Raw genomic sequence first — 57,287 nt, 5'->3', positions numbered from 1 at the left:
CGTCTAACCGGGCGATGGGGGCTGTTTCCACAGGAAAAGGACACTCCCTGGAGAAGTTCTCCTCTTTTCCATTGGTTAAGATGGTTACCTCTGCTGCCAGATTGCTTAACACCTCTGCTTCATGAAGGGCAAAGTCGCTGTTTCCCAGTACCGCCGCCTTCTTCTTTCGATAGAAAAAAGCATCGCAGACGGCACAGTAACTGACTCCCTTTCCTTCCAGTTCTTTCAGTCCGGGAATTTTCGGGGCGGAACGTCTGGATCCGGTTGCCAGAATCACACTCTGTGTGTGAATAATGCCTTCCGGAGTGGTAATCTGAAATCCTTCCTCCACTTCCTCCATTCCCAGAACTTCTGTCTCCAGAAAGGAAACGCCTAAGTCTCTGGCCTGATTGACTCCGTTTTCATATAATTCCTGACCGGAGACTGCTCCGCCGTAAAAATTTTCAATTTTCTTTGCCTTTTGCAAGGCTCCAATCCCTTTTGATATAATTAACGGCGACGCACTGGCCCGGACTGCATACAGGGCTGCGGAAATCCCCGCCGGACCGGCTCCGATGATTACTAAATTTTCTTCTCTCACAATTGCCTCACCTCATTGGCTTTCTTATTTTTCTCTTTTTATTATGATATTATTTTACTTCCTCTTTTTTCCTTTCTCTGTGACTAAGTCACACAGGGACGGAGCGTTTCTTTTCCCTGTTTTTTCATCTTTTTATTGAATTTTTTCCTATAATATGCTATGATTGCAAAGGAATTTAAAAAGACAGGCCCAGATAGCTCAGTTGGTAGAGCAGAGGACTGAAAATCCTCGTGTCGCTGGTTCGATTCCGGCTCTGGGCATGACTAAGGGCTGCTGCAGAATGATTCTTTGCAGCAGTCCTTCTTAGTTTACTGAAAACTTACTTATTTGAAAGGAGATTTTCACCTATGAGCGACTACAGAATCGAAACCAAATGCCTCCATTCCGGTTATACACCTAAGAAGGGGGAACCCCGTATGCTCCCGATTTATCAGAGCACCACATTCAAATACGACACCACTGAAGAAATGGGACGCTTATTTGATTTAAAAGACAACGGTTATTTCTATACCCGTCTGCAGAATCCCACCAATGACTGTGTAGCTGCCAAGATTGCCGATCTGGAAGGCGGCGTTGCCGCCCTTCTGACTTCATCCGGCCAGGCTGCCAACTTCTATGCCATTTTCAACATCTGCGAAGCCGGGGATCATGTGGTGGCTTCTTCCACCATTTACGGCGGAACCTTTAATTTACTGTCTGTAACTCTGAAAAAGCTGGGAATTGAGAGCACCTTCGTGGATCCGGACGCCAGCGAAGAGGAAATTTCCAAAGCCTTCCGGCCCAATACCAAGGTAATGTTCGGTGAAACTATCGCCAATCCGGCCCTGGTTGTGCTGGACATTGAGAAATTTGCCCGGATTGCCCATGCCCATCAGGTACCCCTGATTGTGGACAATACCTTTGCCACTCCGGTAAACTGCCGGCCTTTTGAGTGGGGCGCAGACATTGTCACCCATTCCACCACCAAATACATGGATGGACATTCCACTCAGGTAGGCGGCGCTATCATTGACAGCGGACACTTCGACTGGAGCGCTTACGGACATAAGTATCACGGACTGACAGAACCGGATGAGTCCTACCATGGCATCGTCTATACAGAAGCTTTTGGCGAAGCTGCTTATATTACCAAAGCAACCTCTCAGCTTATGCGTGACCTGGGTTCCATTCCCTCTCCCTTAAATGCTTTCATTTTAAATCTGGGCCTGGAATCTCTGCCTCTTCGCATGGAGCGCCACTGCTACAATGCCCAGAAGGTTGCCGAATACCTTCACGCCCATGAGAAAGTCGGTACCGTCAACTACGCCGGACTTCCCGATGACAAATACCATGATCTGGCCATGAAATATATGCCAAAGGGCACCTGCGGCGTTATTTCCTTTGATTTAAAAGGCGGACGGGAAGCTGCCGTACGTTTTATGGACAGTCTGAAACTGGCCACCATCTGTACCCACGTAGCTGATGCGAAAACCTGCGTTCTCCATCCGGCCAGCCATACCCACCGTCAGATGAACGATGAACAGCTTGCTGCAGCCGGCGTTTCTCCGGGAATGATTCGCCTGTCTGTGGGAATCGAAAACATCGACGATATTCTGGAGGATCTGGAACAGGCTTTAAAAAATGCATAAATCCTGAACATATAGAATGCCGCATAAGAAGCAATTTTCTTCTTATGCGGCATATGCTTATCAGGCGTCCTCTTCTCTGGTTTCGGCCCATACAAAACCGAATGGTAACAAATTAATGAAATCGTTTTCTAATTTTTTATTTCTTAATAAATCCTTACAAACACCCTTTTTCTCAGGCAGGGCAGCCTGTTTCGGAGAGTCAGAGAAGTTGAAGATGCCTGTGAGCATTCTGTCTTTCCACTTTCTTACAATACATAAAATCCGGGGATCTCCCATGTCCCGTGTATAAGTTTCTGCGTCCGGTTCAAAGACCGGGTTCTGACCACGAATCTCCTCCATCTTCTGCAGGGCTTTGAAAATACGCCCCTCCACACTTAAAGAATTTTTTCTTTTACGTGCCAAATCCCACTTAAACTGTCCCCGGTGGATGTAGCGGGAATCCTCCCTCTTCTCCCTGTCTTCCTTATAGTGATAATCGTTGACCTGTCCAATCTCATCACCGCTGTAAATCATGGGAATACCGGCCTGCATAAACATGTAGGCATGAAGCATTTCCACTTTCCGGATGGCTGTTTCCATCTTCCCGGGATCCTGTTCAAATCCGGCGCTTTCCACACCGCACATAGAAGCGGTGGTGCCGCAGAATCTGGCGTCTTTTGTCACCGGATCGTCGTTATAAAGTTCTCCCCGGCTTTCACTTCCGGTAAACTTTCCGGTGAAATAATCATTTAAAAACTGTTTGTGCAAAACCTCTTCCATTCCCCACTGATTCAGGGTTCCATAGTCGAGCCCCCAGCCAATGTCGTCATGGCAGCGCAGATAATTTAAGAACGTATATTCTTTAGGAAGGCTGTTTACAATATCCAGCTGCTTTTTCAAAAGCCGGGTTTCCTGTGTGGCCACACTGTGCCAGGTAGTAGCCATAGTAGTTACATTGTATAACATATGGCATTCCGGTTTTTCCACCGTACCGAAATAGGGAACTACTTTTTCCGGCTCCATAACCACTTCTCCCAGAAGTACTGTAGCCGGGCAGACAATCTCGCCAATCATCCGCATCATCCGGACAATGGTATGCACCTGCTTCAGGTTTCTGCAGGAAGTTCCCAGCTCCTTCCAGATATAGGGAACTGCGTCAATTCGGATAATGTCCATTCCCTGATTGGCAAAAAACAGAAAATGATACATCATTTCATTAAATACCCTGGGATTACCGTAGTTTAAATCCCACTGGTAAGGATAAAAGGTGGTCATTACGTAATGGCCGATTTCCGGCAGATACGTAAAATTTCCAGGAGCCGTTGTGGGAAAGACCTGTGGAACCGTCTTTTCATATTCTTCAGGAATCTGCGGGTTATCATAGAAGAAATACCGGCTCATGTATTCTCCTTCTCCCCGGCGTGCCCGGACTGCCCATTCATGGCCCTCTGACGTATGATTCATAACGAAATCCATGCATACGTTCATATCCATCTCATGACATTTTTCCGCCAGCGCTGCAAGATCCTCCATGGTTCCCAGATCCGGCCGGACTTTCCTAAAATCTGCAACGGCATATCCGCCGTCAGACTTTCCCTTTACTGTATCCAGAAAAGGCATCAGATGAAGAAAACTTACATTACATTCCTTTAAATATGTCAGTTTTTTCTTTACGCCTTTCAGATTCCCGGCAAAGTTATCCACATAAAGCATCATGCCGAGCATCCCTTTATCCCGGTACCACTTAGGGTTTTCCTCCCGGTTTCTGTCTCTTTCTTTAAGTTTTTCATTTCTTTGGGTATAAAATTCCTCCATCTGAGCGCAGAGTTCGGCAAACATGGCCTCATTGTCATACAGTTCCATATAAAGCCACTTCAGTTCCTCTATATGTGTGTTCAGACGTTCCCGGAATTTTTCTATTCCTTTTTTCATTCTACTATTCCTCTTTTTCCTCGGTTATTTCCCGCAGATAAAACTGATAGGCCAGATATTCTCCGCTTTCTATAGGAAGGGGAAGACCTGCCTCCATCAGAGCAGAACCGCTGTAGCTCCTTCTGTAATTCTGATCCTGATAAATCTTATCCGGATCCAGCCCCTGCAGTTTCACATAATTGATGGTCATATTGCCATGTTTCTTCAGCATGACAACATTTAAAAGAACTTTCTCCCTGTCGGGAGATACAAACGCCCAGGCGCCGATTTCATCCGTCTGAGGACAGGACAGCCGGTAATAGTCTCCTGTCCGGATTAAGGGTTCATAACGCTTATAGTCCCTGATCTGCTGACGGATTTCTTCTTTTTCTTTCTCCGAAAGAACCCGCAGATTCCACTCGTAACCAAAGGTTCCCGCCATGGCCACTACCCCTCTTGTTTTCAGCGGTGTGCTGCGCCCGGTCTGATGATTGGGGACATCGGAAACATGGGAACCTGTGCAGCAGACAGGATAGATAAAGGATGTTCCATACTGGATTTCCACCCGATCCACTGCGTCTGTATTATCGCTGCACCAAATCTGAGGGGCATAATAGAGCATTCCTGCGTCAAAGCGTCCGCCTCCTCCGCTGCAGCCCTCCAGCAGAATATCCGGATACCTCCTGAGCATTCTCTCCATGAAATCATAAACACCCAGAACATAATCATGCAGTACCCGTCCCTGATCCTGCGTGGATCCCGAATAAATGTCTGACAGGCTGCGATTCATATCCCACTTGATGTATTCCACATTGCCCTGATCCAGAATACTGCAGATTTGATCGAATACATAATCCCGGATTTCTTTTCTGGAAAAGTCCAGGACAAGCTGATTTCTCGCCCGCACCGGAGCCCTGCCCGGGATCCGAAGCACCCAGTCCGGATGCGCCCGGTATAATTCGCTGTCTTCTGAAATCATCTCCGGTTCAATCCAGATTCCGAATCTCACCCCCAGCGCATTTACCCTGCGGATAAGCTCTCCCAGAGAGCAGCCCAGTTTCTTCTCATTTACCACCCAGTCACCCAGACTGGTATTGTCGTCGTTTCGCTTTCCGAACCAGCCGTCGTCTAAAACCACCGTCTCAATTCCCAAATCGGCCGCTTCCTTTGCCAGTTCCAGGAAACTTTCTCCTGTGAAATTGAAATAATCCGCTTCCCAGCTATTGATTACAATAGGCCGGGCAGCGTTTTTGTATTTTCCTCTGCACAGATTGTTTCTGAAACAGCGGTGGTAATTTCGGGACAAACCGTTAAGTCCTTCGGCGGAGTACGTCAGAACAGTCTCCGGTACCCAGAAATCTTCCCCCGGATCCAGTGGATAACGGAACATGGTTTCCGAAAGCCCCATCATCATTCTGGTCTGATTATACTGATCCTTTTCCACCGCACCTTCAAAATTTCCGCTGTAAACAAAGGTCATTCCATAGCAGCCTCCGGCCTTTTCCCCGGTGTTTTTCTCCGCCAGAATCATGGCCGGATTATACTGATGACTGGAAGTGCCCCGGCTGCTTCCGATTACCTGCCGGCCGTGGCTGACAGGTAATCTCTGGACATTTCTTTCCATGGCATGTCTGCCATAAAAAGTTATTACATCATAATCTCCGCTCAGGAAGTCCAGGGAGGCGGAAGCCGCCTTTCGGATATAAACTTTTCCTTCTCCCCGGTTGATAAGTTTCACGCTTCGCGTAATAATGTCATATTGCGGGAGCAGGCCATAATAAAGAATGGCCTGGACGCCAGTTACCGGATCTTCCAGGAAAATCTCCAGAGTCTCCCCCTCCTCTTCTGCTGCATATACGGCCGGAAGTCCCTCCAGCTGATATTTTCCTTTCTTTATCTCATGTCTCTGGTATCTTAAATCACAGCTGAAACTCCCGTCGCTGTTTTCCATAATAAGAGCACAATTTCGATAGTCGCCGGTTCCCAGGCTGGGGAATTCCTGGGGCAGAGCATCCATGGAATAGGTTCTGTCGGCTTCTGCATCATTGGGGTTACCGGAAAATCCTCTGTCATAAAAGGTCAGAAGATAGTTCATATTTCCGCTCACCTTTTTCCCATAATACAGATGCAGAAGAAATCCGCAAATATCCACCTGAAATTGGTATGTCGTATTCTGAGTCTCTAAAGTAAATAGCTGGTTATTGCTGTTATAAGTAATTCCCATTTTAGCTCTCCTTATATCTATCAATTATTTTCTTCGGCTATTTTACTGCTCCGTTTACCACACCATTTAAGATCTGCTTCTGGCATACAATATAGAAAATGACAATTGGAATTAAGGCTAATAAGTAAGAGGCAAAGGCCAGGTTATAGTTGGTTCCGAACTGGGTCTGGAAATTAAGCTGTGCCAGAGGCAGGGTATTCTGTCCGGTACCTGACATAATAACAAGGGGCGTCATTACGTCGTTCCATACGGCCAGAGCAGTAATAACAGCTACCGTTGCGTGCATGGGTTTCATAATGGGGAAAATCACCTTCCAGTACGTTCTCCAGGTACTGGCTCCGTCCACCCGCGCTGCTTCTTCCAAAGCCATTGGAATATTAGTTAAGTAGCCAGAATACAGCAGTACGTTCATCGGCATATAAAATACTACATACAGCAGGATAACGCCTACCCAGTTTCCCAGTCCCATTTCTGCGGTCTGTTTTGCCAGAGGCATCATCAGAATCGCGAAGGGAACGAACATACCGCTTACTATAAACAAATAAACAAAGCTGTAAAATTTACTGTGTGCTTTATTTCTTCCTATAGCATATCCCATAAGAGAATGAATTACAATAGACAACACGACTGTAACTCCTGTTATCAGTAAACTGTTTTTCAGAGAATTCCAGAAATCTGTCACTTCCATGGCTTCTTTAAAGTTGCTGAGGCTCCAGGATTTGGGCAGAGACAGAATACCTGCAATGCTGTTGGTCATTTCCGAAGGCTGCTTAAATGCAATGACAATCGTCATGTATAACGGGAACACGATGGTGATCAATCCCAGAATCAATAGAATGGTAACTGTCCAGTTGGTACCATGTTCTGTTTTTGCTTTCATTATAACTGTTCCTCCTTTCGTGCGGATATGGTCATCTGCGTAGCAGAAATCAATACAATTACAATAAAGAAGATAACCGCATTGGCGCTTTGGAATCCGAACTGTCCGCCGGACATACCGTTGTTATAGATCAGATAAGAAATAGATTCTGTACTCTGTGCAGGACCACCTTTGGTTAATGCCATAATCTGATCAAATACCATCAGGAAGTTCTTGATACATAAAACCATATTAATTGTAAAGAACGGCACAATCAGAGGGAAGGTCAGATGTTTAAACTTCTTCCAGCCGGTAGCTCCGTCCAGAGAGCCCGCTTCATAAACATCTTCCGGCACCGTCTGAAGTCCGGATATGTAAATAATGGTGTTCATGGCGATTGCCTGCCATGCACATACAACTACGATGGCAATCCAGGCCGTTTTTGTATTGGAAAGCATACTGCTGCTTAATGCGCCGCTTCCCATCATTTTTCCCAGTTCCGGAAGAATATAGGTAAAGAAGTAGTTGAAAATATAGCCCACTACCAGGGCGCCAAGAACATTGGGGATAAAGTAAGCGCCACGGAAGAAACTCTTCGCTTTGATTTTACTGTTCAGTCCCAAAGCCAGAATCAGGCTGATCACGTTGGTAACAATGGTTGATACAACTGCCAGACGGAACGTAAACCAATAAGAAGAACCTACACGGGGATCCGAAAACAGATCCACATAGTTACGAAGGCCTACCCAGTCGTAATCACCAAATCCTTTAAAGTTTGTGAAGCTGTAAATAAATCCCCTAATTAACGGCACGGTGTTAAAACATATAAACAGGGCCAGAATCGGTATGGTGATCAGCAGATAGGTACGTTTTCTCTCATTTATTTTCCTCATCGTCTCTCTCCCCTTTCCTATTGGTTTTCACCATGATTTTCTTCATATTCCTGTACTTTTCGGATGGTATCCCGGTTATACCGCTGCCAGTCCTTGTCAAATTTCTGAAGGAAGGCATCCACATCCTTATTAATCAGGAAGGTCTGGATCTGTGCATCCACTGCCATTTCTGACGGATAATAATGATCCTGAAAGTCAGTCATGTTTCCTTCTTCAATGAAGGTATTCATTCCATCCAGCATAGGAGCCAATTCAAACTCTCCCTCTTTACATGGAATCGCATTCTGATCGTCGATGTATTTCTGGATATTTTCATCTTCCAGCAGGAAATCCAGAACTTCATAGGCAGCTTCTTTATTGGGGCTGTCCTCAGTTACACAGAAATGCAAATCCACACCGGAGTTCAGTGTATTCTGCTCTGCAGTATCCCCTGCCGGCATCACGAAGGAGTCAATATTCATCTCCGGATTTACAGACAGAATCTGCGGCACTGCATAACTTCCGATAGGATACATGGCGGATTGTCCATTGGCAAAAGCAGTACATGCATCATTGTAGCCATAGGCAAAGGGATCCTCCGGTCCGTAATTTAACAGCTCCAGATATTTCTCTGATACTTCCTCATACTCTTTGGAGAATGTGGTTTCTCCCCGGTTTACCTGTTTGCAGACATCCGACGGAGCCAGATCTACTGCCATGGAGTTCCAGGGAGCCAGACAGGTCCAGGTATCCTTAAATCCGAAATAGAAAGGTAAGATCCCCTCGCTTTTAATGTCTTCACACAGGGTCATCAGTTCCTCCCAGGTATTTGGTATTTTCCATCCATGTTCCTCGAACAAATCCCTGTTATAGAGGATACCTGCTGCATTTGCCACATAGGGAACCGCATAAGTGCCTTCTGTGGGAACGATTTCCAGAGCCTCTTCAATGTCCAGATAAGCAGATTTGATGTCCTTTAACCCTTCATAATCTGAAACATCTGCCAGAATGCCCGCATCCACATAGTAGGAATAGTTGATGTCTCCTCCTATTCCGATAATGTCCGGATAGTCCTCCCGGATAAACCGGGTCCTCAAAATGGTGCTGGCATCGTTGGGAGAATCAATGGTTAAATGGATGTCGTCATGAGTGGCATTGAATTCTTCTTCCAGCTCATCAAAATATTTTGCTGCTTCCGGTTTGTACTGGACAATTTCAATCTCTGTCTTCCCGGTGTTTTCCTTCCCGCCGCAGCCGGCAAAAAGGGCGGCAGCCGTCATACAGCCCACGAGCGTTACGGCTATTGCCTGATTTCTCCTTTTCATAAATTCCCTCTCCTTTCTCGTCTTGCTTAATGCTGCATCTATTATAACATCTCAATATGCTTGCCAAAATGCCAGTACATTAAAGGTTTTATATCTATATGCTAGATATATCTATATAATTTGAAGTCTCCTAGCATTTTGGTATATAATACAGAAAAGGAGTGATTTTATGGACAATTTTTTATTCTCTATCTTTCCCAATGAAACCTTCATTGATCTTGTTTTGTATCAATACGGATGGGAACAGTGTAAGCCTTCTCACTCATTCGGACCGGTGGCCAAAACTCATTATCTGTTTCACTATGTGATTTCCGGAACCGGTGTTTTAACAGCCAACGATACCCACAGGCATTCTCATACCTACCAGGTTAAAAGCGGACAGGGCTTTATGCTTTTTCCTGATCAGGTCTGTACCTATACTGCTGATACCAATCTGCCCTGGGAATATGTCTGGATCGAATTTGACGGCCTCCGGGTAAAAGAATCCCTGCAGATTGCCGGACTCTCTCCCAATTCCCCCATCTATCGCTCCCATTCCAAAGAACTGGGAATTAAAATGATGGAAGAAATGCTTTATATTGTACACCACCCCAAGGAATCTCCCTTCCATCTTCTGGGACATGGTTTCCTCTTTCTGGATTATCTGACCCGCTCCATAGCTCCTTATCATCTTTCCTCCAGTGGGAAAATACAGGATTTTTATATCCGGGAGGCCATTACCTTTGTAGAACAGAATTTCCAGAACGATATTTCCGTGGAGGATATTGCCGCCAGATGTGGTCTAAACCGCAGTTACTTCGGCACCATTTTCCGTCAGGCGCTGGGGCAGACACCCCAGGAATTTTTAATCCACTACCGGATGATAAAGGCTGCCGAACTTTTGAAACTGACAAAACTTTCGGTACAGGATATATCCAATGCTGTGGGATATTCCAATCCCCTTCACTTTTCCAGGGCATTCAAAAATGTATACGGCAAATCTCCCCGTATCTGGCGGTCAGAAAATGCCATTCACCAGGGAGTTCTCCCCCAATAAAAATATCGTATAAACCTTTCTGATTGTCAGGTTTATACGATATTCTTTCTTTTCTCTAAATGGAAATGGTATAAAAGGCTTCAAATACCTCTCCCGGGGATAAACGATTCCCCCATTCCCTTTCTTCCAGGGTACCCTCAAACTTCTCGTGATCGCATCTTCCGTACCAGGGTTCGATGCAGACAAAGGGAGCATTCTTTTTCGGCGGCGACCAGAGGCCAAACAACGGCGTGTCAAAGGAAACCGTCACATAGGGATGTTTTCCCGGATCCAGAAGACTCACTTTCTGTGTCTGGTGATTTTCCACGACCAGCGCATCGTAGTCAAATAAATGGGCATCAATGGGCAGACAGCTCTCTTCCAGAGGATATGTAACCAACGTATCTGTAGCCAGTCCTCCCTCGCCGATTCTTCTGCTTGTAATCTCCTTCGCTCCTTCCAGATAAATAGAATAGTCTGTCTGCTTCTCCCCGGGATTTAAAGGGCAGTAAAAAGCCGGATGTCCTCCAATGGAAAAGAACATTTCTTTGTCATCCTGATTTGTCACCTTCCAGGTTACTTTCACCGTTCTGGACTCTGTCAGTTCATATCCGATTTCCAGGACGAAGGCAAAGGGATAACTCTTCTTCGTTTCTTCATCTGCCTCCAGACGAAACCAGAGCTCCTTTTCCTCCTGGCGGATGCAGGTAAATTCTTTATCTCTGGCAAATCCGTGCTGTGACATGGGATAGATGTTTCCCTGGTAACGCATCTCTTTGTTTTTGTAATTTCCCACTAAAGGAAACAGCACGGGAGAAGTCCTCTTCCAGTAAGCCGGATCCGCCTGCCAGAGATATTCACGGCCGGTGCTTTGATCTTTTAAGGATTTCAGTTCCGCCCCGAAACTGTGAACTTCAATAACAAGTTCCTGATTTCTTATGGTATACATTCCCATATAAACGTTCCTCCACCGTTCTTTTATTTTCATCTATTATAACATAGGATAATATTGGAATACAAAACAATATGGCGTACTTTTCTGCGATATAAAAGGTGCCGCAGAAAAAATTCTGCAGCACCTCTTTACTTTTGCCTGATAGTTACCGTATTAAAATTTACTGTATCAGATAAACATCTGTATAATATACACCTTTTTCATAAGCTTCTTCATGGGACGCTACATAAACGTCAATGCAGTTCTCCGTAATACCGCCGCCACAATCTTCTGCTGTATAAACCTGTCCGTTAATCACAACCTTAGAACCATAAGGAATCTGGGAAGGTTCTACCGCAATGGTATGATTGGTCTGTGCCGTTACGCCTGTTGAAGTAATTCCATCCGCCCACGGACCGCAGCAGATACTGCACGGACAGTAATGGGTAATCCGGAAGGTTCCCAGAGATTTCAGCTTGGCGTTGGCCGGAACATCTTCAATGTCTCCCACTAATACGCCATCCTGCACTTCTACTCCATCCATGGTTTCTGTAACTCCGTCCACGGCGTCTACAAATACGCTATCTCCGGCAGTTTTATGTATCATTCCCTCTTCTGTGTCTGCTTCCTCTGTCTCTTCTTCTGTTTCTTCTTCCACATTCAGATAACTGGTGGGAATAAATCCGGTCACCTGTTTTCCTTCAATATCTTTAAAAGAAATACGGCTCCATACTTTGTTGCAGATTCCGGTACGGGTTACTTCATCATCTTCAATGACCTCCCCCAGTTCCAGACCGTCTTTCATTCCCGGATAATCCAGAACATTAAAGTCTGTATTAACGGTTACCTCTTCTTTCACTTTCTGGATCTGAGAATTATCAGAGAGCTTGCCTCCGTCTACGTATCCAATCTGCTCTTTTTTATCTGCTCCTGTGTAGGAAATCTGCGTCCAGCCATTGTCACAGATTCCGGTCTGGTGCACTTCGTCTCCCAGCACCAGTTTCTTTACCGCTTTGCTTTTCTCGCTGGGAAGCTGACGAATCATAGCGGCTTTCGCCGAAATATACAGATCTTCCTCATATTCCACCAGTTTCGCCGAACGTTTGGCATTTATCTTTATTGTACGAATTTCAGGGGTTTTATTGTCTTGTTTCATCACGTTTACAGCGTCCTGATATTCAAGCACTGCTGCCTGCGCAGGCACCGCCATCATCAGTGATAGGGAAAGCAGGATACCTCCTGTTAAAATACGTTTTTTCATGTGCTTATTTTCCGGCCGGCGGCCGTCTTCCTCCTTTTCCTAAATTCCCCTCATATCTTAACCATCATATCACAGAACCGGCAATTATGCAATTTCTACCGGCAAAGTTCGGTTACCGCCTGGTTAATGACTTTTCCGTCTGCCTTTCCTTTTAATTCTGCCATAACAGCCTTCATAATCTGGCCTTTATTGCCTGTTGCCAGTACTTCTGAAAATTTCTCCGTAAGGATTTCTTTAACTTCTTCCAGACTCAGCTGTGCAGGAGCATACTCTTTTATCACATCGTGGCGGATCTGGTATTCCTCCAGTAAATCAGTTCTTTCTTTGGGACAGGTATCCAACTGCTCTTTGGCTGTTTTCAGTTCCTTTAAAATAACCCGATCTACCAGTTCCTCCTTGATTTCATCCCTGCAGCCTTCATCAATGGCCACTTTCTTAATCGCTGCAATCAGAGAAGAGATTGCCTCTTTTCTCGGTTTATCCTTCGCCTTCATGGCTTGTATCATATCTTTTTGTAATCTTTCAAATTCCATTGTGCTGCCTCCTTTTTTCAGTATGCATCTATTGTAACACTTTCTTAATATAAAATAAAGCACTTCTTCCCTATTGCATGGGCGTTCCCACTTCAATTAAATTCCCGTCTAAATCGTAAAAGCGAATAACCTTCTGTCCCCAGCTATGAGTCATAAGCCGGTTCACGTACTCTATGGAGGGATATAATTTTTCCAGTTTTTCAACAAATCCCTCTATATCCTGTTCCTCAAAATACAGTTCACAGGAATTGTTTTTTGCCGTAATTTCTTTTCCCAGAAAATCCTTCCAGATTTTTTCTTCCTGAAGTACAAGACCTTCCGTTAAAATCATGTTGCCGTCATTGTCCAGGATCCTGTCAAGGCCAAACAAATCATGATAGAATTGTTTTGATTTTTCAATATCTTTAACAACAATCAGAATATTTTTTAATTTCATCGTCCATACCCCTCCAGATTCGACTTGTTCTCTTTGCGCGCCAGATGCAGCAGAGCGTTTTTTATGTAATAGAAAATCCGACGGAATTTCCTATTACACAAAAAAAGGAGTCTGTTCTCAGACTCCTCTCAGAGCGATAGACGGGGCTCGAACCCGCGGTCTCGACCTTGGCAAGGTCGCGCGTTACCAACTACGCCACTATCGCATAAGCGGGTGATGGGAATCGAACCCACGTATCTAGCTTGGAAGGCTAGTGTTCTACCATTGAACTACACCCGCAATCGCTACAACGATATGAATTATAGCTTACTCTTAGAAGAATGTCAATAGTATTTTCGAATTTTTTTAAATTTTTTTAAAAATTAATTCTCCCACTCCCAGACATTGGCGGATGCAACCTCTGTTTTCGGCTGTTTTATCACTAATTCCGGGCTCTTTGCCGATACCTTTGTATTCGCCGGTATGGATTCCGTAATAAAGGTATTTCCTCCTATGGTGGTATTCTCTCCAATCACTGTGTTTCCGCCCAGGACAGCAGAGTTGGAATAGATGGTCACATTGTTTCCAATGGTGGGATGTCTCTTCACATCTGACAACTGCTGACCCAGTCTTGTGGAAAGAGCGCCTAAGGTTACACCCTGATAGAGTTTCACGTTATTTCCGATTTCTGTTGTCTCACCAATTACCACACCGGTACCGTGATCGATGAAGAAGTACTCTCCAATCGTGGCTCCCGGATTAATGTCTATCCCTGTTTCCCCATGGGCATATTCCGACATAATGCGCGGGATATAAGGAACCTTCTGCATATATAATTCATGGGCCAGACGGTATACAAAAATCGCAAACAGTCCCGGATAGCAGAAAATAATCTCTTCTTTGCTTTTCGCTGCCGGGTCCCCGTCAAATCCTGCCTGCACATCTTTCAGAATCATATCCTGAATATAGGGAAGTCTTCTGAAAAACTGATTGCAGATACGAACTCCTTCTTCTTCCATTTCTTTCCTGTCTCTTTCTCCCCGGGCCTGGTAAAAAAGAGCCACCTGCACCTGTTCTTTCAGCCGATCGTATAAATGATTCAAATGATACCCCAAATAATGTTTGGGAAAATTTTCCGCACTGCTGTCCACAGCAAAATATCCGGGAAAAATCACTTTCTGCAGATTTCGAATGATTTCTATAATCACTTCCCGGTTCGGCAGACTTCTGCCTGCCTTTTCATGAAAGAGCTCCTCCTGTCCATATCGTTTCGCCAGTTCTTCTACTGTTTCTGCGATTGCCTCTTTTTTATTTTCCATTTCTAACTTCCTTTCTCAGATTTCATTTTGAAACAGAGCCGTAGAATAATAACGATCTCCGGAATCCGGAAGAATTGCCACAATTGTCTTTCCTCTGTTTTCCTCCCTTTTTGCCAGTTCAAGAGCTGCAAATGCTGCGGCTCCTGAAGAAATCCCTGTTAAAATTCCTTCCTTTGACAGTTCTTTTGCTGTTGCCACTGCATTTTTCGTTTCCACCGGAAGAACTTCATCGTAAATCTCCCTGTTCAGTAAATCCGGTATAAAGTTTGCGCCGATTCCCTGTATGCCATGGCTGCCGGCTGTCCCTGTGGAAATAAGGGGCGACTCTGCCGGTTCCACTGCTATCACCTGGATATCCGGTTTGCATGATTTAAGATATTCTCCAACCCCTGTTAAGGTTCCGCCGGTTCCTACCCCGGCTACAAAAAGATCCACCTGTCCCTCGGTGTCTCTCCAGATTTCCGGCCCTGTGGTCTCCCTGTGCGCCTTTGCATTAGCCGGATTGGAAAACTGATCCGGTATAAAGCTGTCCGGAAAGCTTTCTGCAATCTCTCTTGCTTTTTCCACTGCTCCTGCCACACCCTTTGCTCCCGGTGTTAAAACGACTTCCGCCCCATAGGCTTTTAAAATATTGACTCTCTCAGGACTCATTGTTTCCGGCATAGTCAAAATAACACGATACCCTCTGGAAACGGCAAGGGACGCCAGGCCAATGCCCGTATTTCCGGAAGTAGGCTCTACGATGACGCTTCCCCTTTTCAAGATTCCTTTTTCTTCTGCGTCCTGAATCATATACTTTGCTGCACGATCCTTAATACTTCCTGCCGGATTCAGGTATTCCAGCTTCATTAAAATCCGTGCCTCTAACTGATGGGTCTTCTCCAGTCCAACTGCCTCCATCAAAGGAGTATTCCCTATGAAATCCCATGTACTTTTATATATTCCTGCCATTTTCTGAGTCCTCCTTATTCTGTAATACCATCATCATACTGGAATCCGAAAGTTTCGTCAATTATAAAAAAGAATTTGACCTTTTCTTTAATTACAGATATAATAAAGAACTGTAATGGAGATGTACTCAAGTGGTCGTAAGAGGTCGCACTCGAAATGCGATAGGTCCGCAAGGGCGCGTGGGTTCGACTCCCACCATCTCCGCTATTGAAAACAGCGTATTTTTTTGGTAAAAGTAGTGAAAAGCCTTGAAAATACGCTGTTTTTTTACCCTTGCTTACTTTTCTGTGTTGTATCCTAAAACACAGTTTTTTAAAAATTTTGTCACGGATTTTGTCACGAAGATGATACAATAACTTCCTATTTGCATGTTTTTTCATAGGAAAAGACACAGGAGCAAATTTTCCATTCCTGTGTCTTTAATAAATAACAACTTATTGATTTATTTCAATTTTCGTGATATTCTTTCTTTGTCGGGGAGCGGTGGCAAGCCCGCCCTCCCTGGTTCCGTTTATGCTATTGCATCAATTCTGTCTTTTAACCGTCTTAATTCGTTCTCCAACCGATTTACTCAGATTAAAAGCATCTCCTTTTCATTCTCCACCTTTAAGGCTTCATCAAGTTTTCGGCTTAAGTCAAGATGACCTTCTGCAATAATTTTGATATTGCGGTTTGTTTCGTTTTCAAGTGTCAACTGGATGTCTGTTATTTTATTATCCATTTCTGACAGCTTCGCTAAAATCATTTTTGTTTCTTCTGTCATGTTTCAACCTCCCATCTTTCCGTTAAAGCCTTGCCTTCTTTAACTATATTTAATACACTCTATTTTTTAATGTATGTCAATAGATTTTCTTCAAACATTTTATTTTTTTCATCTGGCTCATATTCCAGTAAGAAACCCGGCTGACACTCTAAAATAGTACATATTTTATCCAATGTATCCTGAGTCACGTAGAGATACCACCTGAAACCCTTCTGCTTCCACAGCTTCTTTCAGCCGTTTCTCATCTATGGGACGATCAAAGGATACCACTGCCTGTTTTTTCTTCAGATCTACATTTGCCGCTACCCCGTCAATCCGGTTCAGGGCACGAGTCACGCTCTGCCTGCAGTGGTCGCAGTGCATGCCTTCAATCTGGATTGTTTTCTCGCCGATTTTTTCATGTTCCAGGGTTTTCCTGGTTTCTTTTATCAGTCCTTTGGAACCTCCTCCGCAGCAGGCTCCTTCTCCTTTAAAATGTTTCACCGTGCCTTTAAGGGCCAGCGCAATTATCACGGCAACTGCGATTAAAATAATTATATCTGCCATCGTTTCCCTCTTTACTTTCTGTTTCTCCACTTATTTCTGATAAATACACAAAGCTGGTAAATTCCCACGCCTATAAAATAGAGCAAAATAACTGCTCCGAACATATACATCATGGAACCTGTTGAATTCCCCATGTTTTATCCTCCCTTTTCTTTACGGCAGCTTTTCTTCCCCGCATCCTGCACAGCCCCCTTTGCAGCTGCTGCATCCGCTGCAGCCACAGCAGCCTGCCCCCGGATTTTTTCTGTTTTTTATCTGCCGGAAAATAAGGCAGGTACAATAAAGAAAGATCAGTCCTAAAATTATAATGTTCGCTATCATCTGAATTCCCTCCTGGCACTTTTAGGTATGGATAAGGATGAAACCGCTGCATAAAGCAGCAATTTCATCCCTCATTTTCTTCAACAGTCTCTCATCTGTCTGAGACTATTTCATCGTATCATTTATTCTGCAGTCTGTACAGAACGTTTTGTATACATTTTCCTGTTTTTATAAGGATCCGGCCGGAACAGGAAGAACAGCATTACCAAAAGGACTAGAATTCCCACAAGGCTTCCAATGGTAAAGCCGGCGCCTGTAAATAAGAGGCCAATCTGGTATACACTCAGGCATACAAGATATGCAAATACATTCTGGAATACAATGGCAAACCAGAACCATTTTCTGGACTGCATCTGCTGTGCCATAGTTGCAATTGCTGCCAGACACGGAGAATTCAGAAGGTTAAATAACAGGAAAGAAAAGGCTGCCAGTGCGCTTGGGAACCAGGTCTGAATTGCGGCTCCTACGGTCAGAGTATCTTCCGCCATCTCTTCGCTTACATTTGCCAGAACGCCCATGGTAGAAACAATTGCCTCTTTTGCCGTAAATCCTGACAGGGAAGCGGCAACCGGCTGCCATTCGCCGAATCCGAGAGGAGCAAAGACAGGAGCGATAACTCCTCCGATTACTGCCAGAAGACTTTCGTTGCTGTCTTCCACCATCCCAAATCCGCCGTCTGCAAATCCGAATCCGGCTAAGAACCACATAACCACACATGCCAGGAAAAGAATGGTTCCGGCTTTAATAATAAAGCCTTTCAGTCTCTCCCACACATGGAGCAGCACGGTCTTCGCAGACGGAAGATGATACTGGGGAAGTTCCATTACAAAAGGAGCCGGTTCGCCGGAAAACGGTTTTGTCTTCTTTAACATAATGGCTGCCACTAAGACTGCCACAATTCCAATCAGGTACATCAATGGAGCCATAATTCCGCCTGCTTCATAGCTTCCAGTGGAATAGCTGACCATAACGCCTCCCATTAAAGCAATAACCGGAAGTTTTGCTCCGCAGGGAATAAAGGTTGCGGTCATGATTGTCAGTCTTCTGTCATTGTCATTCTCAATGGTCTTAGAAGCCATGATTCCAGGGATTCCACAGCCGGAAGAGATTAAAAGAGGAATAAAACTCTTGCCGGACAGGCCAAAATGACGGAATACACGGTCCATAACAAAGGCAATACGTACCATATAACCACAGTCTTCCAAAATAGATAAAAACAGGAACAAAATGGCCATCTGGGGTACAAATCCCAATACAGCGCCCACACCGCCGATAATGCCGTCCACTACCAGGCTGATTACCAGATCTCCGGCGCCGATATTTGTAAGAAATCCGCCGACTGCCTCCTGAATAGCCCCAACAAAGGTATCATTGGTCCAGTCTGTTACAATGGTTCCTATGGTCGTTACGGATATGTAATATACCACAAACATGACTGCAATAAAAATCGGGATCCCTAAGATACGGTTGGTTACTACTTTATCTATCTTATCGGAAAGGGTCAGTTTATGTGCTGCTTTTTTCACAGTAGTTAACACTAACTTCTGGATATACTGATACCGCTCGTCGGTAATAATACTTTCCATATCATCGTCGTGCTTCTCTTCCAGTTCCTTTGCCGCCATACGGATTTGCTGAGAAGCCTGATTATCCAGCTTCATGGTTTCTGCCACTTTGCTGTCATTTTCCAGGAATTTAATTGCATACCATCTGCTCTTATTTTCCGCAACAACTCCCTGAAGCTGTTCTTCCGCATCTGCAATTGCTTTTTCTATATCATCGCTGAAAATATTTCCCGGAAGTTTCACTTCTTTCTTTCTGGCAGAACGGACGGCCTCGTTTACCACTTCGTCTAATCCGTCCCCTTTTAATGCGGAAGTCTTAATCACCGGACATCCCAGAAGCATGCCGAGACGTTTCACATCAATACGTATGTCATTCTTTTCCATCAAATCCGCCATATTTAAGGCAATAACCACCGGAACCCCTGTTTCCATTAACTGGGTGGTCAGATACAGATTTCGTTCAATATTGGTGGCGTCCACTAAGTTAATAATCACATCCGGATTTTCCCTTAAAAGATAATCGCGGCTTACCACCTCTTCCAGTGTATATGGGGACAGTGAATAAATCCCGGGAAGGTCTGTTACAATAATTTCTTCCCCTGATTTTGATTTTTTTATCTTTCCTTCTTTTTTCTCCACCGTAACGCCCGGCCAGTTGCCTACGTACTGGTTCGCACCTGTCAGCGCGTTAAACATCGTAGTCTTACCGCAGTTCGGGTTTCCGGCAAGCGCAATCTTAATTGCCATCTTTATATCCTCCTAAATAGTTAGTTTTAATTAACTTTAGTTTCAAACAAAAACATCTCCTATTTCTGTGTTACCTGCACACACGAAGCATCCTGTTTTCTCAGAGACAGTTCATATCCTCTGATGGTTACTTCCACCGGATCTCCAAGAGGTGCAACTTTCCGGATATAAATCTCGCATCCCTTTGTGATTCCCATATCCATGATACGGCGTTTATAAGCGCCGTCTCCCTCAATTCTGGTTACCACAACGGTTGTGCCAACTTTTGCATCCCGCAGTGTCATCACGTTTCTCCTCCCTTTCCTTCTCTGTCACTCTCATCAGTAGGATTCTGATTAAACCATGATTCTTCTGGCCATATCTTCATTAATTGCCACACGGGAGTCCTTCACATTTACAATCAGACTGCCGTTAAGCCTTGATATTACACTGACCGTAGTGTCTTCCACAAAACCCAGACCCGCCAGAAATCTTCTCGTTTCTGTGGCGCCGCCTACCCGTTTAATGATACCGCTTTCTCCGCTTTGTAAAAATACCAATGGCTGCATAGAATCCTCTCCTTTGCCTGAATCCGATTAACCTACCTATAAGTTAGTTTCGACCAACTCTACAAATTAGCATACGCTAACTTCCTGGAAATGTCAATAGCTTTTTATGAATTTTTAATATTTTCAGTCTGTATGAAAGAAAACGGGTACAGGCCCCTCAGAATTGAAAGACCTGCACCCTTTGTGCAGAACCCTTTATCGCTTTTCTTCCTGTATGGGATTCACATGAACCATACAGTGTTTTACTTCCTGGAAATTGTTCTCAATGGCTCTGTGCACTGCCTCCGCAATCTGATGGGATTCGCTCAGGGAAAGATTTCCATCTGCGGCAATTTCCAGGTCCACATACATCTTTGCCCCGAATAGCCGTGTGCGCATCACATCGATACGAAAGACTCCCTCCTGTTCCAATACCACTTTCCGCATCTTTTCCTGAGTCTTTTCGTCGCAGGAACGATCCACCATTTTATCCATGGCATCTTTAAAAATATCATAAGCTGCCTTCCCGATAAAGAAACAAATCACAATACTGGCCAGAGGATCCATAATCGGATATCCCATCCGCGCTCCGAAAATACCGATAAAAGAGCCGACAGAGGAAAGAGCGTCGGAACGATGATGCCAGGCATCTGCCATTAAGGCTCCTGAATTGATTTTCTTAGCCCCTGCTCTCGTATACCAGAACATCCATTCTTTAATTCCAATGGATACAATTGCCGCAATCAACGCCAGCCGGCCCGGAATTGCCAGAGCAGCGCTCCCGTTTCCCTGGAAAATCTTCTGTGCTCCGCTGACTCCGATGGCCAGACCGGTAAGAAACAGAAGAACGGCCAGTATAATCGAGGAAACACATTCCATTCGTTCATGTCCATACTGGTGTTCCTTATCGGATTTCTTACTGGAAACATGGACTCCAATCATCACAATAAACGTGCTGAAGACATCGGACGCAGAATGAACCGCATCGGAAATCATAGCGCCTGAATGGGCCAGAATTCCGGCCAGCAGTTTAAATAAGGATAAAACCACATTTACCAGAATACTGACATAAGAAATCCGCATAGCAATTTTCATATCCTGAGAACGTTCGTCTGACACCGTCTTTTTCTGTTGTTTTAATGTTTCTGTTTTCTCCATATTGGTTACCTCCTGTTTAAAATTAAGATAACTCTATGACACCTGCATCCTGTCTGAAGGACTTTTTATGTAATAAGAAACCCGACGGAATTTCCTATTACACACAAAAACACACCTGCAGAACATACTACTGTCCCGCAGATGTGTCAGCTTTCATCTGCTGCCGCCGAAGCAGCCCGGCCTATGGATAAAACTTCCATCGCCTGATCAGTTTGTACTGTTGATTCTACACTCTCTAAAGAATGCAATGCAGTGCAAAGAGATTTTTTATAGAATACTATATTCCTATGCCTTTGTCAACGATTGTGTGACTGTACTTTTGGAATCTTTATTAAAGTGCTTGCATTTTTTCCAAACTTCCTATATAATGGGACAGTACCAAAAAGTACCTGCGGATGGATTCCCGAGTGGCCAAAGGGGGCAGACTGTAAATCTGTTGGCAACGCCTTCGAAGGTTCGAATCCTTCTCCATCCATTTTAACCAAAGTTTTCAAGCCTCTCAATTGCTGAGAGGCTTGAATTTTTTTGTTATTTCTCTGTGAATATCCTTATTTTTTCTTATCCCTGTGATATAACACCACCGCTCCATATGCCGGAAGGGGAACATGCAGAATTCCTGCTGAAGCTGTATATTCCACCTCCGTTGCACTAAACTCTTCTCTTCCTGTAACTGCAATCCGTGTAAAGACAGCTTCCTCTCTTCTGGAAATCCCTGTTTTCCATGCCGGAATATCCACATTTCTCTCTTCGTCTCTGTTATTCAGCACAACAATCATCTGTTCTTTATCAGAAAATCTTCCATAACTTAACCCCTGATAATCATTCCACAGAAACTTAACCGAACCGCTGATGAGAATCTGATATTTTTTATGGATTCCTATCATCATTTTATGAAATTCTATCAGTTCCTGATCTTCATGACCCCAGGGATAGGTTCTCCGGCTGTCCGGATCTGTAAATCCGCAGACGCCCGCTTCGTCGCCGTAATACAGGGTAGGCGCTCCCGGCCACGTCATCTGCACCACAACTGCCTCCCGCATCACTGCCTTATTAATTCCCACAGAAGCCGCCTCCGCTCCTGCATAGGAAATTCTGCCCACTTTCCGGTTGGTTCTGGTTAAAAAACGGCTGTGATCATGGTTAGACAGCTCATTCATGGCCGTCTGAAGGGAGGAAGGATGCATAGACGCCATATGGGTTTTCATGGCGCCGATAAAGGCATCGCTGTTTCCCAGCAAATCTTCCCGGTATTCGTCGCTGTGCTTTTCCATTCCGGTTAAAAACCAGGTCAGCGGCTCCATAAAGGCATCGTAGTTCATCACCGTATCCCACTCGTCGCCCATCAGCCAGCCCTTGGGAGCTCCATAATGCTCCGCCAGTATTAAAGCTTCCGGGTTTGCCTCTTTTACTGCCTTCCGGAAATCTTTCCAGAATTCATGGTTGAATTCATTGGTGTGTCCCAGATCCGCCGCCACGTCCAGACGCCATCCGTCTGCATAATAAGGGGCGGAGACCCACTTCCTTCCAATATCCAGAATATAATTATATAATTTACGGGATGGTTCCTCATAATTTAATTTGGGAAGGGTATCATGGGTCCACCATCCGTCATAGCTTCCATTATAAGGCCACTGGCTTTCATCATTAAATTTAAAGAAGGAACGGTAGGGACTGTCTGCTGATATATAAGCTCCCGGTTCATATCCCTCCTGATTCTCATAAATCCGTTCCCGATCCATCCATTTATTGAAGGAACCACAGTGGTTAAAAACGCCGTCCAGGATAATCTTCATACCTCTTTTGTGGATTTCTCCGATTAAATTGGCCAGAAAAGCATTGCTGGCGTTTAGATTCTTTTTGTCAGTTACACGTTTGATATACTTTGTCGCGTGTTTATTATCCAGATCTCCCGGCTGCAGGCACTCTCCGCCGTCTTCCACAATCTTCCCGTAATGGGGATCCACATAGTCATAATCCTGACAGTCATATTTGTGATTGCTGGGAGATACAAAAATAGGATTTAAATAAATCACTTCCACACCCAGATCCTGCAGATAATCCAGCTTATCCCGGACTCCCTGAAGATCTCCGCCGTAAAACTCCCGTACACCCATGACCGCAGGAGGCTTATCCCAGTCATCCACTTTTACACTAATATCACCTATATAGCTGTATTCTCCTGTTTCCACATCGTTTGTATCATCTCCTCTGCAGAACCGGTCCACATAAATCTGATACATAACGGCTCCTTTCGCCCAGTCAGGGGTTTTAAAACCGGGAATAATCCGAAAAGAAAACTGCTCCTGAATCTCCGTACTGCTGCCTCTTAAATTATAATAACACTTCATCAGTCCGGAATGGATTTCAAAATAATATTCGTAGGCTTCCTGTCCTACCACAATCTTTGTTTCATAATAATCGAATCCTTTTTCTGTCTTTGCAAGGCTCATCTGTTTACGGGTCTCTCCATGAATCAGATATACTAAATCCACATTATTTTTTAATGTCCGGAAACGAATGGTAACGGCGTCGCCCACATTAGGCTCCATGGGGATACGGTAATTCTCTGTTCCGTCGCTGAAAAGTGCATCCTGGTTAAAAACCGGACGCATATTTAATATATATTGTAACGATACTAACGAATCTTTGTTTTGATCTGTCATACTATTCCCCTTTTCATGTCTGTTACTTTTATTTTATCCTACTTGCCAATGGGATACAACATTTTTTTCTTATGGCCTTCTCTCTTTCTTTGGGAAGAAAAGGAAAAAAGACAGCTCGTAAGCTGTCTTTTTTGGAGAAGGTATTTCTTCTTAATGGGGTGTAGCAAAAACTATATAATGTATTGGGGGGTTTTTACGATATATAATATACCATGGGTCAACGAAAAAGTGTGCATAAATCTTACAAAATTTAAGCTATTTTTTTGTGCATATTTTTAGTCAGCCGCCGGTTCGCTCTTTAAATCCTCTGTAAAAAGTGCATCAAACTCTTCCCGATGAACCTTTTCCTTTTCCAGTAACAGTCTCGCGCACTTATGAAGTACCTCTTCGTGCTTCATTATAATTTCCTTCGCTTTCTCATGGCAGCGGTCGATAATCATGTGAATTTCTTCGTCAATGGATGCCGCTACCTGTTCGCTGTAACCCCGGGTATGAGCCAGATCTCTTCCGATGAAGACCTCATCATCCTCATCGCCATAAGCAATCAGACCCAGTTTCTCAGACATTCCGTATTTCATTACCATAGCCTTCGCCGTATTTGTAGCCCGTTTAATATCATTGGAGGCTCCTGTGGTTATATCGTCAAATATAATTTCCTCTGCCACACGTCCGCCCAGAAGTACTGTAATATCCTGCAGCATCTTGCCTCTGGTATTAAACATTTCGTCTTTCTCCGGAAGGGGCATAGTATAACCGGCGGCCCCCATTCCTGTTGGAATGATGGAGATCGTATAAACCGGGCCCATATCCGGCAATTCATGGAATAAGATGGCATGGCCGGCTTCGTGGTAAGCGGTAATTCTCTTTTCTTTTTCAGAAATCACCTTGCTTCTCTTCTCAGCCCCGATTCCCACTTTAATAAACGCCGCTTTAATATCTTTCTGCATCACATAGAGGCGGTTTTCCTTGGCTGCTAAAATAGCGGCCTCATTTAACAGATTTTCCAGATCCGCTCCGGTAAATCCTGCCGTAGTCTGGGCAATCTGTTTCAAATCCACGTCTTCTGCAAGAGGTTTATCTTTGGCGTGTACCTGGAGAATTTCCTCTCTTCCTTTTACATCCGGACGTCCCACCGCCACCTTACGGTCAAAACGGCCCGGACGCAGAATCGCCGGATCCAGAATATCCACCCGGTTGGTGGCTGCCATCACGATAATCCCTTCATTCACCCCAAAACCGTCCATTTCCACCAGAAGCTGGTTCAGGGTCTGTTCTCTCTCGTCATGGCCTCCGCCCATACCGGTTCCTCTCTGTCGGGCAACCGCGTCAATCTCGTCAATAAATATAATACAGGGAGCATGTTTCTTCCCGTCTTCAAATAAATCTCTCACACGGGAAGCGCCCACACCTACAAACATTTCCACAAAGTCAGAACCAGAGATAGAGAAAAACGGCACTCCCGCTTCTCCGGCCACAGCTTTCGCCAGTAACGTCTTTCCGGTTCCGGGCGGTCCGACTAAGAGAACGCCCTTGGGAATTCTGGCTCCTACGTTGGTATATTTCTGCGGCGCTTTGAGAAAGTCTACAACTTCTTCCAGATCTTCTTTCTCCTCCTGAAGTCCAGCCACATTATTAAAGGTCACTTTCTTTTCATCCGGATTCGTCATTCTCGCACGGCTTTTTCCGAAGTTCATCATCTTGGAATTGCCTGAGCTGCCCGCTGACATCTGCCTGGACATGAACATAAATAAAAACAGGATCAGACCGGAGGTGATCAGCACCGGAAGAATGGTGGAAAGAAACGCATTTTCCTGAGGAACGTTATAAACCTGTACTGCAATCTCTTTCCCCTTAACCATATCTTCTACTTCATTTACGTCTGTCACGTAAAACTGTTTCTGACTTCCGTCTTCCAGGACTGCCTGAATACGGCCGGTGGGAGTTTCTTTATTCTGGTGGATTTCAATCCCTGCCACCTTTCCTTCTTCTACAGCCTGTTCAAACTGATCCAGAGTATAATTGCTCTGTGTATTGACCTGCTGATTTAAAAACAAATATCCTACAATCAGCATGATAATTAATAGGATATATAGACCAATTCTGCCGGATTGTCTGTTCAATTGTCCAAATCTCCTTTCAATTTGTCTCTACAACGCCGATAAACGGAAGATTCCTGTACTTCTGTGCATAATCCAGTCCATAGCCCACAACAAATTCATCAGGAATTTCAAAACCGCAGTAATCCACATGAACATCCCTTACTCTTCTGTCCGGCTTATCCAGCAGCGTACATAAGCGGATGCTTTCCGGATTTCTCCCTTTTAAAATTTCCAGTAAATAACTTAACGTTCTCCCTGAATCAATAATATCTTCCACAACCAGTACGTCTTTTCCTTCCAGGGGCTGATCCAAGTCTTTCGTAATTTTAACAACGCCGCTGGATTTAATATCGTCCCCATAACTGGATATAGACATGAAGTCCAGCGATACAGGAACGGTAATTCTTTTGGCCAGTTCACACATAAAGAACACCCCGCCCTTTAAGACGCAAATCATGTGTATTTCTTTTCCCGCATAATCTGCACTGATCTTCGCACCCAGTTCGCGAATCCGTTTATCTGTCTCTGCCTCGCCAATCATCACGCGAATCTGCTCAGACATTTTATTTTCCTCCTTCGTATCTCAGCTCCAGAATTTCTTTCGTTTCATTGGTCACTTTATACTTTTCACTGATGCGCATTCCCAATACCCAGAGAATCTCATTCTCCTCTGCAATCAGCAAAATCTTATTTCTGTCTTCTCTCGGCACCTTATGATCCACGAAATATCTGTTCAGCTTTTTCTTATTTCCCTCCCGGTTTACTATGAGGAAATCTCCCTCCATTCCGGGACGGATGCATAGTTTCTTTTTTATTTTACCATAATCGAACCATTTCGTATATGTCTTTTCCGGAATCTCTTCTCCCTGATAAACAAATTTTCTGGATATGATTTTCCCGCCCGGAATATAGGTGGGGCCGTCCATATGAAGCAATACCGGTTCTTTTAAAATTGCTTTTTCCAGAAGAAGTTTCCCGGCCTCCGTTTTCCTGGCAAACAGAATTCCCCCGTAAGTTCTTCTGGCCTCCAGTTCGTAGGGCAGGCTTACTTTCTTCCCCACGTTTTTCTTTATCAGGGTCTCAATCTGTTTCATATGAACTCTGGAAATATCCCGTTTATTCCCCAGAAGAAGTTCCAGAACTCTCTGATAAACGTACATACGGATAATATGCGGCTCTTTGAAGATTTCTTCTTCCAGGACAATTCCTCTGTCCGTCTTTTTGCTGTAAATCTCCAGATGCATATTCGACATGGCCCGTAAATATTCATCGGCTTCCCAGGCGATCTCCGCCGCCTCTGCCAGATGGGCCACCGCTTCCTGATTCACCTCTCTGACCATAGTGTTCAGAACCTGATGGCGAATCCGATTGCGGGTATAGGAATCGGATAAATTCGTACTGTCCAGACCGTAGGGAATTTCCTTTTCCTTTAAATAATGCTCAATTTCTTTCTTTTCTAAACATAAAAGAGGCCGAATAATCTTTCCGGACATGGGACGGATTCCTCCAATCCCCCGTAATCCGGTTCCTCTTGCCAGGTGATGGAGCATAGTCTCCGCCAGATCATTCTTATGGTGGGCCAGGGCTATCTTATCTCCCTGCCATTTCTTCAGAACGTCTTCAAAAGTCTCATTTCTGGCTTTGCGGCCTGCTTCTTCTACTCCCATTTTTTCTTCTCTTGCCATCTTCTGTACATCGTACCGATAGCATGTATAGGGAATCTGCAGATCTTCGCAGGCTTTTCGTACAAGTTCTTCGTCTCTGTCCGCCTCTTCTCCACGGATTCCATGATGCACATGCACTCCGTGAAGTTCCAGCTCCCACTCTTCCTTCAGTTCCGTGAAAACAGACAAAAGAGCCATGGAATCTCCTCCGCCGGACAGTCCCAGCAGGATTTTATCCCCTTTCTCTAAAAGACCGTTTTCTCTTATATAATTCTCTATCTTTTTAATCATGTGTCTTCCCCGTCCTCTTTCGTTCCAATTTAATTTCACTTGCTCCAGACTCCTGCCACCAGAACCGTCATATCATCCTGCGGCTTAAAATCCGCATAACTGAGAACCCGCTCTAAGATCCCCCTGCTTAATTCCTTTGGAGTCTGATCGTGAACCTCCATAATAATCTCTTTCATGGTTTCTTCCTCTTTATCCATGGGCAGAGCGTCTAAAACGCCGTCAGTAACCATGATCAGAAAGTCGCCGTCATACAGTTTCCTGGACGCCGTCTCGAAATCCATCTGATGAACCAGCCCTGCCGCCAGACTCTGAGCTGTAATAGCTTCCACCCAGTTTTCTCTTTTTATGAAGGTAGTCGCCGCCCCGGCCTTTAAAAAATTACAGATTCCGCTGTATAAATCCAGCGCGCATATATCTACTGTGGAAAACATCTCCTCCTGCTGGCGCAATACCAAAGCGGCGTTTACCATTCTGGCCGCCGTCTCCTGGGAAAAACCGGATTCCAGAAACTGTTCCAGAAGTTCCACCACTGCTTCGCTTTCCCTGCATGCCTCCATACCGGAACCCATTCCGTCTGACAGACACATAATGAACTGTCCGTCCTCTTCTTCCTGACAGGAATAATTGTCTCCGGAGACTTTTTCCTGATCTTTCACCACCCGCGCCACCCCGTGCATCACCTGAAAACTGGCGTCCTCCACAAAATGAGCCGTATGGTATTCTCCATTGACAATACAGCGGCTGTCATGAGAAGGGGTCATCGGGCAGTCGCAGGATTCCGATAAATATTTCCCGATTTCCACCATGGAAATGCACTGACCGCTTCTGGCCCGCATGGTCAGAAACGCCTGTTTTTTCCCCTGGGGCTTGTCCAGTATCCAGACGTTTTTCAGAATCACCTGACGTTTCCGCAGCTTCTTTCTGAGATTTTCCTGAAACTCTGCAGGCGGCTGGGAAATGTCATAAAGATCATCGGCTACCATTCTCATGATTCTGGAAATCTCCGTCATCTGCTGAGCCACAGCCATCCGGTTTTCTATCATCCGGTTATTCCAGATAAGATTTTGCTTTTCTCTCTGAAAATATCTCTCCGCCTCTTCATAAAACTGGCCGGCCCGGGCGCAGACTCCCATCCAGTCGCCGCGGGTCTTCCGGATTTTCTCCTCATCGGAGTCCTCAATGGCCCGAATCAGTCCGCAGGCGCCCTGGTACATACTCTCCGAGTGTTCTCCCCAGCAGATTTGCCTCTGGTAGCATTTACTGCAGAGATGATCATTCACTTCTCTGAGAACGGCATCAATCTGTCTGCTGCTTAAATAATCTTTCCGATAGGGCATTCCGTAAAAGGTATCTGCCAGTTTCTGAAAAGATTCCGCATATTTTTCCACTTTTTCCTTCTGCGGATGAATGTCGTACAGAGGAAGCGTCTCTTCCTTCCAAACCTGATCTGACAAAATAGTTTTTGCCATGTCCCGTATAATCAGAAGCGCGCTGATTACGAGCATGGCAATAATCCATTCCTGCATATGTTCCCCTCCCCTTACTATTCTCATTAGGAAAACAGTATAAAGGATCCGGGGCAAAATCTTTGTCAAATTCAGAATGCCGGATAAAAAAACTTTTCTCCATAAATAGGTTTATTCTGACTCTTTAAACACAATTTCATTATCTTTTACAAGTCCCAGTTTATCTCTGGCAACTTCCTCTGCATACTCATCCGTATCCATATATTCTTTTAATTCATCAATTTCTTTCGTTCTTTCGTTTTCTTCTTCAATTCTGTCATTGAGATCTTCTACTTCTTTATCATACGAACTCAGCCTGCTGCTTAAAGAACGTCCTTCCACAAAGAGTACGCCAAAAAGCAGCAGGGCAACAACCGCGATACTAACCATGCCCATTCGGTTTCTCTTCAGAATTGCTTTCCGCTTCTTTGACTTCATTAAAATCCTCTGACCTTTTCTGATTTTTTCGTATTTTCGCCACAACTTGACGAGAATGGCTATATACTGAAATTCTACAACGTCTATAGCTAAATATCAACCTTTTTGTTAAAAAAAACAGATACTTCACCGGGATTTCAAGAATTTTGGCAGTGAACCGCACAAACAGGGAGCTGACTGTAAAATGGTAGACAACCATCCCTACCAGAGTTCCTGCAAAGATATAGGTCCGCACAATCCCCTGGTTTTGCCTGTACATTTCCATAAAAATGAGAATACCGGATCCCATCCAGTAAATGAGATCTTCTGCCGACACAAAACAGGAACGATGGGGAAAAACTTTACGCAAAATCCTCAGCACGTCATAAATAACCAACAGAAGGATTCCGGTAAAAAAGGAATGGCAGAACATCAGAAGTTCGTGGTTCATATAAGAACTCATGGATTTCTACTGAAACAGCCGGCCAAGCAGAGATTCTTCTTTCTTCTGGCCGTAGCCCCGTTTCTCCGTATAGACCACACTGTCCACCCTGCCGCTTAATTCCACTTCTCCTTTTTCCAGATCCAGCTGATTGATATGAAGCTTTTCTCCTTTTAATGTGATCAGGCCATATTCTGTTGCCAATAGAATGAGCTTTTCATCAAAAGATTTTACATCCATTACACCCGTAACTGTTCCCCTCTGCCGATCCTCCAGCAGCAGCCGGTGCGATTGGAAGGGACTGTTTTTTCTCTCTTCCAAAACAACCTCCTGATGTGTTCTTTCTTTTTATTCTATGAACGCATCAGTTTCCTTAGAACAGACCGGGACTTCTTACAGATACTCATACAGTTTTTCTGCTTCTTCTTTTCTCACAGTTTCTTTTACTTCCAGAACCTTTACTTTTACATTCCGGGTTCCGAACTGAATTTCAATTTTGTCTCCTGCTTTTACTGAAACAGAGGCCTTCGCCGGTTTGTCATTGAGCAGTACCCGGCCGGCGTCGCAGGCTTCATTGGCCACTGTCCGCCGTTTAATCAGACGGGAAACCTTTAAAAATTTGTCTAATCTCATATTTTCCTCCTGAAGTTTTTGTATCATAGGATACTACCCTCTCCTGTGAATAGAACAAAGAGGACAAGTCCTCTTCAACTCCCTATATCCCTCGCTCATGAGGGACTTGTACTCTTTGCGCGCCAGATGCAGACTGCCGCAGGCAGTCATAATTCCACATACATCTGGTCGCATCCATAGCGGAGCGTTTTGTTTAATAGGGAACGCAGTTTCCTATTAAATGAAAAAGGCCGTCACATTCGTAACGGCCTTCTGCATTTTTCTATTTGTGATATTAAGCGTTTACCATATCTTTTAAAGCTTTTCCGGCTTTAAATCTCGGAGCTTTGGAAGCTTCAATCTTCATGGTTGCACCAGTCTGAGGATTTCTGCCTTCTCTTGCAGCTCTTTTTGACACTTCAAATGTTCCAAATCCAACTAACTGAACTTTTCCGTCATTCTGTAATTCTTTGGAAACTACGTCGATAAATGACTTTAAAACTGCCTCAACGTCCTTTTTAGAAAGATTTGTTTCATTGGCCATAGCTGCAATTAACTCTGTTTTGTTCATGGTGTTTCCTCCTCTAAATTCTCTCGTTGTTATTCCTAGTTCTTCTCTACAACCCTATTCATAATTTATATACCTTTTCCCTATGTTTGTCAAGGTTTTTAAAGAAAACTATGAAAGAATCACGGTTTCTCTTACATCATGGAATTCACCATTTCCAGAACAGCTTTTCCCATTTCTTCAGATTTTTTATCTGCGTCCTCCAGAGATGTTCCTTTTACGCCATAATAGAATTTTACCTTCGGTTCTGTTCCCGACGGTCTTACGCAAAGCCATGCGTCGTCTGTCAGATCATAGTAGAGTACGTTGGAAGAAGGAAGGCCTGTCCTGCTTTCTTCTCCGGTTGCCAGATCAACCACCTTGTCTTCTTTGTAATCTCTGGTGGAAGTTACTTTATATCCTCCGATTTCTACCGGCGGTTTCTCGCGAAGGGTATTCATGATTTCCTGAATCTTCTGAAGACCTTCAATTCCTTTCAGAGTGACTGACTGAATGGCGTCTTTGTAGTAGCCGTATTTCTCGTACATATCAATCATAGCATCCCATAAGGTCTTGCCCTGGGTCTTATAATAAGCTGCAGCCTCGCACAGAGCCATGGTTGCCACAATGGCGTCTTTATCCCTTGCGTATGTGCCGATCAGGCAGCCGTAGCTTTCTTCAAAGCCGAATAAGTAGGTGCCTTTTCCGCTTTCTTCAAAGCCCAAAATCTGCTGTCCGATGTACTTAAAGCCGGTCAGTACCTCGATAAATTTCACTCCGTATGATTTTGCAATGGCTCCGGCCAGATTGCTGGTAACGATGGTAGATACTAAGGCGCCGTCTTCCGGAAGTTCTCCATTGATGGCTTTTCTCTGTCCAATCTCATACTCCGCCAGCAGGCATCCGGACATATTTCCGGTTAAATCATGGTAAACTCCGTCTTTGTCTTTCACACGTACGCCCAGACGGTCTGCATCCGGGTCTGTTGCCAGTACCAGATCTGCGTCCACTTCTTTTGCCAGTTTTAAGCCCAGTTCAAATGCTTCTGCAGCTTCCGGGTTTGGATAGCTGACTGTGGGGAAATCTCCATCCGGCAGTTCCTGCTCTTTTACCACATATACATTTTCAAATCCCAGTTCCTTCAGAACTCTTCTGGCAGGAATATTGCCGGTTCCATGAAGGGGAGAATATACGATTTTCAGATTCTTTCCTTCTTTTTCAATGGCTTCCATATGCAGAATCTGTTTCTTCAGCTCAGCGATATAAGCATCGTCAATGGCCTGTCCGATCACTTCGTAGAGGCCTGCTTTTTCCGCTTCTGCCTTGTCCATGGTTTTTACCGTATTCCAGTCGGAAATTGCCTTCACTTCTCCCATAATACCGCTGTCATGAGGAGGCGTAATCTGTGCGCCGTCTTCCCAGTATACCTTATACCCATTATATTCCGGCGGATTATGGCTTGCCGTTACGTTAATTCCGGCTACGCATCCCAAATGACGAAGGGCAAATGACAGCTCCGGAGTCGGTCTTAAAGATTCGAAAATATAAGCTTTAATTCCATTGGCAGCCAGGCATAGTGCCGCTTCCTGTGCAAATTCCGGAGACATATGTCTGGAATCGTAAGCGATTGCCACGCCCTGGCTCTGTTTTCCAACGGAAAGAATATAGTTTGCAAGTCCCTGTGTTGCCCTGCGGACTACATAGATATTCATGCGGTTTGTACCTGCACCAATAATCCCTCTCAGGCCTGCTGTACCAAACTCCAAGTCCATGTAAAAACGCTCTTTAATTTCCTTGTCGTCTCCCTCAATTGCTTTTAATTCTGCTTTTGTGTTTTCATCGAAGTATGGGTTCTCCAGCCATTCCTGATATACTTCTTTGTAATCCATATTTGTACCTCCCTATACAATTCTTTTCCCTTATTATATTACAAATATCCGTAAAGATAAATTCAAAATAAGAATTTCTTAAAACATTTTTCGCCGAAATCCTCCCAGACCTCTCTTTGTTTCACCAAAATCCGGAGTTTTTCCACATTTTTCTCTGAAATCCAGATTTTTTTGTGGGAAAAATAGTAATTTGCCAGCTTCCAGTATTTCTCCGGATACTGAAACCGCAGCTTCAGATTTTCCATTTCTCCCCGGGTAATCTCTTTTCGTTCCTGATAGGCGGTTACCATTTCCTGAGCCAGTTCCAGATTCCAGTTATATTTTTCCAGTATCTTTCTCATGAAACGGTACAAATCCGCCATCTGAATGTCGTAGCACCAGTGTTCAAAGTTGGTAACGGCAATGCCATTCTCTGTAAAAAGTACATTGTGCTGGTTAAATTCCCCGTGACAGATGCATCCCCGTTTTCTGGATTCTTCCAGAAGTTCCCGGTAGCCGGAATTTTCCAGTCTCTCTGTGGCTTCAGCCGCCTTTTCCAGAAACCACTGAGCGCTGAGGGCATACATTTTCTCAAAATCATTTTCTGCTTTTTTCTTTCGGATAAATTTCTGTATTTTTCTTAGTTCCCGGTTGTGGCGCTGGTATTCCTCTCTCTGGGAACGGGCTGCATAGTTTTCCTGGAACTCCAGCCGCATTCCTTTATGTAAGTCTGCCAATGCCCTGACGCTCCTTAAAATATCTTCCCGGGACTTTGTGTCGCACTCCCTTCCTTCATACCATCTGCGCAGAGTATAGGCTGCCCCGTCTTTGTCCCTGGCCACTAAATCTCCCTCTAAAGTGGGAAACAGATAATCGGTCCGGCAAATCCGGCTCTCCTGTATTTTCTGAAGAAGAGCCCGCTGATACTTAAGCTTTGTTTCTGATCCGTTAAATTCCCGAATCATCACTAAGCCATTTTGTGTCTGACACAGCAGCGCTCCCCGTCCCCGCCAGCTTCTGGCGGCGCTAAGACCATATTGCTCCAGTACGCTTAACCCATAATCATACAACGGCAAATCCCCCTCATAGCTTTGTACCTTTCATTCTATGAGGGGAATTTGCCGTTTAAGACCATGTATTAATTTTCTTTCAGCCGTTTCTTTACCTGTTCTTTTAAAAATTCTTTCTCATTTTTTGCCGGATCTTCCAGCACCATCTCCAAAAGTTCATGTAAAAGAATGCCCATCTCCCTGCCCGGCTTCATTCCCAGGGCAATCAGATCTTTCCCGCTGACTGCCAGCTCTTCCAGGGAAACGCACTGTTTCTCCCTTTGAATCTCCCTGAATAAGCCTTCCACTTCCCGGATTCGGAGAAGCTTTTCCTCTTGTTTATATTCGCTTTGCGCCAGGGCATCTGCCTTTTGTACCAGAAGATAGTCTTCAAACAAATCCGGCCCTATCTTGTTTACCGCCTTTCTCACCGCTTTGGAAGTGGGTTCCGGACGGTAATCGTGCCATTTTACCAGCCGACACACCCTGTACAGGGTATCGTTGTCGAATTTCAGCCTTTTTAAAATATCTCTGGCGATTTCTTCACTGAACTTTCCATGGCCTTTGAAGTGATCCCGGCCGTTTTCATCTGTGGTTCTGCAGACCCCTTTTCCCATGTCATGAAGAAGCATGGTCAGGCGCAGCGCCTTCGAAGGAGGAATCTCTTCCATGCTTTTCAGGGTATGCTCCCCTGCCGACATGCAGTGGTGGGGGGTGTTCTGGGGCGTCTCCATCAGAACATCAAATTCCGGCAGAATTTCCTTTGTTATCTTTTCCTCCCAGGCAATCTTTAAATATTCCGGGTGGGGAGACACCAGAATTTTCACCAGTTCTGTCTGGATTCTCTCTGCGCTGATAAGTCGTAAATTGGGCGCAAGGGCTCTCAGAGCCCTGCGGGTTTCAGGCAAAATGTCAAATCCAAGCTGAGCCGAGAACCGGACTGCCCGCAGAATCCGCAGGGCGTCTTCTCTGAAACGCTCTTCGGGATTTCCCACACAGCGGATTACTTTTCGCTGCAGGTCTTCCATTCCTCCGAACAGATCAACCAGCCCTTCCGAGGGATTATAAGCCATGGCGTTAATTGTAAAGTCCCTTCTCTTTAAATCTTCTTTGAGGCTTGCCGTATAGGTTACCTCTTTGGGATGCCTGCCGTCTTCGTATTTCCCGTCCAGTCGGTAGGTGGTGACTTCAAACCCGTCTCTTCCCAGCATCACTGTAACCGTTCCGTGTAAGATTCCCGTATCCACAGTATGATAAAACAGTTTTTTCACTTCTTCCGGCTGTGCGGAGGTGGTAATATCCCAGTCGTCCGGAACCCGGTTTAAGATGGAGTCACGGACGCATCCTCCCACAGCGTAAGCTTCAAATCCATGGGTTTCCAGGACATTGATAATCCTTTCCACCTTAGGCGGTATTTTCAGTCGCAAGTTCCGCCCTCCTTTATGATTGATTCCTTAATAAGCTCTTCCCCAGTAAACCATTTTTTTAGCCGGTTTTCCACAGCAGATACAGTTCTCTGACAGATTTTCCTGTTCAAACGGAATACATCTGGAAGTTGCCTGAAGGTCCTCTTTAATCTTTTCTTCACACTCTTTGCAGCCGCACCACATAGCCTTCACAAATCCCGGTTTCTCTTCAATAGTCTTTTTGAAGGTTTCATAGTCAGCCGCTTCATAGGTATGGCTGTCTCTGTGTGCTCTCGCCCGCTCCAGCATTTCCTTCTGCATGGTATCCAGAATCTTCTGCACTTCTTCTGCCAGCGTCTCAAAGGCTACGGTATATTTTTCTCTGGTATCTCTGCGTACCACAATCACCTGGCCTTTTTCAATATCTTTCGGTCCGCACTCAATACGCACCGGAATTCCTCTCATTTCCTGTTCTGCGAATTTGAATCCCGGGCTCTTATCGGTATCGTCAATTTTCACTCGGAGACCTGCTGCATCCAGAACGCTCTTTAATTCCTGTGCTTTTTCCAGTACCCCTTCTTTATGCTGCTGAATGGGAATGATGTCTACCTGAACGGGAGCAATTCTCGGAGGCAGAACCAGACCGCTGTTGTCTCCGTGAACCATGATAATAGCGCCCATGATACGTGTGGACATTCCCCAGGATGTCTGATGCACATACTGCAGTTTATTTTCTTTATCTGTATACTGAATTCCGAAGGCTTTGGCGAAACCGTCTCCGAAGTTATGGCTGGTTCCGGACTGGAGCGCTTTTCCGTCATGCATTAATGCTTCAATGGTATAGGTAGCTTCTGCACCGGCAAATTTCTCTTTATCCGTCTTCTGTCCTTTAATAACCGGGATAGCCAGTACTTCTTCGCAGAAATCCGCATACACGTTTAACATCTGAATCGTACGTTCCTGTGCTTCTTCTGCCGTGGCATGAGCCGTATGTCCTTCCTGCCATAAGAACTCTCTGGAACGCAGGAAAGGTCTGGTTGTTTTTTCCCAGCGCACTACAGAACACCACTGGTTATATACCTTGGGAAGATCTCTGTGAGACTGGATATCTTTTGCATAAAAATCACAGAATAAAGTTTCTGAGGTAGGACGCACACAGAGACGCTCCTGTAATTTTTCCAGACCGCCGTGGGTTACCCAGGCAACTTCCGGTGCAAATCCTTCTACATGATCTTTTTCCTTCTGCAGAAGTCCTTCGGGAATAAATACCGGCATGTACACGTTCTGAACTCCTGTTGCCTTAAAACGGGCGTCCAGTTCCTTCTGAATATTTTCCCAAATCGCATAACCTGCCGGCTTGATTACCATACATCCTTTTACACTGGTATAGTCGCACAGTTCCGCCTTCTTTACCACATCGGTATACCACTGGGCGAAATCTTCTTCCATAGAAGTAATTGCTTCCACTAATTTCTTTGCCATGATTGTTCTCCTTTTCTTTTACTCAGGGAAAAAAATGAGTCCCCGATCCCCAAAGGGACCGGAAACTCCGGCGGTACCACCCTGATTAACATTTCATATGTTCTCTCTTCGTTTCCGTTAACGCCGAAATTACGCCGTACTTCAATTGTACGGGGCTCCGAGGCCGGTTCTTCAGATCTTCCGTAAAATCTTCTCACCTGCTGATTTCTCTCTGTGGACTGTCCAATCTGAATACTATTCTCATCATCGCCGTTTTCCTGTATGGTGCTCATTCTATAGAAAACCGAAAACGTTGTCAAGAAGTTTCTCAGAGAATTGCCTCAGACGCGGAAACAGATTTCCCGGTCGGTTCTGCTGTATTTGTAATACCGCACGCCCGCTGCATCCAGCATCCGTTTGGACGCCACCACGGAAGGGGTCTGGGCATATTTATCTTCTGCATATATAATGGTCTTAATCCCGGCCTGAATAATGGCTTTGGCGCATTCGTTACAGGGGAACAGGGACACGTATAATTTAGCCCCTTCCAGGCTTCCGCCCCGGTAGTTTAAAATCGCATTCAGCTCACTGTGTGTCACATACAGATATTTGGTATCCAGCGGATCCCCTTCTCTTGCCCAGGGAAACTCATCATCGGAACAGCCGATGGGAAATCCGTTATAACCCATGGACAGAATTTTATTATCCTGGCTGACAATACAGGCTCCCACCTGAGAGTTGGGATCCTTGGAACGCATCCCGGACAAAATGGCTACCCCCATAAAGTACTCATCCCAGGTAATATGATCCATACGCTTCTCGTTTTTCTTCCCCATTGCCTATCCCCAGCCTTTCTTTAGTCTTCCATTCCCTGTATCCGGCGAATATGTCTTTCGTCATTGGAAAACGGTGTATCCAGGAATGTATCTACAATCTTTAATGCCAGACCGGGACCTACTACCCGGCCGCCCAGAGCAAGCACATTGGCATTGTTGTGCTGTCTGGTGGCTTCCGCACAGAAGCAGTCTGTGCAGAGAGCCGCACGGATTCCCCGGAATTTATTGGCCGTAATCGATATGCCGATTCCTGTTCCGCAGATTAAAATTCCCATTTCACATTCTCCGGATAAAATAGCATTGCACACTTTCTTTGCATATACCGGATAGTCCACAGACGCTGTGCTGTCGCATCCGAAATCCTTATATGCAATGTTTCTTTCATCTAAGTGTTTTAAAATCTCCTGTTTCAACTCGTAGCCGCCATGATCGCATCCTATTGCTAACATACCAGTTACCCCCTATACATAAATTTTTTTATGGCCTGCGGCTTTCAGCAGACGGTTCATAATCGCCTGCCCCATCCGCGGTGTATTAAAGGACTCTGAATAAATAGCCGTTACCTGACATTTGTCAAAATCCCGCAATACTTCATATAAATGAAGAGCGATGCTTTCCTCCTCTTCTCTGCTCCCTGTGCATTTTACAATCCCATTGGGATAACGGGAAAGGGTTTCCCGGGTGCAGATAATCCCTATCTGTTCCCCTTTTTCCTGAGCCTCTTGTGCCAGCTCGTTGATTTTCGCGATGACCTTTTCCGTCTCGCCTTCTACAATGGTCAGATCCGCTTTCGGTGCATAATGCCGGTATTTCATCCCGGGAGCCTTAGGCCGCGCCGAATCTCCTTCCTTCAGAAGCCCCCGGTCCATCCGCACCTCTCCCAGCTCTTTTCGAAGCATTTCCAGGGAGATGTAGCCAGGCCGCAGGATGATCGGTACTTCTTCCGTAAAGTCCACAATGGTGGACTCAATTCCGATTCCCACCTGTCCTCCGTCCAGAATCATATCTACCGCATGATTTAAGTCCTCGATTACATGTTCCGCCGTTGTGGGGCTTGGCCTCCCCGAAGTATTGGCGCTTGGGGCCGCAATAAATCCCCCTCCGGCCAGTATCAGCTTCTGTGCCGTCTTATGGCTTGGGAACCTTACAGCCACACTGTCCAGTCCTCCCGTGGTCTCGCGGGGAACACAGTCTGCCTTTGGCAGAATCATAGTCAGGGGACCCGGCCAGTATTTCTCTGCCAGTCTCCGGGCCTTTTCGGGAACCCCGGATGTAATCTTGTCCAGATCTTCCATTCTTGCAATATGAATGATTAACGGATTATCGGAAGGTCTTCCTTTCGCCGCATAAATCTTTTTCGCCGCCCGGGCGTCCAGCCCGTTTCCCCCAAGACCATAGACCGTCTCCGTGGGAAATGCCACAAGTCCTCCCTCTTTCAGGATCTCTCCTGCACGCCGAATCGCTTCTTCACTTTCTGCATCGTCTTTTATCTTTCTAATCTCTGTGTTCATCCGTTACCATCCTTTGTTTTATCCGTTTTCTATTTTACACGATTTTTCTTCAAAAGTCTACCTGCCATCCCAAAGGTCTATGCTGTCTCAATAATGTAGGTTCCTGTATCTTCATCCTGGAAAACAATGGTTCCCAGACTCTGAAGCAGGGAATCATTCAGAGAAACTCCATACTTCTCTCTCTCCATGGCTCCCACAAAAATATATTCCACCTGATACTTCTCCAGAAGCGTTTCCACTTCCTCTGAATCGTCGGAAGTATAAATGGTTTCAATTTCCCAGCTCTTCTCATTTAAGTCTTCCACATCATTTCTCCAGAGCCATTCGTGTACATACCAACCCAGAATCGTGGGAAGTCCCGTCATGGCAGATACCCGTTCGTAACCGGTGTAACTGTCTCCATTGGCCTCCAGAGTCACCGGACTTCCCTGCACATTTTCTTTCAGCCAGCGGATGGCTTTTGCATCCTGAGAAAACTCCGACTCTAAAAAGCCGGTGGCGTTCAGCCCCTGATACTGGGAGGGATCCCAGACTTCTCCAAACCAGGAATATACCGCATTTCCCAGATAGCCCATGGTACTGAGAAGGCACATCAGAGAAGCCAGAGCAAAGGCTCTGCTTACTTTCCTGGCAGAGAATACCAACATGCGCATCAGAAGATAGCCCATGGAAATCCCAAATAAAATATAGGCCTGGTACGTCAGTTTAAACATGGTGTTTGCCCTGGCATTTCCATCTTCATAAATATCTCTTACATAAACCAGTTCCGGAATCAGAACCAGTCCCACCGCACAAAGGCCTAAAACAGCCACAAACAAATCCGGCAGCGCCAGACTCTCCAGATAAACCAGCGGTTTCCATTTTCTTCCCCTCCAAAGCAGAGAACACAGAAAAACTCCCACAACCAGAACCGGAAGTCCCCACAGAATACAAAGCTGATAAAAGCGGGAATGATACTGCGCCAGGGCAACTCCCTGCACCATCGTCTCAAACTGAAGGCTGAACGGAAGGATTACTATAGCAGAAATCCCCAGGACTTCCACCGCCTGAGCCGCTGTGGTCAGGAGAATTTTCTTCCGGCTTTTCCGGAAACGAATCATATTATTAAACAGAACCACGCCTCCGGTAACTACAAAGTAAATGACGAAATCCCAGTAATTGGTCCACTGGTAGATTCCAAGCAGCACAGCCGCCGCCAGAATCTGCGGCCAGAGAAGTTCTCTCTTCCAGAAAGAGCGTCCCATGGTTTCCTCTTCAGGCAGATGCTTCGCCCGGACCTGCTGCGTCCACCCGTACAGAATTCCCAGCAGTAAAAGGACAAAGATAATGTTTACCACATGAGCGTGGAGATCCCCCAGGACAAAGGAGTAGGAAGGAAATTCGTGGATAGTTTTATCCGGTACGTCCGGATTGTGCCCGATATATCTGGTAGAATCCGGAAACCAGTAATCGGTGTATTCTCCTTCTATGGAAAATACCTCCCGAATCCACGGGTAAATTTTATCGTAGATAATATAATGCATATTTCCCGCCAGAGAAACAGAAGCTCCCGCCAGAATTCCCGCAATTGCCGGGAAAGTCCTGCAAATCCTTCTCTCTTTTTCCATTCCCGTAAGCCCTGTGAAATCTTTCTGCTTTTCCGAAAAAAGCTGATAAACCAGAGAAAAGGGAAGAATAAAAGCAAATCCCGCCACCATGGTACGCATCAGGTTATACGTCAGCTCCACCTGGGTTCCTGTCAGTTTCGTAAGAAACACGGCAAAGTACTGTCCGCCGTAATAATAGTTGATCGTTCCCTGGGAATACCACAGATCCACAGCCGGCAGCTCAGTGGCCCGCATCATTGCCTCCATAAAGCCGTAATCCATGAATTTCTCTGTTCCGTAAGCCTCCGGACGAAATCCGGCAAAGTAAGTCCACATCAGAAACAGCAGATAGAATCCCACTTCTTCCCAGAAGATAAATTCTGCCTGTCCCTGAGGATAGACGCGGATTCCTTTCTTTTCTTCTCTGAAAAACAGAACAACACAAACAACCGCACATGCCACAGTTACGGCAATACAGACCGGGGACGTAAACTTCAGAATTTTCAGAGATACCAGCAGCCAGGTCAGATACCCGCAGACGGCCACGGCAAGAACTTTGGAGAACATCCAGCCCTTATCCTGAAAGCGGCTGAAAATCCTTCCCGTAAGGGGCATGAAAATCATCCCCAGAAGTCCTAAAAGCATCCACCAGATCCAGAATGTAATCACATCCCATTTCAGCAAAAAGGCTGAAATCCCCAGTAAGAGAAAAGAAACCAGCGCTTTTCCTGCAATTTGTTTTTTCATTGGATTTATCACCTTCTAAATAGATTTTTTCATTTTATGAAAATCTTTCCATGCCTGCTTTCCGATTTTTACAATTTTTTTCATATTAATGGAATTGGTTCCTCCCTGTCTCGGACGGAAAGTAATCGGATAATACCAGACTCCCAGCTTCTGTTTTTCATAAATTACCGTCATCAGTACGTTGGAGAGATTAAATCCCTCCGGAATCGACTGGAGTACCTGGCGAAGCTGACTGCTCTTCATCAGACGAAACGGTACATTTGCATCTTTCGTCCAAATCTGAAAGCTGAAAAACAGAACCAGTTTCAGTACATGGGTCACAAAAATTCTTTTCCAGCCATCCTGGCGGCTTTTCCGATATCCCAGCAGAAGACCGCATCTTCGCCGTTCTCTCCACAGCGGCCAGAATTCCTTTGGCAGAGTCTGTCCGTCAGAATCTGTCTGAAAAACGTAATCTGCCCCTTCAAAGATCGCATACTTATAGCCGGTCAGAAGAGTGGCTCCATGTCCCTCGTTTTCCTTCGTGATTCCCACAAGATGGGGATACTTTTCTTCTAACCGAAGCAGTTTTTCCTCTGTCTGATCTTTACTTCCGTCATTAAAAACGACCAGGCGGCTTCCATGTCCGATTTCCTCTATCACCGGATACCACTGCTCCACCACCTCTTCAATATTTTCTTCTTCGTTATAGGCCGGCATAATTATATATAAACTATCCATGATTTTACTCGCTTTCTTCTGTTACCTGATAAATTCTCGTCCAACCGTCCCCGGACCTATAGACGAGAGGATAGGTTTCCTCCAGGATGTCCTCTCTGCAGACAGCCTGGAGGTATTCCATATTTTCTTCATATAATATATACGTAATGTTTTCCTTCTCCACCAGCTCCCTTAATGTCCGGGAATCTGCAGCCTGATAGATTTCCATGGCTTTTCCCGCCCGGTAATCCGTATCGTATCCTGCCGACCAGGCATAATAGGGCCATCCGCAGTATAACATCACCCCCGCCATGGTCACTTCGTTTATGCTGTACTGAGGGGTTAAAAGCAAATCTCTGCTGTCCAGATTTTCTTCCAGCCACCGGGTGGTTTCACTCTCCATATTCACGCCAACCCGATGCATGGAATCATTATCTTTGATAATCACTGCCAGATCATAGATGCCGGTAATTGTAAGCATTACCAGAAGTCCCCCGGAGACTATACCCATCCATACTTTCTTTTCTTTCCAGATTCGGACGCAGAGCCAGGCCCAGAAACAGCTTAAAAACGCGTAAGAGATCATTATGTATTTATGATTCACATTAATATCCGGCGTCATGGAAACGGTAAAGGCAAAAAGAAAGGGAAGGAGAAAGGCCGCCATCAGGCACCGCTCTCTTCGCTTCAGTACAACTGCCAAAACCATAAGCCCCACAAAAAATATACCGCTCATCCACACCAGATAGCTGAGTATCCCGGCCGGAGTCCGATCCTCCGCCAGAAATCCAAAATAAAAGGAAAATCCAAGGGAGCTTCCTTTCATAAACAGTTTCGTCTGAATTACAGAGAGAAGTACAGTCAGAGCCGCCAGAACTGCATAATCCGTCTTTCTTTTGGAAAAGACGGCAAATCCTGCCAGAATCAGCAGACCGGCTATAACTGCGGCTCCGTTCCAAAAAGAGCATCCCCCCAACAGCACTCCCCATCCGGCTGCCATGGGCAGATTTTTGGGCTTCCAGGCTTCTCTGGTAAAGAGCAGATGGGACAACCAGGTAAGCCCTTTTGTCCCGTCCTTTACTCCTTCCTGCAGATAACTCCAGAAATAGAAAAGCACCAGACAGACTGCACATAATACAAATGCCAGGTGACGCTGGTTTAAATACACATTGAAGTTCCAAAGCCCCCAGTCTTCGTTCAGGGTATATCCGATAAATGAAGTATTTTCCTTCAGGGTCTGCCACAGGTCTCCCGCCATCAGGTGTTCATATGCAAACCGGAAGAACGAAAAGGAACTCCGGAAGAAAAACAGCACCAGTGTCAGAGCCCCCACTGCAAAACTCTGAAAAATCCGCAGGACCAGCGCGTATAATAACATCAGAAAGCCCAGCAGACTGAGAATACTGATAAGATTATAGGCAATATCCAGACGAAGTCCCAGATATTCCAGATTCCCTGCCAGAAACTGAAACATGAAATGGTATTTTATATCTTCCCCTCCGAAATGAGGATACTGAGTAGGGAAATTGTTTCCTTTGGAAAAGGACCGCATCATGGCCGTATGGGGCGCATAATCTCCGAATACCGTATACCCGGAATATAAAACACCGTCTGAAATAAAGAATACGTAGAACATAAAAAAAGAAACAAAAATTCCTGCTGCCAGGAACAAGCCGATTTCTTTTTTAAATCTTTTGTGATCCGCCCAATACGGCTGTCTCGTTCCTTCTGTTTTCCGGTTTCTGAAATAGAAAAAGGCCAGAATCCCGAAGGCTCCCGCCATCACTGCCAAATTTCCATAAAACAGAGGATTTTCCCGTCTTGCATATACGCTGCAGAAATAGGAAATCCCATAAGTAAACCAGGTCAGTATTAACGTCCCTGTAACGAACCAGCCCGGCAACAGAATCCAGAGGCTGTTTTCCTTACCGTCTGCACACAGATGCTTCTGGGGAAGAATCTGTCTCCCAATCCCAAATGCCAGTAATAAATACAGAATTCCAAGCATACGTTTTCTCCTGTCTCTTCTTATCCTTTCGTCCAGAATTCTCACAACGATTATAGCAAACTTCCTCTGGCAAGAAAAGAATATTTTCCGAAATCACAGATTTATCACATTTTCTCCAGATATTGCATAATTCCTTCATAAATGCATCCTGCAATCTTCTGCTGATAGTCTTCCTCCTGAAGTCTTAGGGCTTCTTCCGGATTTGTGAGAAAACCGCATTCTACAATGTTCAGCACCCCTTCGCTTCTTTTCAGCAGGTAATAACTGTCATTGGCCTTTGCTTCTTTCGGGGATTCTGCTTCAAGGCCTTCATTCATCGAATTCTGTATGAAGGACGCCAGTTTTTCCCCTTCTGCTGAATGCTGATAATAAAAAACCTGCGGCCCCTTTACCGAAGGATCAGAATAGCTGTTCTGATGGATACTTACCGTCAGCAGTGGTTCCGCTTCTTTTATGATTTCGCATCGTCTCTGCATATCCTGAGCCTTTTTATTCTGCGCGTCTTCCTCATACAGCCCTTCGTCTGAATCCCTTGTCATAATGACTTCGAATCCGTTTTCTTCCAGCAGATTTTCCAGCTTCTGTGCAATGGCCAGATTAATTCCCTTCTCTTCCACTCCCTCTGTTCCCACCATACCCGGATCCCGCCCTCCATGACCAGCGTCAATTACAATCTTTTTTGCTGTTTCTTCCTGGCTGACTGCACTTGCAGCTTCCTGCGATAAGAGGAAGAAACCTAAAAGCAGCATGACGCTCATGGTCATTTCCAGAACCTTTCTTTTCATGGACAAAAATACCTCCTGAAACACTTGGTCTATTATATGTTTCAGGAGGTTTAAATATCCTTTGAAACCGGAGATCAGATCTCATCTATCTCTTCCGATAAGTCTTCCAGAGAAGAAGGCATGGAGCCGATAATTCTGTGAACTTCTTTATAGGAAGACATAAAGCGGTGCTGGGCCTGATTGATCAGATTTACAATCTCAGCCAGTTCTTTTTGTACGGCCTGATAATTCTTTTTCCCTTCCCGTACTTTTTCTTCTATTTCAAACTGTTTCTGACGGGCCGCCTTTACACTGTCAGATTCCGCCTTTTTAATCATAGCGTTACATTCCGCCTGTGTTTCCCGCTTCATATGCTCACACTGTTCTTTTGCATCATCCAGCATTCTTCTGGCGCGTACCTTTGCGTCAAACACAAGACTGGCAATGCTGTCATATTCGTCCACATATTTCTGGTATTTTTCTTTCAGGCCATTTTCCAGTTCCGTCTGATGAAGTTCCTTTAACTGAAGACGTTTCTCCAGTTCTTTAATTTTTTCTTCTTTTTCCTGAATCTGCTGTTCCAGCTTCACTTTTTCATCTGCCGCTTTATCCTGCAGAATCTGAAACTGTTCCATCACGTCGTCCTTGTCAAATCCTCCCATAACTGCTGTCTTAAACATTTCGGCCTTACTCATGCCAATTCTCCCCTTTCCATCTTTACTCCGCCATGTTTTCTGAAATTACCGTCCAAATATCAGACGTTTCAAACCCCAGTTTCCAGGCTGCAACACCTGCCAGATTGTATTTGGATACCAGTTTCACTCTTTCTGCAATGGAATCGGCATCCTCCAGCCAAATCTGATAGGTATCATTTCCTTTGTCATAAGTTCCGTAATTCTGACTGGTTGTCTTATCCCAGTAAGTTTCCACTTTATATTTTTCAATTACTTCCTGTGCTGCCTCCATGCCAATGGCCTCGCTGGTTACAATTCCTGCGGAAGTCCTCCACAATCTGGTATAAAATGGAATCCCATGGATGACCTTTTCTGCCGGAACTGAATCCAGAGTATTCTGAATTCCCGTTTCCACCCAGGGAAGAGAAGCCACGGATCCGGCTTCTTCAGATCCTGCATAATGTTCGTCGTATCCCATGATGATTACATAGTCTACCACTTCTCCCTGTTCTGCCCTGTCATAGTGGCTGGTATATTCCTCGGGAACCGGATTATCCACAGACAACACCAGGTTCTTAGTTCTGCACTGGATCGATAATTCTCTGAGGAATTCCAGGAAATGAACCCCGGCTCCCTCTGTCAGATTCTCAAAGTCCACATTAATTCCGTCCAGATTTACTTTTTCTGCCTGTACCATTAACTGATTGATTAGCCTGGTTCTGGCTGACAGACTGGATAAAACGGTTTCTGTATCAATGGCATCGCTGAAATTATCCACCAATCCCCATACTTCCATGCCTTTTTTATGAGCCAGATTTACATAAGTCCTGCTGGCAATGGAACTAATATTTCCCTGATTATCCTTAATGGAATACCAGGTCGGTGAAATTACATTAACCCCTTTGATATTTTTCGTAGCTGATGCAAAAGTAGCGTTGGCATCGTGAGTGGTCACCTGATGCCAGGCCAGGTTGATTTTCTTTTCTCTGTTGATACTGGTATACACCGGTTCCTGGAAACTTCGATCCTGGGTAGTCTCTGTGGGTGCAGATACCTGATCCTTTTTCACATATCCTCTCAGGCCGTCCTGTGTCATAACTTCGTCCCAGTCTTCCATCTCCTGTATTAACTCCAGATTTTCTCCTTGTGGGACTTCTCTCAGAATCTCTGCCTTAATTCCTCCCCGGTAGCGCACCTGGGTATCTTTTTGGGCAGTCACCTGTTTTTTCTTCCACTGATACTGTACTACCAGCCGATCCGGATCTTTTACCAGTTCAGACTCTATATCTGTATACTGTCCCACCAGATCTACGGAAAGAAACACCGTATCTCCCTGCACGCACACATCAGCAGTTCCTGCCTCTCCGCTTTCCACTTTCACCAGTTCTTCCGGAAGCGCATACAGAACCTGGCTGTTTTCTGCATCCCAGTAAAATTTTTTATTCAGATACTGGTATACTGCCTGAAGGGGAATATAGGTTTTGTCCCCGGCGGTAATCCCTGTCTCTTCCAGAATCTCCGTACCGAAAATCAGCGGAATTTCGCCTTCTGCAGTTCCATAATATTCGGTTAAATCCATCTGTTCTCTGGAGGGTATATATTTCTGAATAAAATGTGCAGCTGCCCATACTGCTGTAATAATTAAAATCAATGCCATAACAACCATTACCGGCACGGCTTTTTTCCTCATGTAAATCTCCCATCCGCTGCTTTATCCCTGCAGCAATTTTTTCCTGATCATTTCTGTCACGATTAGTCTGCCCCTTTTCTTTCATGGTCACCCATTATCCCGGAGTTCTTTTATACGATTTTGCTAAGGCAGCGTTAAAATACAAAAAACATCCCTTTTATACGCAAACGCCGCATTGGCAAAAGAGTCTGACATATTATAACATACTTTTTACAAAATTGTAACATTTTTATTGAACATTTGCAACAGCAAAAGGAAAGACTCTGCACAGAGGTTATGTATGAGGGGAACTTATTTTTTATTTCCGGCAGAGTCTCTCCGTTCTTATCTTATCTTTCCTTTACAAATTGAAAATCCAGACGTTCAATCCCTCCTTTTCCGTTGCCTACATAGTCCCGCATGTACACCCCGTCTTCTGCTATCATATGTGCTTTTACAATGGATTTGGTAGTACTGGGGCATCCGTTTAAATAAAGAGAAATTCCTTCTTCTTCATAGGACTTCAGCTCTTTCTTTAAAGATTTCAGTGTTCTTTTTGATATTCGTGATATATTTTTATTCACGGTTCCTCCTTTCCTTTCAGGATTTACAGAAAACACCATAGGTTCCAGGAAATACGGCAAAATCCTTCTCATTTGGTATAAGGGGGAAATAACATTACCTGCGGCAGAATGCAGCAGAAATCTTGGTAATGTAAAAAGAACTTTCAGGTTGTCTATGCGAGTTTAATACGTACTTGTTTCAAATTTCTTTTGTACTTCTGATTCGCTTTCTTTCCTTAGCTTTTATTATAAACCCTCTTCTTTAAATTGCAACTGATTTAGGCAAATTATGCAATTTTTAACTTTTTGTTTCCATATATTTTATAAATTGGGGAAATTGATTTTCTTTACAATTCTCATATCTTTGTATATAATAAAATAGAATAAGCAGATTTAAAAGTCATAACTATATTTTTAAATAGGATGTGATGATATGAAAATAGAAAAAATCAGTGAGAATCAGATACGATGCACGTTGACGAAAGAAGATTTGGATCTGCACCACATTCGTCTCAGTGAACTGGCTTACGGAACTGACAAGGCAAAGAAGCTTTTCCGCGATATGATGCAGAAGGCCCATACAGAATTTGGTTTCGAGGCGGATAATATTCCTCTGATGATTGAGGCAATCCCCTTAAACGCAGAAAGTATTATCCTGATCATAACCAAAGTAGAGGATCCGGAAGAGCTGGATACCAGATTTTCCAAATTTGCTCCCTATCAGAACAACAGTTCCGAGGAGACTTTAAAACTGGACGGCGCCGATGATATTATTGATATATTCCATAAATTGTATGAATCTAAAGTAAAAGGAGCTTCCAAAAAGCCCAGCGCGAAACCTGTGGAAAAGCCCACGGTGGATTTGGTACGGCTTTACCAGTTTCCCACCTTTGACTCTGTTATTGAAGCATCCCACGGACTGAACGGTTTTTACACCGGAGAAAACTCCTTATACAAAGATCTTCACCGCCAGACTTATTCTCTGGTTGTACATCAGTCCTCCTACACGCCGGAAGAGTTTAACAAAGTCTGCAACATTCTTTCGGAATATGGCCGGGGCAGAACATTTACCCATGCAGGGGAGGCTCATTTAATGGAGCACGGAGAAATTATTGTAGCGCAAAAAGCCTTACAGCAACTTTATAATATCTGACCAGTTATGACTTTTTAATCGCAGGAAGACCCAGGAGATTTTCCTGCAGCAAAAAACCGCAGCAGCAAACATGCCGCAGCGGTTTTTATTTTTTTATGCATTATTAGACAGAAAATCGTTAATCTGATTTACCAGAATATCTGCATCGATTCCATGAACCATAGCCGCTTCTTCAAGAGATTCCATCTGTGCGGAAGGGCAGCCCAGGCAGTGCATGCCGGCTCTCATAAGAATGGGTGCAATATTCGGATCTAATTTAATAAGCTGGCCGATTAACATCTGTTTTGTTACTTGTGCCATATCTGATTCCTCCTTTTTCTTATGTTTCCCATTATAATCCCTTTTTACCTTTGGATCAACTAAAATCTCTATAAATATAGTCTGATTTAACAAATTTCATTTCCCAAAAATTTCTCTTGTAATCTTGGAAGTATTATATTAGAATGTGGATAGAACCCGGAAGGGTTAAGTGATTCTATTTTTAAGGAGGATGTAAGAATGGCATACGTAATTACTGATGAATGTGTAAGCTGTGGAACCTGTGAAAGTGAATGCCCATCTGAGGCTATTTCTCAGGGTGATGAGCATTATGTAATCGATGCGGACGCTTGTGTAGACTGCGGAACATGCGCAGATGCCTGTCCTACAGAGGCTATTCAGCCAGGCGAATAATGTACCAGAAAAAAGCTGCTGCAGATAGAAATGTTCTGCAGCAGCTTTTTTATTTTTTATGTTTTCTTGTCCGTCTCCTCCGAGGTTCACCGGCCGCAGCCGCCTGTCTTCTGGCTTCCTGATGAAGCCGGATGGTCTCATCCAGAGAGTGACAACGGGCTTCTTCCTCATTTCTTTCCTTCATTCCTCTGGCAATCAGCTTTTCCAGAATGGCCTGAAACTCTAAGATTTTAGCTTCATGATCCCGGCTGTCTTTCTCACTGTTTTCACAGGTTTTCTTCTCCTGGGACACCGCTTTTTCCTCCACTGGTTCTGAACCTCCATCCAGAAGTTTTACCTTATCCGCAGACGCCCCGGGGGCCAGCCTGGATATTCTGGGTACCAGTTCTTTAATTGCTCTTAGCTGTAATCCCCGCTTCTTCAGTTCTTTAATATTCAGAAATAACTGAATATCATATCCGGTGTAGTAACGGTGCCCCTGCTCATTACGGCCAATCCTGAGTCCCAGTTCCTCTTCCCAGTAACGGAGAACATAGGATTTCACTCCTGTCAGTTCTGCAGCCTGCGTCACCGTATAACGCTTTTCAGCCATACTACCCCTCCTTATGAACTCGCTGTCTTCATTATACCAAAGGGCAGTAAAATTGCAACGGAAAGTCATCGACAAATACCCGTCTGAGAATTCTCCTTACTTCAAAATTCCTCTTTCCATATCCCGGAAAATTCCCGGAGTCTCTTTTAATTCTATAAAGTTCCCTCTTTGTACAATTTCTCCCTTATCCATTACGATAATTTCATCGCAATTCTGCAGGGTTGACAGGCGGTGGGCGATGGAAATAATGGTTGTCCCGTACTCCTGCTTCATCTTTTCAATCTCTTTTTGTATCAGCTTCTCTGAGGTATTATCCAGGGCAGAAGTTGCTTCGTCTAAAATCAGGATTTTCGGCTTTCTTAAAAAGATTCTGGCCAGGGCAATTCTCTGTCTCTGGCCTCCGGATAAGTTCCCTCCGCCTTCCGCAATCTCAAACTGATACTGATCCGGCAGCTTTTCAATCACCTGATCAATACAGGCCTTTCTGGCCGCAATTTTTACTTCTTCCAGGGTTACTTCTCTTTTCATCCCGTAGCAGATGTTATGAAAAATAGTATCTGCTATTAAAAAAGGAGTCTGCGGCACCAGTGCCACCACATCTGCAAGATCCGAACGGGTAAGCTGATTCAGATTTCTGTTCCCCAGAAAAACATCTCCCCGGGCTTCCTCCAGCTTATCCAGTACTTTAATCAGCGTTGATTTTCCACAGCCGCTGGGGCCTGCAATTCCCAGGAATTCTCCCCCTTTGATTTGCAGATCGATCCCTTTTAGTATTTTTGTTTCCGGATCTTCCGGATAAAAGAAGCTTACTTGTTTCAGCGCAACGCCATTATCTGCCGGCGCTTCTTCCTGCGATTCTTCCTGGGTTTCATAAGAAAAGTCCCTGGGGATTTCCACCATTCGGAAGTAATCGTCTGCAAGAACCACACATTCGGAAAATTCATCCAGTATCCTGTGCAGTTCTCTTAAAGGCCCTGTAAGCTGGGTAAAACACAGATAGGCCGTCAGTACGGTTCCAATGGTAATCATACCTCTGGCAGCCAGCAAAACAGCAATGGCAATGACCAGTACGCTGAATACGGCTTCGTTGATAAATTTCAGACAGTCATAAAATGCCATAGCCTTATGATGTTTCATTTCTTTTTTTCTTAACTGTTCGGAACGATCGCCAATCCGTTCTCCTTCCTCCTGAGCGCTGTCAAAAGATCGAATCGTCTCAATTCCGCCCAGCAGTTCCACCATGGTTCCGTCCATATCGGCCTTGGTATTCATCAGTTCAATCCGGATGCCCTTTTGTGTATTGATTTGGCGAAATACAATTCCGGTTCCCACAGGGATGACCAGAATAATTAAAAAGGCCACCAGAACAGGTAGTTTCATGAAAATCACCACAATAGAGGCAACTCCCGTGGCAACTGCCGGAGCAAAATCCATAAAAAGCAGTTTAATCAGCTTTGTGGTTCCTTCCAGACTTCGGTTCAGCCTTCCGTGAATATTTCCTGTCATATGTCCGCGAAAGTAGGAAAGCGGCGCCATTAATAAAGACTCGGTTGCCTTTTGCCGGGCGCTTTTTTCTGCGTGGGTCGCCGTATCTTCTACAATCAGGCGGCGGATTACTTTAATAACCTCATTAAATACATTGACAATTAAAATGAACAGCAAAATTGGTATGACAGACTGAAAGTGGATGGTCTGCGCCGCCAGCACATGATCTGTAAGGTATCCCACTGCCAAAGGTGTAAACTGGCTTAAAACAGCAGAAACTCCTAAAATCAGCAGGATAAAGAAAAAGCCCACTTTCTGTCTTTTATGCAGTAAAGAAAAGATTCTTCTGTAAAGTCTCTTTCCCCGGTTTTCTGTTTCGTGCATCCTTTCACTTCCCTTCTTCTATATCCCAGTCATTATAGCACAGGGCGGTGTTCAGGAAAACACATAAGATATAAAATTCGTTTCTTTCCTACAGTTGAAAGGTACTTCCTTTAACAGGAATGCCGGCTGTCTGCGCCAGTCTGTACAGACCTTCAGAAGCCACAGAGACGGTACTTTCCACATGGATAAAATCCGTTGCGCTGCGATCATACAGAATGTTGGCCTGGGCATCGAACTCTTCGTCTTCCTCCCAGAACAGAAACCGCAGAGGCATACAGGCAAAAGCATCTAACTGATAGCCCACATCCGCATACCGAAGCTTTTGCCCTTTCAGTCTGATACAGGCTTCTTCTAATTCTTTTCCGTGTCCCGCAAAGGTTAAAGCAAACGCCCGGATAACGCCCCTTTGAAACGCAGGACCAAAGGGTCTTGCATTTTTCAGTTGTTCAAAGGGAACCCAGTCATTGGTCAGCGCTGCCCCCGGTGTGGCAAATCCAAGCAGGGTATAAATATTAAACTTTGTTGTATTGGAAACCGGATCCGAATCCTCCAGAGCTTCAATGGTCCCTTTCTTCTTATGAATCCCATATTTTCTGGCATAATGATATAAGGTCAGATACTCTCCTTCTTCTTTTAATTCCGGCACTTTTTTCCGTAACTCTTCCAGATCCCACTGCAGGAACTTTTCCTGCCACTGGATACATGCTTTTTCATAATTTGAAACCTTACTTTCCATATGATCCTCCCTTTTATAAAGCAAAGAAAACTTCTTAAACACCTGCTATTATAATAGGAAAGGGAAATAAAATCCACCGAAAAAACCAGGTATAAGTCCGTTCCTCATACCTGGTTCACAATTTCTAACTTTTTTCAGCGGGAAAGTTTTTCATATTCTTCATCTGATACCGGTTCACACCATTCATTGGATGTTTTCTCTCCCGGAACTTCCACCGCCAGATGGGAGAACCATCCGTCTTTTCCTGCCCCATGCCAGTGTTTTACTTCCGCCGGAATGTTCACCACATCCCCCGGATTTAATTTCTGTGCCTCTTTTCCCCATTCCTGATACCAGCCGGTTCCGGCAACACAAATCAGAATCTGGCCGCCGCCTTTTTCCGCATGGTGAATATGCCAATTGTTGCGGCATCCCGGTTCAAAAGTCACATTAAATATTCCCACCTGGGAAACAGACAAGGGGGCTAAGTAGCTGTTTCCTGAGAAATACTGAGCAAATCCGTCATTGGGCGCTCCGATGGGAAATACCATTGAATTTGCATGAGCTGTCATAGCGTCCTCTTCTTTTTCTTCTTCTGCCCAGACTTCTTTGGCCATATAAAAGGCCGCCCAGGCTTTGGGCCATCCTGCGTAAAAGGCCGCGTGAGTCAGAATCTCTGCAATTTCCGTTTTGGTGATTCCATTCTTTTTCGCTGTGGTTAAATGATATTTAAATGAAGAGTCCACAAGTCCCTGTGCCATCAATGCAGTAACCGTAACTAAAGACCGATCCCGAAGGGAAAGCTGCTCCTGTCTGTTCCACACTTCGCCAAACAGTATATCATCATTTAAATGGGCAAATTCCGGTGCAAATTCTCCCAGAGCATCTCTGCCTGCCGTCTGCTTTACTGCCATAGTAATCTCCTCCTTTTGCTTTCTTTACACTTTTTCTTTATTATAGTCGTTCCTTCTTTGACATGGAATCTCCAATATGTTCCGGAGGTTTTTATGTTCAATAAACAATTGACAGCCTTTGTCTGCGCTGCAGACTGTGGCAGCTTTACAAAGGCTGCAGAACAGCTTTTTATTTCTCCTACTGCCGTTATGAAAAAAATCAACGCTTTGGAAAATCATCTGAACCTAAAATTAATAGAACGCACCCCTTCCGGGATTTCTTTAACCCCGGCCGGAAGGGTTATCTATAAAGACGCCAAATTCCTCTTTGATTACTCCCGGCGCAGTATAGAAAATGCCCGGCAGGCCATGCGTGCAGAAACCCGGACCTTCTGTGTGGGAACCTCTTTATTAAATCCGGCAAAACCTTTTATGGACTTATGGTACGGGGTTAATCAGGAATTCTCCAATTACCGGCTTCACCTGGTTCCTTTTGAGGACAATCATGAGGGAATCCTCTCAGAGATTTCCAAACTCGGGAAAAAGTTCGATTTCCTGATTGGGGTATGTGACTCCAAACGCTGGATGAATTTATGCCGGCTACTGCCAATTGGACGGTATAAAAAAATGATTGCCGTCTCCAAAGATCACCCCCTGGCTGACCGGAAAATCCTCTCTGTTTCGGATCTGTACGGGGAAACTCTGATGATGGTAAAGAAAGGAGACTCTGAGGTAAACGATGCCATTCGGGAAGATTTGCAGCAGAACCATCCGCAAATCCGAATTGAGGATACACCCCAGTTTTACGATATTTCTGTCTTTAACCGCTGTGCAGAAACCCAGAACGTCCTGCTGACCCTGGAATGCTGGAGGGAGGTCCATCCGGCTTTGGTAACCATTCCCGTAAAGTGGGACTATAGCATCCCCTACGGTCTTCTTTACAGTCTTTCCCCCTCGGAAGAAGTGCTTCGTTTCCTGGATGCCGTCAAAGCAAAATTCCCCGCCTTGCCTTAACAAAGCGGGGAAACATTATTCTTAAACTCTGTGGAGAAGAAAAATCTGTGACCAGAAATCTGAGCAAACAGGTTCGCCTTCTTCTCCCTGTCCTGCAGACGGATCGCTGGTAATCATTCCTGCACGCATCAGTTCTTTACCGGAATAGAGACCGTCCCTTCCTTCAATAGCATAATTGCCCTCTGCATCCAACCCCTGAAGTTTTACTCTCCGATAGGGCGCATTCACATCGTTTAAAATTTTATAATATCCTATGACTGCATCTTTCTTATCTTCGGAAACCACCATCCACGCTGCAATATTTCCCTCAAAGGGACTAAGCAGACGATAGAAGGTCCCCTGGTGAATCAGTTTTCTGTACTTCTTTACAAATGCCACCTGACGCCTCATTTCTTCCTGCTCTTCTTCTGAAAGCTGATTCATATCCAGTTCATAGCCAAATGCCCCGAAATACGCCACGTTGGCTCTTGTCTCAAAGGGTGTATTCCGAAATACCTGATGATTGGGAACTGCAGAAATATGAGCTCCCATACTGCTTAGAGGATACGCCATGCTGGTTCCATACTGAATTTTCAGTCGTTCCACTGCGTCTGTGTCATCGCTGGTCCAGGCCTGAGGAGCATAATACATCATTCCCGGATCAAATCTTCCTCCTCCGCTTGCGCAGGATTCAAAGAGAATTTCAGGGAACCTCTTCCTCAGTCTTTCATATAAATCATAAACACCCAGGATATAGCGGTGGAAAATTTCTCCCTGCTGATCTGCCGGCCAGCCTCTGCTGAAGCATTCCGTGATACTTCTGTTCATATCCCATTTAATGTAGGAAACCTTTGCATCTTTCAGGACTTCTTCCATCTGCTGATAGATACTGTCCACCACTTCCTTTCTGGAGAAATCCAGAACGTGCTGGTTTCTTCCGTGAGAGGCTCTGCGTCCCGGCGCTTCCAACCGATAATCAGGATGGCTGCGGTAGAACTGACTGTTTTCATTGACCATCTCCGGCTCAAACCAAAGACCGAATTTCATCTGACATTCTTCTTCGATCCTGCGGGATAAACCGGAAATTCCCTCTTTCAGTTTTTCTTTATTGGCAAACCAGTCTCCCAGTCCCTGTTTGTCATCATTTCTGGTTCCGAACCATCCGTCGTCCAGAACAAACAGCTCTACGCCTGCTTTTTGGGCCGTCTTTGCAATTTCTAACAGAGACTCTTCTGTGAAATCAAAATAGGTTGCTTCCCAGTTATTGATTAAAACGGGACGTTCTCTGTCCCTCCAGTATCCCCGGGCCAGTCTGGTACGGAACAGTTTATGAAAAGTCTGGCTCATACCGTTTAACCCATTTTCCGAGTAAACCAGTACTGCCTCCGGCGTCTGGAATTCCTCTCCTGCCGGCAGATCCCAGGTAAATCCTGTGGGATGGATTCCCATAAGCATTCTGGTTACATCGTAAGTATCCACCTCGCCCTGAATGATAAAATTACCGCTGTAAATCAGGCTCATTGCGATTACCTCGCCCTGGCGCTCATCGGCAGAAGATCTTTTTAATGCCACAAAGGGATTGTGATGATGACTGGAATTTCCCCGGATACTGCCGATGGCCTGAATTCCCTGCTGAAGTTTTCTGGTTTTTATATGCCGTTCCCGGGCCCAGGCTCCGGACAACTGCATCCATTCGTAATCCCTGTCCGGTAAATCCAGACACAGACTCATTGCTTTCGTAAGCCTGAGGTGGGAATCTCTGTAATTTCTGATTTTCACACTTCTTGTTATGGCCGGATAGTCCCTCATAATCGTGTAATATAAGACAATCTGCGCTCCCATAACCGAATCTTCTAAGAGAATTTCCAGGGTCTGGGCCTCTTTGG

Annotated in this window: 56 protein-coding genes, 5 tRNA genes, 1 riboswitch and 1 other annotated feature (2 of these 63 only partly in view); of the genes, 8 read left to right on the top strand and 53 right to left on the bottom strand. The window is 44.9% G+C overall.

Annotated elements, in window-relative coordinates; genetic code table 11:
* Positions 1 to 580 carry the 5' portion of an NAD(P)/FAD-dependent oxidoreductase gene (locus tag B5F53_RS03565; protein WP_087219863.1) on the bottom strand. It extends 308 nt beyond the left edge of the window, so only the first 580 of its 888 coding nucleotides appear in the window; the start codon lies at positions 578 to 580; the stop codon falls past the left edge of the window.
* Positions 581 to 767: 187 nt separating this feature from the next.
* Here B5F53_RS03565 and B5F53_RS03560 point away from each other — a divergent pair.
* Positions 768 to 840: transfer RNA gene (locus B5F53_RS03560), tRNA-Phe, on the top strand.
* An 87-nt stretch (positions 841 to 927) separates the two neighbouring features.
* On the top strand, positions 928 to 2,208 hold the full coding sequence (locus B5F53_RS03555) for an O-acetylhomoserine aminocarboxypropyltransferase/cysteine synthase family protein (protein WP_087219859.1): 1,281 nt from the start codon (positions 928 to 930) through the stop codon (positions 2,206 to 2,208).
* Between the two features lie 60 nt (positions 2,209 to 2,268).
* On the opposite strand, the gene B5F53_RS03550 is transcribed toward B5F53_RS03555, so the two are convergent.
* The 5 genes from B5F53_RS03550 to B5F53_RS03530 are packed head-to-tail and all read right to left on the bottom strand — an operon-like array spanning position 2,269 to position 9,378.
* Positions 2,269 to 4,119 (bottom strand): amylosucrase, encoded by a 1,851-nt coding sequence (locus tag B5F53_RS03550; protein ID WP_087219856.1) that lies wholly within the window; start codon positions 4,117 to 4,119, stop codon positions 2,269 to 2,271.
* Positions 4,120 to 4,123: 4 nt separating this feature from the next.
* The gene (locus B5F53_RS03545) at positions 4,124 to 6,322 is read right to left on the bottom strand and encodes an alpha-galactosidase (RefSeq protein ID WP_087219853.1); all 2,199 of its coding nucleotides are present in this window, start codon (positions 6,320 to 6,322) and stop codon (positions 4,124 to 4,126) included.
* A 37-nt stretch (positions 6,323 to 6,359) separates the two neighbouring features.
* Positions 6,360 to 7,202, bottom strand: coding sequence for a carbohydrate ABC transporter permease (locus B5F53_RS03540; RefSeq protein ID WP_087219850.1), 843 nt, complete (start codon positions 7,200 to 7,202; stop codon positions 6,360 to 6,362).
* The gene (locus B5F53_RS03535) at positions 7,202 to 8,074 is read right to left on the bottom strand and encodes a carbohydrate ABC transporter permease (RefSeq protein WP_087219847.1); all 873 of its coding nucleotides are present in this window, start codon (positions 8,072 to 8,074) and stop codon (positions 7,202 to 7,204) included. Before B5F53_RS03535 ends, B5F53_RS03540 begins: the two co-directional genes overlap by 1 nt.
* A 17-nt stretch (positions 8,075 to 8,091) precedes the next feature.
* A complete protein-coding gene (locus B5F53_RS03530) occupies positions 8,092 to 9,378 on the bottom strand; it encodes an ABC transporter substrate-binding protein (RefSeq protein ID WP_087219844.1) in 1,287 nt (428 codons plus the stop codon).
* A gap of 169 nt (positions 9,379 to 9,547) precedes the next feature.
* On the opposite strand from B5F53_RS03530, the gene B5F53_RS03525 reads away from it, so the two are divergent.
* Entirely contained in the window at positions 9,548 to 10,414 is an 867-nt protein-coding gene (locus tag B5F53_RS03525; protein ID WP_087219841.1) for an AraC family transcriptional regulator, read from the top strand.
* 55 nt (positions 10,415 to 10,469) lie between these two features.
* On the opposite strand, the gene B5F53_RS03520 is transcribed toward B5F53_RS03525, so the two are convergent.
* From B5F53_RS03520 to cysK, 8 genes are all read right to left on the bottom strand, one after another.
* The gene (locus B5F53_RS03520; RefSeq protein ID WP_087219838.1) at positions 10,470 to 11,348 is read right to left on the bottom strand and encodes an aldose 1-epimerase family protein; all 879 of its coding nucleotides are present in this window, start codon (positions 11,346 to 11,348) and stop codon (positions 10,470 to 10,472) included.
* Between the two features lie 160 nt (positions 11,349 to 11,508).
* Positions 11,509 to 12,588 carry a 3D domain-containing protein gene (locus B5F53_RS03515; RefSeq protein WP_087219835.1) on the bottom strand — a complete coding sequence of 360 codons (1,080 nt, stop codon included), beginning with the start codon at positions 12,586 to 12,588 and terminating at the stop codon, positions 11,509 to 11,511.
* 95 nt (positions 12,589 to 12,683) lie between these two features.
* Positions 12,684 to 13,121: a GatB/YqeY domain-containing protein gene (locus B5F53_RS03510; protein ID WP_087219832.1), complete on the bottom strand. Its 438-nt coding sequence runs from the start codon at positions 13,119 to 13,121 to the stop codon at positions 12,684 to 12,686.
* Between the two features lie 70 nt (positions 13,122 to 13,191).
* A complete protein-coding gene (locus B5F53_RS03505; protein WP_087219829.1) occupies positions 13,192 to 13,557 on the bottom strand; it encodes a VOC family protein in 366 nt (121 codons plus the stop codon).
* A gap of 132 nt (positions 13,558 to 13,689) precedes the next feature.
* A tRNA-Gly gene (locus tag B5F53_RS03500) sits at positions 13,690 to 13,762 on the bottom strand.
* 3 nt (positions 13,763 to 13,765) lie between these two features.
* A tRNA-Gly gene (locus tag B5F53_RS03495) sits at positions 13,766 to 13,836 on the bottom strand.
* Positions 13,837 to 13,919: 83 nt separating this feature from the next.
* Positions 13,920 to 14,855, bottom strand: coding sequence for a serine O-acetyltransferase EpsC (gene epsC, locus B5F53_RS03490; RefSeq protein ID WP_087219826.1), 936 nt, complete (start codon positions 14,853 to 14,855; stop codon positions 13,920 to 13,922).
* 15 nt (positions 14,856 to 14,870) lie between these two features.
* Positions 14,871 to 15,806 carry a cysteine synthase A gene (gene cysK / locus B5F53_RS03485; RefSeq protein ID WP_087219823.1) on the bottom strand — a complete coding sequence of 312 codons (936 nt, stop codon included), beginning with the start codon at positions 15,804 to 15,806 and terminating at the stop codon, positions 14,871 to 14,873.
* A 117-nt stretch (positions 15,807 to 15,923) separates the two neighbouring features.
* Between cysK and B5F53_RS03480 the strand changes: the two genes are divergently transcribed.
* Positions 15,924 to 16,010, top strand: a tRNA-Ser gene (locus tag B5F53_RS03480).
* A gap of 367 nt (positions 16,011 to 16,377) precedes the next feature.
* Here B5F53_RS03480 and B5F53_RS03475 read toward each other — a convergent pair.
* From B5F53_RS03475 to B5F53_RS03445, 9 genes are all read right to left on the bottom strand, one after another.
* A complete protein-coding gene (locus B5F53_RS03475; protein WP_087219818.1) occupies positions 16,378 to 16,569 on the bottom strand; it encodes a hypothetical protein in 192 nt (63 codons plus the stop codon).
* A gap of 59 nt (positions 16,570 to 16,628) precedes the next feature.
* Positions 16,629 to 16,757, bottom strand: coding sequence for a helix-turn-helix domain-containing protein (locus B5F53_RS20940; RefSeq protein WP_162610520.1), 129 nt, complete (start codon positions 16,755 to 16,757; stop codon positions 16,629 to 16,631).
* Positions 16,735 to 17,115, bottom strand: coding sequence for a heavy-metal-associated domain-containing protein (locus tag B5F53_RS03465; RefSeq protein WP_087219812.1), 381 nt, complete (start codon positions 17,113 to 17,115; stop codon positions 16,735 to 16,737). The genes B5F53_RS20940 and B5F53_RS03465 overlap by 23 nt, the downstream gene beginning before the upstream one ends.
* Before the next feature lie 11 nt (positions 17,116 to 17,126).
* Positions 17,127 to 17,249: a hypothetical protein gene (locus tag B5F53_RS20525; protein WP_275532189.1), complete on the bottom strand. Its 123-nt coding sequence runs from the start codon at positions 17,247 to 17,249 to the stop codon at positions 17,127 to 17,129.
* Between the two features lie 19 nt (positions 17,250 to 17,268).
* Positions 17,269 to 17,436, bottom strand: a complete 168-nt coding sequence (locus B5F53_RS19600) for a FeoB-associated Cys-rich membrane protein (protein ID WP_140398198.1) — start codon at positions 17,434 to 17,436, stop codon at positions 17,269 to 17,271.
* A 122-nt stretch (positions 17,437 to 17,558) separates the two neighbouring features.
* On the bottom strand, positions 17,559 to 19,748 hold the full coding sequence (feoB, locus tag B5F53_RS03460; RefSeq protein ID WP_087219809.1) for a ferrous iron transport protein B: 2,190 nt from the start codon (positions 19,746 to 19,748) through the stop codon (positions 17,559 to 17,561).
* 59 nt (positions 19,749 to 19,807) lie between these two features.
* Positions 19,808 to 20,032: a FeoA family protein gene (locus B5F53_RS03455; protein ID WP_087219807.1), complete on the bottom strand. Its 225-nt coding sequence runs from the start codon at positions 20,030 to 20,032 to the stop codon at positions 19,808 to 19,810.
* A gap of 51 nt (positions 20,033 to 20,083) precedes the next feature.
* Complete coding sequence (locus tag B5F53_RS03450; RefSeq protein ID WP_087219804.1) at positions 20,084 to 20,296, bottom strand: FeoA family protein; 213 nt, start codon at positions 20,294 to 20,296, stop codon at positions 20,084 to 20,086.
* A 195-nt stretch (positions 20,297 to 20,491) separates the two neighbouring features.
* Positions 20,492 to 21,433: a cation diffusion facilitator family transporter gene (locus B5F53_RS03445; RefSeq protein ID WP_087219801.1), complete on the bottom strand. Its 942-nt coding sequence runs from the start codon at positions 21,431 to 21,433 to the stop codon at positions 20,492 to 20,494.
* A 128-nt stretch (positions 21,434 to 21,561) separates the two neighbouring features.
* Positions 21,562 to 21,654, bottom strand: a riboswitch (NiCo riboswitch).
* A gap of 172 nt (positions 21,655 to 21,826) precedes the next feature.
* Here B5F53_RS03445 and B5F53_RS03440 point away from each other — a divergent pair.
* Positions 21,827 to 21,908 (top strand) — tRNA-Tyr (locus B5F53_RS03440).
* A gap of 73 nt (positions 21,909 to 21,981) precedes the next feature.
* Here the strand turns inward: B5F53_RS03440 and B5F53_RS03435 are convergent.
* From B5F53_RS03435 to B5F53_RS03315, 24 genes are all read right to left on the bottom strand, one after another.
* Entirely contained in the window at positions 21,982 to 24,096 is a 2,115-nt protein-coding gene (locus B5F53_RS03435) for a glycoside hydrolase family 13 protein (protein WP_087219798.1), read from the bottom strand.
* Between the two features lie 275 nt (positions 24,097 to 24,371).
* Positions 24,372 to 26,216, bottom strand: a complete 1,845-nt coding sequence (gene ftsH, locus B5F53_RS03430; protein WP_330396137.1) for an ATP-dependent zinc metalloprotease FtsH — start codon at positions 26,214 to 26,216, stop codon at positions 24,372 to 24,374.
* A 16-nt stretch (positions 26,217 to 26,232) separates the two neighbouring features.
* Entirely contained in the window at positions 26,233 to 26,757 is a 525-nt protein-coding gene (hpt, locus tag B5F53_RS03425) for a hypoxanthine phosphoribosyltransferase (protein WP_087219795.1), read from the bottom strand.
* Position 26,758: 1 nt separating this feature from the next.
* Entirely contained in the window at positions 26,759 to 28,150 is a 1,392-nt protein-coding gene (gene tilS, locus B5F53_RS03420) for a tRNA lysidine(34) synthetase TilS (RefSeq protein WP_140398197.1), read from the bottom strand.
* A gap of 35 nt (positions 28,151 to 28,185) precedes the next feature.
* Positions 28,186 to 29,676, bottom strand: coding sequence for a SpoIIE family protein phosphatase (locus tag B5F53_RS03415; protein WP_087219788.1), 1,491 nt, complete (start codon positions 29,674 to 29,676; stop codon positions 28,186 to 28,188).
* Between the two features lie 111 nt (positions 29,677 to 29,787).
* Positions 29,788 to 30,093, bottom strand: coding sequence for an FtsB family cell division protein (locus tag B5F53_RS03410; protein ID WP_242970227.1), 306 nt, complete (start codon positions 30,091 to 30,093; stop codon positions 29,788 to 29,790).
* On the bottom strand, positions 30,038 to 30,523 hold the full coding sequence (yabQ, locus tag B5F53_RS20935) for a spore cortex biosynthesis protein YabQ (RefSeq protein ID WP_442856283.1): 486 nt from the start codon (positions 30,521 to 30,523) through the stop codon (positions 30,038 to 30,040). Before yabQ ends, B5F53_RS03410 begins: the two co-directional genes overlap by 56 nt.
* Positions 30,524 to 30,541: 18 nt before the next feature.
* Complete coding sequence (yabP, locus tag B5F53_RS03400) at positions 30,542 to 30,835, bottom strand: sporulation protein YabP (protein ID WP_087219781.1); 294 nt, start codon at positions 30,833 to 30,835, stop codon at positions 30,542 to 30,544.
* Positions 30,836 to 30,907: 72 nt separating this feature from the next.
* Positions 30,908 to 31,147, bottom strand: coding sequence for an RNA-binding S4 domain-containing protein (locus B5F53_RS03395; protein ID WP_087220064.1), 240 nt, complete (start codon positions 31,145 to 31,147; stop codon positions 30,908 to 30,910).
* A 274-nt stretch (positions 31,148 to 31,421) separates the two neighbouring features.
* On the bottom strand, positions 31,422 to 31,697 hold the full coding sequence (locus tag B5F53_RS03390) for an HU family DNA-binding protein (RefSeq protein WP_087219778.1): 276 nt from the start codon (positions 31,695 to 31,697) through the stop codon (positions 31,422 to 31,424).
* Between the two features lie 131 nt (positions 31,698 to 31,828).
* Positions 31,829 to 33,562, bottom strand: a complete 1,734-nt coding sequence (locus tag B5F53_RS03385; RefSeq protein ID WP_087219775.1) for a phospho-sugar mutase — start codon at positions 33,560 to 33,562, stop codon at positions 31,829 to 31,831.
* Positions 33,563 to 33,624: 62 nt separating this feature from the next.
* The gene (locus tag B5F53_RS03380) at positions 33,625 to 34,611 is read right to left on the bottom strand and encodes a CotS family spore coat protein (protein WP_087219772.1); all 987 of its coding nucleotides are present in this window, start codon (positions 34,609 to 34,611) and stop codon (positions 33,625 to 33,627) included.
* A 68-nt stretch (positions 34,612 to 34,679) separates the two neighbouring features.
* Entirely contained in the window at positions 34,680 to 36,017 is a 1,338-nt protein-coding gene (locus B5F53_RS03375) for a CCA tRNA nucleotidyltransferase (protein WP_087219769.1), read from the bottom strand.
* A 27-nt stretch (positions 36,018 to 36,044) separates the two neighbouring features.
* Positions 36,045 to 37,478, bottom strand: coding sequence for a proline--tRNA ligase (gene proS / locus B5F53_RS03370; protein ID WP_087219766.1), 1,434 nt, complete (start codon positions 37,476 to 37,478; stop codon positions 36,045 to 36,047).
* A 50-nt stretch (positions 37,479 to 37,528) separates the two neighbouring features.
* Positions 37,529 to 37,734: a binding site (T-box leader), on the bottom strand.
* A gap of 64 nt (positions 37,735 to 37,798) precedes the next feature.
* On the bottom strand, positions 37,799 to 38,293 hold the full coding sequence (locus B5F53_RS03360) for a deoxycytidylate deaminase (RefSeq protein ID WP_087219760.1): 495 nt from the start codon (positions 38,291 to 38,293) through the stop codon (positions 37,799 to 37,801).
* A 20-nt stretch (positions 38,294 to 38,313) separates the two neighbouring features.
* Positions 38,314 to 38,742 (bottom strand): ribose 5-phosphate isomerase B, encoded by a 429-nt coding sequence (gene rpiB / locus B5F53_RS03355; RefSeq protein WP_087219757.1) that lies wholly within the window; start codon positions 38,740 to 38,742, stop codon positions 38,314 to 38,316.
* 12 nt (positions 38,743 to 38,754) lie between these two features.
* Complete coding sequence (locus B5F53_RS03350) at positions 38,755 to 39,804, bottom strand: L-threonylcarbamoyladenylate synthase (protein WP_087219754.1); 1,050 nt, start codon at positions 39,802 to 39,804, stop codon at positions 38,755 to 38,757.
* Positions 39,805 to 39,881: 77 nt separating this feature from the next.
* On the bottom strand, positions 39,882 to 42,137 hold the full coding sequence (locus B5F53_RS03345; protein ID WP_087219751.1) for a DUF2298 domain-containing protein: 2,256 nt from the start codon (positions 42,135 to 42,137) through the stop codon (positions 39,882 to 39,884).
* A gap of 15 nt (positions 42,138 to 42,152) precedes the next feature.
* Positions 42,153 to 42,857, bottom strand: coding sequence for a glycosyltransferase (locus B5F53_RS03340; protein ID WP_087219747.1), 705 nt, complete (start codon positions 42,855 to 42,857; stop codon positions 42,153 to 42,155).
* Positions 42,858 to 42,861: 4 nt separating this feature from the next.
* A complete protein-coding gene (locus B5F53_RS03335; protein WP_087219744.1) occupies positions 42,862 to 44,844 on the bottom strand; it encodes a hypothetical protein in 1,983 nt (660 codons plus the stop codon).
* A gap of 104 nt (positions 44,845 to 44,948) precedes the next feature.
* A complete protein-coding gene (locus tag B5F53_RS03330; RefSeq protein WP_087219741.1) occupies positions 44,949 to 45,629 on the bottom strand; it encodes an N-acetylmuramoyl-L-alanine amidase in 681 nt (226 codons plus the stop codon).
* 74 nt (positions 45,630 to 45,703) lie between these two features.
* Positions 45,704 to 46,303 (bottom strand): hypothetical protein, encoded by a 600-nt coding sequence (locus tag B5F53_RS03325; protein WP_087219738.1) that lies wholly within the window; start codon positions 46,301 to 46,303, stop codon positions 45,704 to 45,706.
* Positions 46,304 to 46,325: 22 nt separating this feature from the next.
* The gene (locus B5F53_RS03320; RefSeq protein WP_087219735.1) at positions 46,326 to 47,972 is read right to left on the bottom strand and encodes a glycosyl hydrolase family 18 protein; all 1,647 of its coding nucleotides are present in this window, start codon (positions 47,970 to 47,972) and stop codon (positions 46,326 to 46,328) included.
* A 329-nt stretch (positions 47,973 to 48,301) separates the two neighbouring features.
* A complete protein-coding gene (locus tag B5F53_RS03315; RefSeq protein ID WP_242970226.1) occupies positions 48,302 to 48,535 on the bottom strand; it encodes a hypothetical protein in 234 nt (77 codons plus the stop codon).
* A 412-nt stretch (positions 48,536 to 48,947) separates the two neighbouring features.
* Between B5F53_RS03315 and B5F53_RS03310 the strand changes: the two genes are divergently transcribed.
* Positions 48,948 to 49,667 (top strand): adaptor protein MecA, encoded by a 720-nt coding sequence (locus B5F53_RS03310; protein ID WP_087219732.1) that lies wholly within the window; start codon positions 48,948 to 48,950, stop codon positions 49,665 to 49,667.
* A gap of 93 nt (positions 49,668 to 49,760) precedes the next feature.
* On the opposite strand, the gene B5F53_RS03305 is transcribed toward B5F53_RS03310, so the two are convergent.
* Entirely contained in the window at positions 49,761 to 49,967 is a 207-nt protein-coding gene (locus B5F53_RS03305; protein WP_087219729.1) for a DUF1858 domain-containing protein, read from the bottom strand.
* A 198-nt stretch (positions 49,968 to 50,165) separates the two neighbouring features.
* Between B5F53_RS03305 and B5F53_RS03300 the strand changes: the two genes are divergently transcribed.
* Complete coding sequence (locus tag B5F53_RS03300) at positions 50,166 to 50,339, top strand: DUF362 domain-containing protein (RefSeq protein WP_087219726.1); 174 nt, start codon at positions 50,166 to 50,168, stop codon at positions 50,337 to 50,339.
* A 49-nt stretch (positions 50,340 to 50,388) separates the two neighbouring features.
* Here the strand turns inward: B5F53_RS03300 and B5F53_RS03295 are convergent, their stop codons facing one another.
* The 4 genes from B5F53_RS03295 to B5F53_RS03280 all read right to left on the bottom strand — a co-directional run bounded on the left by B5F53_RS03295 (position 50,389) and on the right by B5F53_RS03280 (position 54,429).
* On the bottom strand, positions 50,389 to 50,931 hold the full coding sequence (locus B5F53_RS03295) for a MerR family transcriptional regulator (protein WP_087219723.1): 543 nt from the start codon (positions 50,929 to 50,931) through the stop codon (positions 50,389 to 50,391).
* 96 nt (positions 50,932 to 51,027) lie between these two features.
* Positions 51,028 to 52,800 (bottom strand): ABC transporter ATP-binding protein, encoded by a 1,773-nt coding sequence (locus tag B5F53_RS03290; protein ID WP_087219721.1) that lies wholly within the window; start codon positions 52,798 to 52,800, stop codon positions 51,028 to 51,030.
* An 88-nt stretch (positions 52,801 to 52,888) separates the two neighbouring features.
* The gene (locus B5F53_RS03285; protein WP_087219718.1) at positions 52,889 to 53,536 is read right to left on the bottom strand and encodes a DUF3786 domain-containing protein; all 648 of its coding nucleotides are present in this window, start codon (positions 53,534 to 53,536) and stop codon (positions 52,889 to 52,891) included.
* 134 nt (positions 53,537 to 53,670) lie between these two features.
* Positions 53,671 to 54,429 carry a carboxymuconolactone decarboxylase family protein gene (locus tag B5F53_RS03280; RefSeq protein WP_087219715.1) on the bottom strand — a complete coding sequence of 253 codons (759 nt, stop codon included), beginning with the start codon at positions 54,427 to 54,429 and terminating at the stop codon, positions 53,671 to 53,673.
* Positions 54,430 to 54,522: 93 nt separating this feature from the next.
* Between B5F53_RS03280 and B5F53_RS03275 the strand changes: the two genes are divergently transcribed.
* Positions 54,523 to 55,422: a LysR family transcriptional regulator gene (locus B5F53_RS03275; RefSeq protein ID WP_087219712.1), complete on the top strand. Its 900-nt coding sequence runs from the start codon at positions 54,523 to 54,525 to the stop codon at positions 55,420 to 55,422.
* 21 nt (positions 55,423 to 55,443) lie between these two features.
* On the opposite strand, the gene B5F53_RS03270 is transcribed toward B5F53_RS03275, so the two are convergent.
* Positions 55,444 to 57,287, bottom strand: partial view of an alpha-galactosidase gene (locus B5F53_RS03270; protein ID WP_087219709.1) — the 3' portion only. Its footprint extends 382 nt past the window's final position; only the last 1,844 of its 2,226 coding nucleotides appear in the window; its start codon lies beyond the right edge, outside the window; its stop codon occupies positions 55,444 to 55,446.

Source organism: Blautia sp. An249, assembly GCF_002159835.1.
In the GTDB taxonomy this organism is placed as follows: Bacteria; Bacillota; Clostridia; order Lachnospirales; family Lachnospiraceae; genus Blautia_A; species Blautia_A avistercoris.
Note: the sequence above shows the minus strand (reverse complement) of the source record. Positions and strands in the feature narration are given on the sequence as shown.

Bases quoted from the DNA above. Each gene is read 5' to 3' on its own strand.
- proS (WP_087219766.1), bottom strand. From the start codon at position 37,478: ATGGCAAAGAAATTAGTGGAAGCAATTACTTCTATGGAAGAAGATTTC.
- B5F53_RS03445 (WP_087219801.1), bottom strand. From the start codon at position 21,433: ATGGAGAAAACAGAAACATTAAAACAACAGAAAAAGACGGTGTCAGAC.
- B5F53_RS03510 (WP_087219832.1), bottom strand. From the start codon at position 13,121: ATGGAATTTGAAAGATTACAAAAAGATATGATACAAGCCATGAAGGCG.
- B5F53_RS03435 (WP_087219798.1), bottom strand. From the start codon at position 24,096: ATGACAGATCAAAACAAAGATTCGTTAGTATCGTTACAATATATATTA.
- B5F53_RS03540 (WP_087219850.1), bottom strand. From the start codon at position 7,202: ATGAAAGCAAAAACAGAACATGGTACCAACTGGACAGTTACCATTCTA.
- B5F53_RS03325 (WP_087219738.1), bottom strand. From the start codon at position 46,303: ATGAGTAAGGCCGAAATGTTTAAGACAGCAGTTATGGGAGGATTTGAC.
- B5F53_RS03535 (WP_087219847.1), bottom strand. From the start codon at position 8,074: ATGAGGAAAATAAATGAGAGAAAACGTACCTATCTGCTGATCACCATA.
- B5F53_RS03340 (WP_087219747.1), bottom strand. From the start codon at position 42,857: ATGGATAGTTTATATATAATTATGCCGGCCTATAACGAAGAAGAAAAT.
- tilS (WP_140398197.1), bottom strand. From the start codon at position 28,150: ATGATTAAAAAGATAGAGAATTATATAAGAGAAAACGGTCTTTTAGAG.
- B5F53_RS03555 (WP_087219859.1), top strand. From the start codon at position 928: ATGAGCGACTACAGAATCGAAACCAAATGCCTCCATTCCGGTTATACA.
- B5F53_RS03515 (WP_087219835.1), bottom strand. From the start codon at position 12,588: ATGAAAAAACGTATTTTAACAGGAGGTATCCTGCTTTCCCTATCACTG.
- cysK (WP_087219823.1), bottom strand. From the start codon at position 15,806: ATGGCAGGAATATATAAAAGTACATGGGATTTCATAGGGAATACTCCT.
- yabQ (WP_442856283.1), bottom strand. From the start codon at position 30,523: ATGAACCACGAACTTCTGATGTTCTGCCATTCCTTTTTTACCGGAATC.
- B5F53_RS03475 (WP_087219818.1), bottom strand. From the start codon at position 16,569: ATGACAGAAGAAACAAAAATGATTTTAGCGAAGCTGTCAGAAATGGAT.
- B5F53_RS03335 (WP_087219744.1), bottom strand. From the start codon at position 44,844: ATGCTTGGAATTCTGTATTTATTACTGGCATTTGGGATTGGGAGACAG.
- B5F53_RS03465 (WP_087219812.1), bottom strand. From the start codon at position 17,115: ATGGCAGATATAATTATTTTAATCGCAGTTGCCGTGATAATTGCGCTG.
- B5F53_RS03530 (WP_087219844.1), bottom strand. From the start codon at position 9,378: ATGAAAAGGAGAAATCAGGCAATAGCCGTAACGCTCGTGGGCTGTATG.
- B5F53_RS03520 (WP_087219838.1), bottom strand. From the start codon at position 11,348: ATGGGAATGTATACCATAAGAAATCAGGAACTTGTTATTGAAGTTCAC.
- epsC (WP_087219826.1), bottom strand. From the start codon at position 14,855: ATGGAAAATAAAAAAGAGGCAATCGCAGAAACAGTAGAAGAACTGGCG.
- B5F53_RS03550 (WP_087219856.1), bottom strand. From the start codon at position 4,119: ATGAAAAAAGGAATAGAAAAATTCCGGGAACGTCTGAACACACATATA.
- feoB (WP_087219809.1), bottom strand. From the start codon at position 19,748: ATGGCAATTAAGATTGCGCTTGCCGGAAACCCGAACTGCGGTAAGACT.
- B5F53_RS03295 (WP_087219723.1), bottom strand. From the start codon at position 50,931: ATGGCTGAAAAGCGTTATACGGTGACGCAGGCTGCAGAACTGACAGGA.
- B5F53_RS03350 (WP_087219754.1), bottom strand. From the start codon at position 39,804: ATGAACACAGAGATTAGAAAGATAAAAGACGATGCAGAAAGTGAAGAA.
- B5F53_RS03330 (WP_087219741.1), bottom strand. From the start codon at position 45,629: ATGAAAAGAAAGGTTCTGGAAATGACCATGAGCGTCATGCTGCTTTTA.
- B5F53_RS03545 (WP_087219853.1), bottom strand. From the start codon at position 6,322: ATGGGAATTACTTATAACAGCAATAACCAGCTATTTACTTTAGAGACT.
- rpiB (WP_087219757.1), bottom strand. From the start codon at position 38,742: ATGTTAGCAATAGGATGCGATCATGGCGGCTACGAGTTGAAACAGGAG.
- B5F53_RS03285 (WP_087219718.1), bottom strand. From the start codon at position 53,536: ATGGAAAGTAAGGTTTCAAATTATGAAAAAGCATGTATCCAGTGGCAG.
- B5F53_RS03300 (WP_087219726.1), top strand. From the start codon at position 50,166: ATGGCATACGTAATTACTGATGAATGTGTAAGCTGTGGAACCTGTGAA.
- B5F53_RS03390 (WP_087219778.1), bottom strand. From the start codon at position 31,697: ATGAACAAAACAGAGTTAATTGCAGCTATGGCCAATGAAACAAATCTT.
- B5F53_RS03280 (WP_087219715.1), bottom strand. From the start codon at position 54,429: ATGGCAGTAAAGCAGACGGCAGGCAGAGATGCTCTGGGAGAATTTGCA.
- B5F53_RS03525 (WP_087219841.1), top strand. From the start codon at position 9,548: ATGGACAATTTTTTATTCTCTATCTTTCCCAATGAAACCTTCATTGAT.
- B5F53_RS03410 (WP_242970227.1), bottom strand. From the start codon at position 30,093: ATGAAGTCAAAGAAGCGGAAAGCAATTCTGAAGAGAAACCGAATGGGC.
- B5F53_RS03450 (WP_087219804.1), bottom strand. From the start codon at position 20,296: ATGCAGCCATTGGTATTTTTACAAAGCGGAGAAAGCGGTATCATTAAA.
- hpt (WP_087219795.1), bottom strand. From the start codon at position 26,757: ATGTCTGAGCAGATTCGCGTGATGATTGGCGAGGCAGAGACAGATAAA.
- B5F53_RS03305 (WP_087219729.1), bottom strand. From the start codon at position 49,967: ATGGCACAAGTAACAAAACAGATGTTAATCGGCCAGCTTATTAAATTA.
- B5F53_RS03320 (WP_087219735.1), bottom strand. From the start codon at position 47,972: ATGAGGAAAAAAGCCGTGCCGGTAATGGTTGTTATGGCATTGATTTTA.
- B5F53_RS03345 (WP_087219751.1), bottom strand. From the start codon at position 42,137: ATGAAAAAACAAATTGCAGGAAAAGCGCTGGTTTCTTTTCTCTTACTG.
- B5F53_RS03385 (WP_087219775.1), bottom strand. From the start codon at position 33,562: ATGGATTACAAAGAAGTATATCAGGAATGGCTGGAGAACCCATACTTC.
- B5F53_RS20525 (WP_275532189.1), bottom strand. From the start codon at position 17,249: ATGGGGAATTCAACAGGTTCCATGATGTATATGTTCGGAGCAGTTATT.
- B5F53_RS03290 (WP_087219721.1), bottom strand. From the start codon at position 52,800: ATGCACGAAACAGAAAACCGGGGAAAGAGACTTTACAGAAGAATCTTT.
- B5F53_RS03360 (WP_087219760.1), bottom strand. From the start codon at position 38,293: ATGGGGAAGAAAAACGAGAAGCGTATGGATCATATTACCTGGGATGAG.
- B5F53_RS03505 (WP_087219829.1), bottom strand. From the start codon at position 13,557: ATGAAATTAAAAAATATTCTGATTGTTGTTAAAGATATTGAAAAATCA.
- B5F53_RS03395 (WP_087220064.1), bottom strand. From the start codon at position 31,147: ATGAGATTAGACAAATTTTTAAAGGTTTCCCGTCTGATTAAACGGCGG.
- B5F53_RS03310 (WP_087219732.1), top strand. From the start codon at position 48,948: ATGAAAATAGAAAAAATCAGTGAGAATCAGATACGATGCACGTTGACG.
- B5F53_RS03415 (WP_087219788.1), bottom strand. From the start codon at position 29,676: ATGCAGGAATGGATTATTGCCATGCTCGTAATCAGCGCGCTTCTGATT.
- B5F53_RS03275 (WP_087219712.1), top strand. From the start codon at position 54,523: ATGTTCAATAAACAATTGACAGCCTTTGTCTGCGCTGCAGACTGTGGC.
- B5F53_RS03455 (WP_087219807.1), bottom strand. From the start codon at position 20,032: ATGACACTGCGGGATGCAAAAGTTGGCACAACCGTTGTGGTAACCAGA.
- B5F53_RS19600 (WP_140398198.1), bottom strand. From the start codon at position 17,436: ATGATAGCGAACATTATAATTTTAGGACTGATCTTTCTTTATTGTACC.